The sequence below is a fragment of the Streptomyces radicis genome, from assembly GCF_003626575.1.
GTDB classification, from domain to species: Bacteria; Actinomycetota; Actinomycetes; order Streptomycetales; family Streptomycetaceae; genus Streptomyces; species Streptomyces radicis.
The window spans coordinates 168939-226609 of sequence record NZ_RBDY01000004.1 but is presented as its reverse complement, the minus strand read 5'-3'; the positions used below and the strand labels follow the sequence as shown (position 1 = coordinate 226609).

General features: G+C 71.0%; 47 protein-coding genes, 6 pseudogenes and 2 CRISPR repeat arrays (2 of these 55 cut by a window edge). Of the genes and pseudogenes, 38 read left to right on the top strand and 15 right to left on the bottom strand.

Annotated features, from left to right (window positions below):
- On the bottom strand, window positions 1–94 hold the 5' portion of the coding sequence (locus D7318_RS34755) for a hypothetical protein (protein ID WP_220729580.1). 248 nt of this gene lie to the left of the window's left edge; the window shows 94 of its 342 coding nt (coding positions 1–94); its start codon is at window positions 92–94; its stop codon lies beyond the left edge, outside the window.
- 270 nt (window positions 95–364) lie between these two features.
- The gene (locus D7318_RS08625) at window positions 365–1000 is read right to left on the bottom strand and encodes a TetR/AcrR family transcriptional regulator (RefSeq protein ID WP_120696283.1); all 636 of its coding nucleotides are present in this window, start codon (window positions 998–1000) and stop codon (window positions 365–367) included.
- Window positions 1001–1166: 166 nt separating this feature from the next.
- On the opposite strand from D7318_RS08625, the gene D7318_RS08620 reads away from it, so the two are divergent.
- The 4 genes from D7318_RS08620 (at window position 1167) to D7318_RS08605 (ending at window position 5230) form a co-directional block, all read left to right on the top strand.
- Window positions 1167–2111 carry an alpha/beta hydrolase gene (locus D7318_RS08620; RefSeq protein WP_183091328.1) on the top strand — a complete coding sequence of 315 codons (945 nt, stop codon included), beginning with the start codon at window positions 1167–1169 and terminating at the stop codon, window positions 2109–2111.
- A 158-nt stretch (window positions 2112–2269) separates the two neighbouring features.
- Window positions 2270–3475 carry an ABC transporter substrate-binding protein gene (locus D7318_RS08615; RefSeq protein ID WP_183091753.1) on the top strand — a complete coding sequence of 402 codons (1206 nt, stop codon included), beginning with the start codon at window positions 2270–2272 and terminating at the stop codon, window positions 3473–3475.
- Entirely contained in the window at window positions 3453–4409 is a 957-nt protein-coding gene (locus D7318_RS08610) for a carbohydrate ABC transporter permease (protein WP_183091326.1), read from the top strand. Before D7318_RS08615 ends, D7318_RS08610 begins: the two co-directional genes overlap by 23 nt.
- Entirely contained in the window at window positions 4406–5230 is an 825-nt protein-coding gene (locus D7318_RS08605; RefSeq protein ID WP_120696281.1) for a carbohydrate ABC transporter permease, read from the top strand. The genes D7318_RS08610 and D7318_RS08605 overlap by 4 nt, the downstream gene beginning before the upstream one ends.
- 349 nt (window positions 5231–5579) lie before the next feature.
- Here the strand turns inward: D7318_RS08605 and D7318_RS32410 are convergent, their stop codons facing one another.
- Window positions 5580–6212: a hypothetical protein gene (locus tag D7318_RS32410; protein WP_147437647.1), complete on the bottom strand. Its 633-nt coding sequence runs from the start codon at window positions 6210–6212 to the stop codon at window positions 5580–5582.
- 103 nt (window positions 6213–6315) lie between these two features.
- Between D7318_RS32410 and D7318_RS08600 the strand changes: the two genes are divergently transcribed.
- The gene (locus D7318_RS08600) at window positions 6316–6939 is read left to right on the top strand and encodes a DUF6545 domain-containing protein (RefSeq protein ID WP_147437646.1); all 624 of its coding nucleotides are present in this window, start codon (window positions 6316–6318) and stop codon (window positions 6937–6939) included.
- A gap of 92 nt (window positions 6940–7031) precedes the next feature.
- A CRISPR array of direct repeats spans window positions 7032–7609; the repeat unit is 29 nt; unit sequence CGGACCACCCCCGCTCGCGCGGGGAGAAC.
- 267 nt (window positions 7610–7876) lie between these two features.
- Here D7318_RS08600 and D7318_RS08595 read toward each other — a convergent pair.
- Window positions 7877–8299, bottom strand: a complete 423-nt coding sequence (locus tag D7318_RS08595; RefSeq protein WP_230423536.1) for a DUF1173 family protein — start codon at window positions 8297–8299, stop codon at window positions 7877–7879.
- Between the two features lie 320 nt (window positions 8300–8619).
- Window positions 8620–8772, bottom strand: a pseudogene (locus D7318_RS34750) (hypothetical protein); the annotation flags it as partial.
- 40 nt (window positions 8773–8812) lie between these two features.
- Between D7318_RS34750 and D7318_RS08585 the strand changes: the two are divergent.
- The 3 genes and pseudogenes from D7318_RS08585 to D7318_RS34920 all read left to right on the top strand — a co-directional run.
- Window positions 8813–9274, top strand: a complete 462-nt coding sequence (locus D7318_RS08585) for a hypothetical protein (RefSeq protein ID WP_147437645.1) — start codon at window positions 8813–8815, stop codon at window positions 9272–9274.
- Window positions 9275–9377: 103 nt separating this feature from the next.
- Window positions 9378–9839: pseudogene (locus D7318_RS34925) on the top strand (GOLPH3/VPS74 family protein); the annotation flags it as partial.
- A gap of 25 nt (window positions 9840–9864) precedes the next feature.
- Window positions 9865–10116: pseudogene (locus D7318_RS34920) on the top strand (GPP34 family phosphoprotein); the annotation flags it as partial.
- A gap of 384 nt (window positions 10117–10500) precedes the next feature.
- Here the strand turns inward: D7318_RS34920 and D7318_RS08575 are convergent.
- The 4 genes from D7318_RS08575 to D7318_RS08560 all read right to left on the bottom strand — a co-directional run bounded on the left by D7318_RS08575 (window position 10501) and on the right by D7318_RS08560 (window position 13914).
- Window positions 10501–11076, bottom strand: coding sequence for a type 2 periplasmic-binding domain-containing protein (locus D7318_RS08575; RefSeq protein WP_120696277.1), 576 nt, complete (start codon window positions 11074–11076; stop codon window positions 10501–10503).
- Window positions 11077–11079: 3 nt separating this feature from the next.
- On the bottom strand, window positions 11080–11373 hold the full coding sequence (locus D7318_RS08570) for a Dabb family protein (RefSeq protein ID WP_120696276.1): 294 nt from the start codon (window positions 11371–11373) through the stop codon (window positions 11080–11082).
- 122 nt (window positions 11374–11495) lie between these two features.
- Window positions 11496–12803 (bottom strand): aminotransferase class I/II-fold pyridoxal phosphate-dependent enzyme, encoded by a 1308-nt coding sequence (locus D7318_RS08565; protein WP_120696275.1) that lies wholly within the window; start codon window positions 12801–12803, stop codon window positions 11496–11498.
- A gap of 217 nt (window positions 12804–13020) precedes the next feature.
- Window positions 13021–13914 (bottom strand): EamA family transporter, encoded by an 894-nt coding sequence (locus tag D7318_RS08560; RefSeq protein WP_183091324.1) that lies wholly within the window; start codon window positions 13912–13914, stop codon window positions 13021–13023.
- Window positions 13915–14476: 562 nt separating this feature from the next.
- Here D7318_RS08560 and D7318_RS08550 point away from each other — a divergent pair.
- Together D7318_RS08550 and D7318_RS08545 are read left to right on the top strand one after the other, a co-directional pair.
- Window positions 14477–16216, top strand: a complete 1740-nt coding sequence (locus tag D7318_RS08550; RefSeq protein WP_120696272.1) for a pyruvate dehydrogenase — start codon at window positions 14477–14479, stop codon at window positions 16214–16216.
- Window positions 16217–16388: 172 nt separating this feature from the next.
- On the top strand, window positions 16389–17633 hold the full coding sequence (locus tag D7318_RS08545) for a serine hydrolase domain-containing protein (protein ID WP_220729560.1): 1245 nt from the start codon (window positions 16389–16391) through the stop codon (window positions 17631–17633).
- A gap of 40 nt (window positions 17634–17673) precedes the next feature.
- Here D7318_RS08545 and D7318_RS34915 read toward each other — a convergent pair.
- Together D7318_RS34915 and D7318_RS08540 are read right to left on the bottom strand one after the other, a co-directional pair.
- Window positions 17674–17760, bottom strand: a pseudogene (locus tag D7318_RS34915) (hypothetical protein); the annotation flags it as partial.
- Window positions 17761–17797: 37 nt separating this feature from the next.
- A complete protein-coding gene (locus tag D7318_RS08540) occupies window positions 17798–17968 on the bottom strand; it encodes a hypothetical protein (RefSeq protein WP_230423560.1) in 171 nt (56 codons plus the stop codon).
- Window positions 17969–18027: 59 nt separating this feature from the next.
- Window positions 18028–18422: direct repeats of the CRISPR family, unit length 29 nt; unit sequence CGGAACACCTCCGCCTGCGCGGAGAGGAC.
- Between the two features lie 476 nt (window positions 18423–18898).
- Between D7318_RS08540 and D7318_RS08535 the strand changes: the two genes are divergently transcribed.
- The 8 genes from D7318_RS08535 (at window position 18899) to cas2e (ending at window position 28577) form a co-directional block, all read left to right on the top strand.
- Window positions 18899–21799: a CRISPR-associated endonuclease Cas3'' gene (locus tag D7318_RS08535; protein WP_329604557.1), complete on the top strand. Its 2901-nt coding sequence runs from the start codon at window positions 18899–18901 to the stop codon at window positions 21797–21799.
- A 339-nt stretch (window positions 21800–22138) separates the two neighbouring features.
- Window positions 22139–23659 carry a type I-E CRISPR-associated protein Cse1/CasA gene (casA, locus tag D7318_RS08530; protein ID WP_230423534.1) on the top strand — a complete coding sequence of 507 codons (1521 nt, stop codon included), beginning with the start codon at window positions 22139–22141 and terminating at the stop codon, window positions 23657–23659.
- A 66-nt stretch (window positions 23660–23725) separates the two neighbouring features.
- Window positions 23726–24400, top strand: a complete 675-nt coding sequence (casB, locus tag D7318_RS08525; protein ID WP_230423532.1) for a type I-E CRISPR-associated protein Cse2/CasB — start codon at window positions 23726–23728, stop codon at window positions 24398–24400.
- A gap of 63 nt (window positions 24401–24463) precedes the next feature.
- Window positions 24464–25705, top strand: a complete 1242-nt coding sequence (gene cas7e / locus D7318_RS08520) for a type I-E CRISPR-associated protein Cas7/Cse4/CasC (protein ID WP_120696267.1) — start codon at window positions 24464–24466, stop codon at window positions 25703–25705.
- Entirely contained in the window at window positions 25702–26556 is an 855-nt protein-coding gene (cas5e, locus tag D7318_RS08515) for a type I-E CRISPR-associated protein Cas5/CasD (RefSeq protein WP_230423530.1), read from the top strand. Before cas7e ends, cas5e begins: the two co-directional genes overlap by 4 nt.
- Window positions 26553–27227: a type I-E CRISPR-associated protein Cas6/Cse3/CasE gene (cas6e, locus tag D7318_RS08510; RefSeq protein ID WP_120696266.1), complete on the top strand. Its 675-nt coding sequence runs from the start codon at window positions 26553–26555 to the stop codon at window positions 27225–27227. Before cas5e ends, cas6e begins: the two co-directional genes overlap by 4 nt.
- Before the next feature lie 74 nt (window positions 27228–27301).
- Window positions 27302–28219, top strand: a complete 918-nt coding sequence (gene cas1e / locus D7318_RS08505) for a type I-E CRISPR-associated endonuclease Cas1e (RefSeq protein WP_120696265.1) — start codon at window positions 27302–27304, stop codon at window positions 28217–28219.
- 46 nt (window positions 28220–28265) lie between these two features.
- The gene (cas2e, locus tag D7318_RS08500) at window positions 28266–28577 is read left to right on the top strand and encodes a type I-E CRISPR-associated endoribonuclease Cas2e (protein WP_120696264.1); all 312 of its coding nucleotides are present in this window, start codon (window positions 28266–28268) and stop codon (window positions 28575–28577) included.
- A 291-nt stretch (window positions 28578–28868) separates the two neighbouring features.
- On the opposite strand, the gene D7318_RS08495 is transcribed toward cas2e, so the two are convergent.
- Both D7318_RS08495 and D7318_RS08490 read right to left on the bottom strand, forming a co-directional pair.
- Complete coding sequence (locus tag D7318_RS08495; protein ID WP_120696263.1) at window positions 28869–29372, bottom strand: family 78 glycoside hydrolase catalytic domain; 504 nt, start codon at window positions 29370–29372, stop codon at window positions 28869–28871.
- Window positions 29365–31092 carry an acyltransferase gene (locus D7318_RS08490; RefSeq protein ID WP_120696262.1) on the bottom strand — a complete coding sequence of 576 codons (1728 nt, stop codon included), beginning with the start codon at window positions 31090–31092 and terminating at the stop codon, window positions 29365–29367. The genes D7318_RS08495 and D7318_RS08490 overlap by 8 nt, the downstream gene beginning before the upstream one ends.
- 301 nt (window positions 31093–31393) lie before the next feature.
- On the opposite strand from D7318_RS08490, the gene D7318_RS08485 reads away from it, so the two are divergent.
- From D7318_RS08485 to D7318_RS32735, 4 genes and pseudogenes are all read left to right on the top strand, one after another.
- Window positions 31394–31987, top strand: a complete 594-nt coding sequence (locus D7318_RS08485; protein WP_120696261.1) for a TetR/AcrR family transcriptional regulator — start codon at window positions 31394–31396, stop codon at window positions 31985–31987.
- 190 nt (window positions 31988–32177) lie between these two features.
- The gene (locus D7318_RS08480) at window positions 32178–33674 is read left to right on the top strand and encodes an MFS transporter (protein WP_120696260.1); all 1497 of its coding nucleotides are present in this window, start codon (window positions 32178–32180) and stop codon (window positions 33672–33674) included.
- Window positions 33675–33785: 111 nt separating this feature from the next.
- Window positions 33786–34844: pseudogene (locus tag D7318_RS34910) on the top strand (MMPL family transporter); the annotation flags it as partial.
- Window positions 34845–34998: 154 nt separating this feature from the next.
- Window positions 34999–35538 carry a sensor histidine kinase gene (locus D7318_RS32735; RefSeq protein WP_230423526.1) on the top strand — a complete coding sequence of 180 codons (540 nt, stop codon included), beginning with the start codon at window positions 34999–35001 and terminating at the stop codon, window positions 35536–35538.
- On the opposite strand, the gene D7318_RS08465 is transcribed toward D7318_RS32735, so the two are convergent.
- On the bottom strand, window positions 35519–36505 hold the full coding sequence (locus tag D7318_RS08465) for a threonine ammonia-lyase (protein ID WP_120696258.1): 987 nt from the start codon (window positions 36503–36505) through the stop codon (window positions 35519–35521). The two genes, D7318_RS32735 and D7318_RS08465, sit on opposite strands and share 20 nt — an antisense overlap.
- A 582-nt stretch (window positions 36506–37087) precedes the next feature.
- A complete protein-coding gene (locus D7318_RS08460) occupies window positions 37088–38059 on the bottom strand; it encodes a glycoside hydrolase family 6 protein (RefSeq protein ID WP_120696257.1) in 972 nt (323 codons plus the stop codon).
- 315 nt (window positions 38060–38374) lie between these two features.
- On the opposite strand from D7318_RS08460, the gene D7318_RS08455 reads away from it, so the two are divergent.
- The 16 genes and pseudogenes from D7318_RS08455 to eccCa all read left to right on the top strand — a co-directional run.
- On the top strand, window positions 38375–39385 hold the full coding sequence (locus tag D7318_RS08455; protein WP_120696256.1) for a LacI family DNA-binding transcriptional regulator: 1011 nt from the start codon (window positions 38375–38377) through the stop codon (window positions 39383–39385).
- Between the two features lie 720 nt (window positions 39386–40105).
- Window positions 40106–41545 carry an NADP-dependent phosphogluconate dehydrogenase gene (gndA, locus tag D7318_RS08445; RefSeq protein ID WP_120696255.1) on the top strand — a complete coding sequence of 480 codons (1440 nt, stop codon included), beginning with the start codon at window positions 40106–40108 and terminating at the stop codon, window positions 41543–41545.
- 49 nt (window positions 41546–41594) lie between these two features.
- Window positions 41595–42056 (top strand): GNAT family N-acetyltransferase, encoded by a 462-nt coding sequence (locus D7318_RS08440; protein ID WP_220729558.1) that lies wholly within the window; start codon window positions 41595–41597, stop codon window positions 42054–42056.
- A gap of 182 nt (window positions 42057–42238) precedes the next feature.
- Window positions 42239–43240 carry a phosphotransferase family protein gene (locus D7318_RS08435; protein ID WP_230423525.1) on the top strand — a complete coding sequence of 334 codons (1002 nt, stop codon included), beginning with the start codon at window positions 42239–42241 and terminating at the stop codon, window positions 43238–43240.
- Window positions 43240–44223 (top strand): MATE family efflux transporter, encoded by a 984-nt coding sequence (locus D7318_RS08430; protein WP_230423524.1) that lies wholly within the window; start codon window positions 43240–43242, stop codon window positions 44221–44223. Before D7318_RS08435 ends, D7318_RS08430 begins: the two co-directional genes overlap by 1 nt.
- 13 nt (window positions 44224–44236) lie before the next feature.
- Window positions 44237–45445: an RNA-guided endonuclease InsQ/TnpB family protein gene (locus tag D7318_RS08425; RefSeq protein ID WP_120696253.1), complete on the top strand. Its 1209-nt coding sequence runs from the start codon at window positions 44237–44239 to the stop codon at window positions 45443–45445.
- A gap of 27 nt (window positions 45446–45472) precedes the next feature.
- Window positions 45473–45913, top strand: a pseudogene (locus D7318_RS08420) (MATE family efflux transporter); the annotation flags it as partial.
- 113 nt (window positions 45914–46026) lie between these two features.
- On the top strand, window positions 46027–47082 hold the full coding sequence (locus D7318_RS08415) for a fatty acid desaturase family protein (RefSeq protein WP_120696251.1): 1056 nt from the start codon (window positions 46027–46029) through the stop codon (window positions 47080–47082).
- 136 nt (window positions 47083–47218) lie between these two features.
- Complete coding sequence (locus D7318_RS08410; RefSeq protein WP_120696250.1) at window positions 47219–50089, top strand: AfsR/SARP family transcriptional regulator; 2871 nt, start codon at window positions 47219–47221, stop codon at window positions 50087–50089.
- 154 nt (window positions 50090–50243) lie between these two features.
- Window positions 50244–50579, top strand: coding sequence for a hypothetical protein (locus D7318_RS08405; RefSeq protein ID WP_120696249.1), 336 nt, complete (start codon window positions 50244–50246; stop codon window positions 50577–50579).
- Window positions 50580–50684: 105 nt separating this feature from the next.
- Window positions 50685–50993 (top strand): hypothetical protein, encoded by a 309-nt coding sequence (locus tag D7318_RS08400; RefSeq protein ID WP_120696248.1) that lies wholly within the window; start codon window positions 50685–50687, stop codon window positions 50991–50993.
- A gap of 147 nt (window positions 50994–51140) precedes the next feature.
- Window positions 51141–51521, top strand: coding sequence for a hypothetical protein (locus D7318_RS08395; RefSeq protein ID WP_120696247.1), 381 nt, complete (start codon window positions 51141–51143; stop codon window positions 51519–51521).
- Window positions 51522–51539: 18 nt separating this feature from the next.
- Window positions 51540–52916 (top strand): hypothetical protein, encoded by a 1377-nt coding sequence (locus tag D7318_RS08390; RefSeq protein WP_120696246.1) that lies wholly within the window; start codon window positions 51540–51542, stop codon window positions 52914–52916.
- Window positions 52917–53002: 86 nt separating this feature from the next.
- On the top strand, window positions 53003–53344 hold the full coding sequence (locus D7318_RS08385; protein WP_120696245.1) for a hypothetical protein: 342 nt from the start codon (window positions 53003–53005) through the stop codon (window positions 53342–53344).
- A 101-nt stretch (window positions 53345–53445) separates the two neighbouring features.
- A complete protein-coding gene (locus D7318_RS32730; protein WP_183091323.1) occupies window positions 53446–56262 on the top strand; it encodes a hypothetical protein in 2817 nt (938 codons plus the stop codon).
- Window positions 56250–57671, top strand: the 5' end (the start) of a protein-coding gene (eccCa, locus tag D7318_RS08375) for a type VII secretion protein EccCa (protein ID WP_120696244.1). The gene runs 2631 nt beyond the window's last position; only the first 1422 of its 4053 coding nucleotides appear in the window; its start codon is at window positions 56250–56252; its stop codon lies off the right edge, out of view. The genes D7318_RS32730 and eccCa overlap by 13 nt, the downstream gene beginning before the upstream one ends.

Sequence of the window (57671 nt, the reverse complement as noted above, 5' to 3'; positions counted from 1 at the left end):
ACACCGCCTGCTGCCCGGCCGACGGCCCCTCACCCTGGAACGTCGGACCGAACGTCTCGGCGACGATCAGCTCGTCCTCCCGCGCGGTGGTCACCGGATCACCTCGAACTCGGCCCATGACGACGCCGCTTCCGACACGCGCACCCGCTCCAGCCGTCCCCTGATCGACGGTACGGACGGGCCAAGCCCTGGCTTCCCGGTCGCCGAGCGCTCGCCTTCGTAGGGCCACGGAGCCTCATCGGACCCGCCGAGCAGGAACTCGCCGCTGCTCCCGGTCCCGGCCGGGTGTGGGTGTCGACGGTCACGTAACTCCCCTGGGGCTGTGGTCATGTGATTCCCCCTGGAGTTGCCGGCTGGAGTACTGCTATGTGATGGCAAGGACTTCCACCTGTGCGGCAGCCCATCCGATGGCGGTCGCATGGGCGGGTACGTCGCTGTCGACGAGCCACGCCATCTCGAGGCCGCTGAGGAAGGCGAGGATCTCGATGGCCTTGGCGTGCAGGTCGACGTCCGCACGGATCTCGCCTCGCGATCGCGCGGACACCAACGTCTCCTCGAGTCGCGCGACGGTTTCGCGGTACTTGGCGGTGAGTCGGTCCTTGAGGGTGGCGTCGGTACCGACGTTCTCCGCGACGAGGATGGCGACGAGACCCACGAGCTCGGGTTGCTTCGGCCAGTCGGCGACGACGTCGGCGACGACGTCGAAGATTCCGAGCCCGGGATCCGGACCGCCCCGCCAGAGCAGGGCGTTCTCGTGCTCGTCCCGATTGTCGAGCACCGCGTGCAGCAGCTGCTCCTTGGTCGAGAAGTGGTGGAGCAGCCCGGTCTGAGAGACACCGGCCGCCGAGGCGATCTGGGCCAGGGACGTTCCCCTCGAGCCGTTCCGCGCGAGCAGCGAGGTCGCGACCTCGATGATGCGCGCGCGTCGCGCCTCCCCACGCGCCGAGATCTTGTTGCCATCGCCCCGCACGCCCGCGGTGGGCGTCGTTGGAGTACTCATGTCTCCCCATACTAGACAACCGACCGAGCACTCGTTACGTTTACGAAACAGACCGAGCACTCAGTTTGTTTCCGATACGACAAGGAGGTCAGTCGAGATGAACTCGCGAGGACCCGGGTCCGCGTCGCAGGCGGCCGACCTGACGGCTCCGAGGATCCGCCCTGAGGTGGGCAGGTACCTGGAGCTGAACCCGGACGGGGCGATGCGGTGGGATGACACGGAGGCGCTGCGCCGGACGACCCGCGATCGCGCGCTGGCGGTGCGGGGCGCGCTGGAGCCGGTCTTCTCCTCGGAGGACCTCGACGCCTCCGGGGTGCCGGTGCGACTCGTCCTGCCATCCCCCGACGTCATGGACGTGCTGGTATGGGTGCATGGGGGCGGTTGGGTCCACGGCGACCTCGACGGCTACGACGGAGTCGCGCGATCTCTGGCGAACCGCGCACGGTGCGCGGTCCTTTCGGTTGACTACCGGCTGGCTCCCGAACATCCGTTTCCCGCCGGGCTCGAGGACGTCCTGCGGGTGCTCGACTGGGCCCGATCGAGATACGGGGCCGTGGCCGTGGGCGGGGACAGTTCGGGCGGGAACCTCGCGGCCGCCGCTTGTCTGGCCGCCCGGGAGCGTCAGCTGGACCTCGCGACGCAGCTGCTGGTCTATCCGGTGCTCGACCACGGGGACAGCGAGTACAAGGCGGCCTTTCGGCGCCGCTATCGCGGCTTCATCGGACAGCGAGACTTCGGGGCCGCCGCCTGCGAACGGATCGCATGGCTCTGGGACCGGTACGACCCCGAGGGCAGTCACCGCGACGACCCTCTCGCCGCGCCCCTTCGAGCGGCCAGTCTGAGCGGCCTTCCACCCGCCACCGTCATCCTCGCCGAGCACGACGTGCTCCGCGGCGAAGGCGAGCACTATGCCGATCGTCTCCAGGACGCCGGGGTACCGGTCGACCTCCTGACGTTCCCCGGCCAGATCCACGGGTTCTTCCAGATGGCCGGCGTGACGCCGGATGCGCGCCGAGCCCTCGAGCTGGCCGGAGACGCGATCCGCAAGGCCTTCGACTCCGCATCGCCACATCCCCGCACCACACCGTTCGACCAGGAGGAGCAGAGGTGACCAGGTCCCGACATGTCGTGGCGGTCCCACGCTTCCGCGGACGCGCCACAACGACCTTGCTCCTGGGGGCCGCTCTCCTCCTGGCCGCCTGCGGCCCACCCGGTGCCGGTAACCCCGGTGGGCCAAGGCCACAGGAGCCCGCGACGAGACTGTCCGCCGTGTCCGGTCCGCTCCGCATCCTGGTCAGCACTCCGGACGTGCCCCTCTACGAGGCACTGGCCGAGGAGTTCGAAGCCGAACATCCGGATGCGGACGTCACCATCGACAGCGAGGACTTCTCCACGCTGATCACCAACGCCCCACGGATCCTGTCGACAAGCAATCCTCCCGACCTCATCAAGCTCGCGTCCTTCGGAAACCTGGTGAAGGACGAGATGATCATCGGCCTCGACGGCTACGCGGATGCCTACGGGTGGGACGACTGGCCGCAGTCGCAGTTCCTTTCCGCGCGCGTCGCCGCGGACGGACAGACCCGCGGTACGGGGTCGCTCTACGCGGTCGGTCCGGGCTTCGGGCTCACGGGCGTGTACTACAACAAGTCGCTTGCGGGCGAGATAGGAATGACGGACCCCCCGGAGTCGGTCTCCGAGTTCGAGGACCTCTTGGACCGGGCTCGCGAGAAGGGCCTCCTGCCCGTGATGGTCAACGGGAAGGACGGCGGCACCGCCTTCCTGTTGCAGAACCTCCAGATGGGCCATGCGGGAACGAGCGAGCCGATGCAGGCATGGACGTTCAACCAGCCCGGTGCGGACATCGACACCGAGCCGACCGTCCGGGCCGCCGCCGACCTCCAGGCATGGGGCGCCGACGGGTACCTTCCCGACGATGTCAACAGCATCGACCAATCCGCCGCGCCGATCCGGTTCGAGGAAGGTGAGGGCGTCTTCTTCCCGAGCGGCAACTGGCACGCACCCGGGCTCGATGAGTCGTCAGGCGCTTTCGGCTTCTTCCTGTTCCCGCCGATGGAGGAGGGCGGCCCGTACTCGGCCATGACAGCCGGTTCGAACCTGGCGATCTCCGCACGGTCGGAACACCCGCACGAGGCAGCCGCCTTCCTGGACTTCGTCCAGACCGACGCGACTGCCCGCGAGCTCACCGTTCGCCTGGGAGGACTGATCCCCGCCGGTCCCGAGAGCGCGCCCATGCCCACGACCGAACGCGGCTCGGCCGTGAGCGACACCGTGGCGGCGTTCCAGCACCTCGTGGCCAGCGACGGATTGGTCGACTTCATGGCGAACGCCACCGCGTCCATTCAGGTGAGCACGATCGTTCCCTCGATCCAGTCGCTCCTGGGTGGACAGATCACGCCCGAAGAGTTGGCCAGCCAGTTGGAGGACGGCTATGAGCGCGAACTCGGCCGTTGAGCCGGGGCGGGCGGTCCGTGAACGGATAAGTCCGCCGACGCGCGCGCCCAAGAAGCGCCTCCCACCGAAGATCGCCGGCCGCTCGATGGTGGGGCTCGTCTGGGCGGGCCCGGCCCTGGTGGCGTACGCCGTGTTCGTGGTGTACCCGTTCACGCAGACGGTTCGGTACTCGCTCTACGACTGGGACGGCTTCGGATCGGCGCGGTTCGTCGGGATCGAGAACTATCGACGCGTGCTGACCGACCCCCAGCTGGCGGGCTCGATCGGCCACGCCTTCGTACTGATCGTGTTCTTCACCGTCATCCCGGTCGGCGTGGGGCTGCTCTGCGCGGCGGCGCTGAGTCGCGTGGATCGCGGCCCTGTCGGGGGACTGGCGCGCGCGGTGCTGATCGTTCCCCAGATCCTGCCCCTGGTGGGCGCCGCCATCGCGTGGACATGGGCCTACTCGTCCGAGGGCGCGATCAACCAACTGCTCAGGGCTGTCGGCCTCGGGGGCCTCGCACGCCCGTGGCTGGCCGACTTCGACCTGGCTCTCCCCGCGGTGGGGCTCATCGGCACCTGGGTCTCGTTGGGCTTCTGCACGGTCCTTCTCCTCTCGGGCGTCGGCCGCATCGACAAAAGCCTCTTCGAGGCGGCCCGTCTCGATGGCGCGGGCCACTTCAGAGAGCTGACGACCGTGCTGATTCCCGGCGTTCGCCGCGAGATCACCGTCTGCGTGACCGTGACGGTGATCGCCGCCCTCGCCAGCTTCGACATCGTCTACGTCTCCACCGGCGGTGGGCCGGGCACCGAGACCATGGTCCCCGGCGTGGAGATCTACCGGCTGACCTTCCTGAGCCAGCAGGTGGGGCAGGCATCCGCGCTCGGTGTCGCATTGACCGTGCTCGTGCTCGCGGTGGTGCTGCCGCTTCAGTGGCTGGGACGTGAGCGATGACCAAGCGCTGGTCCCCGACGCACATGATGCGGTACGCGCTGTTGCTGGCACTCATCGTCTACACCCTGTTGCCGCTGATCAGCATGCTGACCACCGCGCTGGCACCCGAAGGCTCTGTGCCCCGCGGCCTCGAATGGCCCAGCGATCCCCAGTGGGGCAACTTCCGTCTGGCCTGGCGCGAGGCGGACCTGCTTCCGCTTCTGCTGTCCAGCAGTCTGATCGTGCTCGCGGTCGTACCGGTCTCGCTGGTGCTGGCCAGCTTCGCGGGATACGCCTTCGCGTTCCTGCGGATTCCGGGACGGAGAGTGCTGTACGTCGGCTTCCTCGCCGGGCTCGCTCTGCCGCTGGAGGCCCTGATCACCCCGCTGTACTACCAGGCGCGCTCGCTGGGGACCTTCGAGAGCCGCTGGGCGATCATCCTGCCTCTCATCGGGCTGTTCATGTCCTTCGGTGTGTTCTGGATGACGAACCAGTTCAAGAGCCTCACCCCCGAACTTCAGCAGGCCGCCCAACTCGACGGCGCCTCCCAATGGCAGATCTTCCGTCACGTTCACCTGCCTCTTGTGCGATCCGGCCTGTCCGTCCTGGGCATCCTGTACTTCCTCTGGACGTGGAATCAGTTCCTGCTCGCCCTGGTGCTCGTCAGTGATCCCCACCATCGCACCATGGCCGGGGCACTCGGGACCTTCCAGAGCCAGTACGGAACCAACATCGTCCTGTTGTGCGCCGCGGCCCTCATCGTCATGATCCCCTCCTTGCTCATCTACCTGGTGTTCCAGCGGCAATTCATCAACGCCATACTCCAGGGGGGACTGAAGTAGAACGAGACCGTTGTCGGCCCTGAACCCGGTGAACTCCATGGTGGTGGGGGCGCCGAACTCCCGCTCGCGGGCCGCGTTGAAGGCGCTCGATCGAGGCGGAGATGGTGCTGGACAGGATGGAACTGGCCGGTGCGAAGCGGCGCGGCGGGAGATGCTCGCCCACCCGTTCGGCCACTTCAACACGCCGTGTCCCACGTGGTCGTCCATGCCAAACCTCCCGGCACCGCCCGGCGCGCCCCTTCGCCGACTACGGCGCGATCCCTTTCGCCGAGGCAGAGGTCCCCGACGGCGTCACCGCGGTCCCCGGCGGCGTCACCGCCACCCAACTGGCCTGAGCCCCGAGCGACTTTCACCAGCGCCGGGCCGTCGAGCTCGGTGAGGATCGCAACCGCCCCAAGCTGCTCGTCCGGCCGACCGGGCCGGAGCCAGCACCGAGCCCATCAACCCGGTGAGGCCCGAAGGACTCCGCTGTGCAGGGCGGGCTCGGCGCCGTCGCGGACGGCGACGGTCTGGGCCCGTGGGTGTAGTAGCGCATGCCCACGCGGGTGGCGCTGGCGCTCACCGTCAACTCGTTGCCCTCGGGGAGGTAGACGGGGTGGCGCCGTCGGCGTTGCGGGTGATCATCCGCTGACCTTCGGCGTTCCAGGTCAGCTCCTGGTGCGGGCGTCGCCGTCGACATGGCGCGTGCCGGTGGTCGGCTGGCCCAGCCGCACGGTGTCGTGGGTCCAGGCCCATTGGCGTAGGCGGTGGCCTGGTGCGCGGTGCGGGCCGCGTTGGTGAACGAGCGTCGTTCCACGGTCCGTCCGAAGACGTCGATGATCGTCTCCGTGGCGGTGCCGCCATCGGGTGGCACGGTGGTCGTGCTCTCCGCGCCGTCGTAGAGCGTGGTGGTGCGGCCCTGTGCGTCGAACTCCCGGGAGACCGCGGAGGGGATCTGGTTGTCGCCCGCGGCGATCAGCGTGGTGGCGGGTGCGCCGCCCATCTGGTCGCCGACGCGGTGGTTGTGGTCCTGTGCGTGCGGTACGGGGCTTGGACCCTGCGATCGCGATCTGGCGTGGTCGCTGCGGCTGTTCGCGCTGGGCGGCGTGCTGGCGCTCGCCTACTGGGCCGGTCATCTTGTCCACCTCTACGTCCGCATCCCGGACGTGCTGCCGTGGTTGGCGGTGATCATCAACGTGCCTGGCGCCTGCCGGGCCCTCACCCTGCTGGTACCGACCGCGACCGGGGCCGTTCGGATCGTTCAACAGGCTCGTCTCGTCCGGGTCTTGTGGCCCCTGTGGCGGGACCTGTCCGCGGCCGTTCCCACGGTCGTGCTGGCCGCGCCGCGACCCACGCGGCTGCGTCAGCTGCTCGGGCCGCGCGGGTCTCTCGCGTTGCGGGGCATCGGCAGACCATCGAGATCCATGACGCCGTTCTCCCACTGCAAGCGCATCTCGCTCCGGACGGCTCATGGCCGTGCACCGCTCGGCGTCCGCGCCCTCGCGGTGCGCCCGGGATTCACCCACACCGGCGCTCCCCACATCGACACCATCCCCGACTGGATCCGGCTGTCCGTCGACCAGGTCGTCGACCAGGCCATGAAGGACCTACGGCGGCGGAGGCCGCGCAGCGTCGCCGGTCGGCACTTCAAGCTCTACGCGACCGCCGTCCACCACGCCCCCCGCCGCCTCGCCGCCCGCATGGCACGCTCGCGGACACCGAAGAACTGACGCCCACCTCACCAACGCCGCCCTGGAGTCGGCGCGCACGCCCGCGCGCGCGGGGAGAACGCGAACGACTCGGCGGTCACCGCGTCCAGGAACGGACCACCCCCGCTCGCGCGGGGAGAACGGCTGCGGAGGATGGTCTGATCCGCGTGCGAACGGACCACCCCCGCTCGCGCGGGGAGAACACGCGTTCGCCGATCGCGTCGCTGACGGCGTCCGGACCACCCCCGCTCGCGCGGGGAGAACCGTGCTGTACTCGGAGAACGTGTCGAGGAGGTCGGACCACCCCCGCTCGCGCGGGGAGAACGAGGATGTCCTCGGTGGGCAGTTCGTCGGCGGCGGACCACCCCCGCTCGCGCGGGGAGAACAACGCCCGCTCACCCGTAATGAGCGCGAAGTACGGACCACCCCCGCTCGCGCGGGGAGAACATCTCGCCGCCCTCCGTCGGGATCGTGAGCACCGGACCACCCCCGCTCGCGCGGGGAGAACTGCCGCGGTGAAATCGCGGTACCGGACAGCAGCGGACCACCCCCGCTCGCGCGGGGAGAACGATGGACGTCGTCATGTTCCTCCTCAGAGACCCGGACCACCCCCGCTCGCGCGGGGAGAACAGCGGGGCGGGCGGCGCGACGGTGCCGACCAGCGGACCACCCCCGCTCGCGCGGGGAGAACACCTCCTGAGCTGGGGCGTTACGGGTGCTTTGCCATTTCGTGATGTGTCGCGGTCGGGGCTGTGGCATGTCTGGGGTTGCACATGTGCCTTGCCTTCCGCTCGGTCCATGTCTCGCCGGGGAGGTGCTGACTCGAAGCTACCTCGCCGCATGACGTGGTCGTATGGGCGAAGGGCCGATTCGTGGTTGCGATCACGTCTGGACGTTGAACGACAAGCTCACGGACGTCGCGTCAGGTATGACATCGGTTGCGTTGTGTCCCATTCGATCACTGGGATGCCCTGGTTGCGGCAGTGGGTTTGCTTGATTGGGCGCGGCCGGAGACGGTGGGGTGGATCTTGTGGAACGGGCAGGGGGCGGCGTGTTCGTGGCCTTCGCCGGGCCATCCGGCGAGGTGGTGGTGGCCTGAGCGGACGCGGATGATCAGGCGGAGGGGTGGGGTGCGGCAGAGGTATTCGGCGTGGCCGATCTCGGTCCTGGCGCGGCTGAGGAACGAGCCGGGGGAGAGGTGGGCGTAGGCGTTCACCGGCTCGGTGCGGCCGTCCCGGGTGGTGCCGGTGAGGGTGACGATGGTGAACGTGCCGTGGCAGACCATCTTCCAGCGCATCCAACGCCCCGGCCGACGGCTGAAGCCGACGAGCATCCAGCCCAAGAGGGCTGGCGTGGCGGTGAGTTGGGTAGTGGGCAGCACAGCGGACGAGGGTATGGCGGGGAGCCTCGGGAGCGGGAGGGAGGCCGCTTGAGGTCGCCGAAGTGCCGGTCGCGGTTGAGTCGTTCGGCCAGCCAGTCGGCGAACGCGTGCTCGCCCCCGCGGCGGCACACGGCCCGCACGGCCGCCATCGTGCGCTGCGGGTAGGGGATCGCGCGCCATCCGGCCAGCAGCAGCCCACGGGCGCGCTCACCGTTCACGACACCCGCGCGTTCGCCCGACTCCAGGACACTGCGGAGGTTGACCAGTGGCCACGTCAACGCCCCGATGCTCGCCGCCCCGATCACCCGCACGCCCCGCGCCAACACGGCCAGAATCTTCTTGTGCCGCAGCGCGGGCGCCTGGTGGTACACGCCGTTGATGAGCAGCCACCGTGTCGCCGTGCGCGATGTCGACACCCGTACGCTGGGCGCGGACAGCGATGGTTCGGCCCGGCGTCGGCCCGACGAACACATGGATTACCACGAACTCCTTCTCGCGCAGAGGATCGGAGGGATGGCGTTGGCCGCCGCCCGCCACGCCCACGCCGCGCTCGGCGATGTCCACGGACTGCCCCTTGCCACCGACGGGGCGCGGCGTCACCTCGAACGCCCCGAGGCGCTCGACAAGAGCCTCATCATCGCCGCGTTCGCCGAGGACACGGCCAACTCGCGCCGCTTCTCCGACCTCTTGGCCGAGGCCGATCCACTCATCACCGCCTGGCTCGGCACCCACGCCGAACGCACCGAGGACCGCGACGCCCTTCTGAGTTCGGGGGGACCGTTCCCCGATTGGGAAACAACCCCGCACGCGTGGGGAGCGGAGGGCGTAACCTGCGGATTTATGGCGTCGGGGGGTGCTAGAGAATCGGACATCTCGCGCGGTCATCCAGGGGGAGGCGATGTGTTCCACCTCTACCATGGTGACGTGGCGGCGTGCTCGCTCCGCCTGATGTACCGAGGGGGCAGTCCCGTGTGACGCGGGGCGGATTCGATCAATCGCATGCGGTCGTTGTGCGCTCGTCGCGGAAGCCGCTCCTTCCGCCAGCCTTTCTACGGGCCGCTCCGGAAGGTACCGACGCATGACTCAGCAGCCCGACGAACCATCCAACGAGGCCAGGACAGACACGAGCGCGAACGGTCCTGACTCCCCGATCCTGCCCGAGGACCTCCTGCTTCTCCTCTTTCAACCCGAGTCCGGCGTCATCGCGGGCGAGAACACCCTCTTCTACGTCCTCGCCGGAGCTGTGCTCGCGGACCTCGTCCTTCAGGAATCCGTGGCAACGAGGACAACCCGGACCGGGTCCGTCAACGTGGAAGTCATCCGGGAGAAGGCGCCGTCGGATGAGATCCTCCTCTCTGCCTGGGAGTATGTGTCGGACAAACCCGGGGGCGTCCAGACGGTGCTCCCCGCGATCGGCCCGACACTCCGTCAGCCCCTGCTGCAACGCCTCATCGCACGCGGCGACATCCGTAAGGAAAGCCGCAAGGTACTCGGCATCTTCCGCACGACCGTGCTCAAGGACGGTCACAACCGGCGCAGGGGCCGGGCTTCTCGAAGAAGTCCGCGACGTCCTCGTCGAGGGCGCGGAGCCAACCGCTCGCATCGCCGCACTCGCCGCACTGCTCTGGGGCAGCGGCACGCTCCCACAGTTCGACCCGCGGATCCCCTGGACCTCATCGGTGATCAACCGCGCTCAGGAGCTGGAACGCGGCAACTGGAGTGCCGGAGCCGTCGGCGAAGCGGTCGCACGCACCATGACCGCGGTCATCGTCAACAACGTCATCAGCTCGACGGCCGTCGTGTCACCGCATCAGTGAGTCACCGGCCAGCCGGACCACACGTGCGTGCGGGGGTACCGCGGTACATCGTCCGGAGGCGCCCCGGCCCCGTCCGGCTCGGCTCGGCTCGGGTTGGCAGGGGCGACATGGCCGGGCTGGACCGGGACATGAGTCCGACGATGGACCGGTAGGCGGCCGCGTCGAGGCCACCGGACCCCCGGCAGATCGCGGCTCACCGGCAGCCTGACCGGCCACCGCCCTGGCACGAGGGTCCGTGATGTGCCCCGGGTCCGGTGAAGTCGGGTTGCCGGACAGTCAGTTGTTCGGCTGACCGACGCCATCCCCGGGATCCGCACAGCCACACCGCGGCACCCACGGCTTCCACCGGGAGCCGAGGTGTGGCCGTGTGGGTGGGGTGCGGGCTCAGGTGCGGATGAAGACCGACCAGACCATGCGGATCGGGCGCAGCCGGGAGATGAAGCGCAGTCCGTGCCGTGTGGCGGCCGGTTCGGTGGTGAGCGCGAGGTCGTAGCGGCGCTCGGCCACGGCCTGGGCCGCCTGGCTGGTGGAGTCCGCGGTGGCCACTTCGGGCAACGGGTAGGCGGCGGGCAGCAGTTGGGCGACCAACGGTCGCGGCGACGGGTGCGTCACCACGCTCGGGCGGTCGGACAGCGGACCGCCGTCGGCGCGCCGGGCGATGCCGTACAGCGGGGTGTCCATGACGAAGACGTCGGCCAGCGCGATGTCGTCGGCCATGTAGAAGTGGTGGATGTCCCGATAGGCGTTGGCGACGACCACATGGCTGACGGTGCCTGCCTTCAGGTCCTCCACGGCCTGTTCGTAGGTCGTCCTGAGCACGATCGACGGCCCGTCGGGCAGGCGGGTCCGCAGCAGCCGGGCGGCCTGCTCGCTGCTCGTGCCCTCGGGGCCGAGCGTTCCGATGGCCGGGGGCCCGGCCGGTGCGGGCCGGACGTCGATCCAGCCCAGCTCGACGGTCATGCGTCACTCCTCGATGTCGGCGACGACCCAGGTGCTGATGGCGCGCCACAGCGCCGCGGATTCCTGGTGGAAGGGGTGGTCCTGGTAGCCGCGCAGGGTGTCCTGGTCGGGCAGCAGGCCGATCGCGGCGAAGTCGTAGGCGATCGGACGGTCGGTGGTGTTGCGGCCCACCTGCCAGTGCAGGAGGCCGGGCACCCGCTCGCCGACGAGTCGCGAGGACCGTTCGGCCGCGAGGGCCGCGGGATCCTGCCAGCCGAAGCCTGGCTTGAACTTGAACAGCACGATGTGTCTGATCATCGGCATCCTTTTCGGGTCGAACGGTCACCGCATCGCCCATGCGGCAGCGGCGTGTTTTCCCGCATGGAGACATGAAGCGGACTTCACACCGGCTGACGCCCTTTTCCGAGAAATATTGGTGATCAGGCGGAATGGCCTGGCGTCTTGGCCTCGGCCGTCACGAAGGCGGTCAGCCGGTCGAGTCCCTCGTCGATCGACGCGTCGTCGAGCAGGCTGAAGGACAGCCGAATCTGGTGTGAGGAGGCCATGCCGGTGTGGAAGTGGTGCATGGGGGTCCAGATGACCCCGTGGTCGCGCGCCGATCTGCGCAGCGAACGGTCATCCACGGCGAACGGCACCGTCAGGACGACGAAGAACCCACCGGCCGGGGTGTTCCACGTCACCGGGCCGGTGGCGGCGAAGCGCGCGGTGAGGCCGGTCAGCACGTGCCGCAGGTTGGCGCGGTACACCTCGATCTCGCGCTTGTTCGCGGCGACCATGCTGCACCCGTGGCGCAGAAGCTTGCCACCGATGACGGCCTGGGCGACGGGTGAGGTGTTGAGGGTGACGTTGCTCTTGATCAGCGACAGCTGGTCCGCGAGCGTACCCGCGGGGCGGCCGTCCCTGGTGACGGGCTGGTCGGCCACGACGAAGCCGACGCGGGCGCCGGGCAGGCCGGTCTTGGCGAAGGAGCCGACGTGCACGACCTGGTGCCGGGTGTCGAGCGCCTTGAGGGTCGGCGGCCGGGTGGCGGGGTCGGCCTGGAAGAGGCCGTAGGGGTTGTCCTCGATGATCAGGAGGTCGAGATCGGCCGCGAGGTCGAGCAGGGCGATCCGGGTGGCCAGGTCAAGACTCGTCCCGGTGGGGTTGGAGAAGTCGGGCACGAGGTAGAGGGCGCGCGGCCGTTGTCCGCCGGCGCGGGCCGTTGCCACCTGACGCCCGAGGTCGGCGAGGTCGAGGCCGCCGTCTCCGTCCCCGACGTCAAGCACGGGCATGTCGAGCAGGCGCGCGGCGCCGGTCAGTCCGAAGTAGGTGGGCGCGACGGCGAGGACGACGTCCTGCGGGGAGGCGCGCAGGGACCGCAGCGTCAGGAACATCGCCTCCTGGCTGCCGACGGTCACCACCACCGCGTCGGGGTCGACGGTGATGCCCTCGTCGATCTCGAGGTAGCGGGCGACCAGGTCGTGGATGATGCCCTTCGTCCGCCCGTACTGGAACACGGTTCGGCGGGCCTCCTCGTCCGTCAGCCCCACCACCTCGGTGAGATGGGTGACGAAGGTGTCCAGGTAGCCGTGGAGCTGCTCGACCCGGAAGAACTCCTCGTAGGGTCGGCCGGCGGCGAAGGACACCGCCTGAGGGTGGTCCGAGGCGATGTCGTTCAGCAGATTCATCGAGAGCAGGACGGGATCGTCCAGCGAGGGATGCAGCTGCGCGAGGGATAATTCAGCCATTTCTCGATTCTCCTTCCCTGCGAATTCGACGGTCGGGATCGCGCGCACCGGAGTATTTCGCCAAAAGCGTGGACGCGGAAAACTCTGTCAGGGGAGATCGGCGGACCAGCACGCCGAATCGGTTGATCGCTCAACGAACCAGCACGGTCAAGTAGATGACATGTCATCTATATTAGGCTTAGAAGTTGATGTGTCAAGTAAACGCGGCGGCGGGGGGTCAACGGGACGGCGTCGGACGCCGTCGCGTACGCATCGCCTCAGGATGTCCCGGCACGGTTGTCGTGGGTCCGGCGGCGGGCCGGGATCTGGTGAGGAGGGTGGTGGAGACGGCGAGGACGATGAGGGCGGTTCCGGCCAGGACTTGGGGGGTGAGGGGTTCGTCCAGAAAGAGGGCGCCGGACAGGACGGCGATCACCGGGCTGATGAAGGCATAGCTTGTGGCCAAGGCCGGGCTGGCGTGGGCGGTGAGGTGGCGGTAGGCGGCCATCGCCAGCAGGGACCCGAAGACCACGAGGTAGGCGAGGGCGAGCCCGGCGCCCCAGGTCGGCCGCGGCTGTGACGCGAACTCGCCCCGGACGACGGCCGCCACGGCCAGCACCGCGCCGCCCGCGAGCATCTGCGCGGCCGGCCCACGCACGCCGGGTGAGTGGTCGTCCAGATGGGAGCCGAGTACCCAGCACATGGCGGCCGGGAGGAGGATCGCCGCGCCCGTCAGCCCGCCGCGTCCGAGTCCGGCCGACAGCACGGCGACGCCCGCGAGGCCGAGCCAGACCCCTGCCCACTCCGCGCCGCGCGTCGGCCGTCCCCTCGCGGTGTGCAGCAGCACGCTCCACAGCGGAACCGTGGCCATGAACAACGCCGTCGTGCCCGAGTCGACATACTGCTCGGCCAACGCCACGCCCCCCATGCCCATGGAGAAGAGCAGCACCCCGACGAGCGTGGCCCGCCGCCGCCGAAGGGTCGTCAGCCGCGGCTCGTGGCGGCGTTCGGCCAAGCCCCACAGCAGCAGACCCGCCGTCAGAAAGCGGACCGAGCTGAGCGTGAGCGGCTCCGTCCCGCGCAGCCCGAACTCGATCGCCAGATAGGTGGTTCCCCAAACGAGCCAGGTCACGGCGAGCGGAACGGCGGTTCCTCCGAACGTCGGCGACACGGATCTCATCGCGAGGAGCGCGCTTCGGCGAGCCGAGCGGCCGTGACGTTGTCGGGCTGGGTCCGGGGTCGCCCGGCCGTGGCGAACGCCTCAGGCGGACGAGGGACGCGTTCGGCGGCGCGCGGACGGCGCCCGGCCTCGAGGATCACCGTGACCGACTGCCCGTCGTATGTCTTCCTCTCGGATCGGTCGCCCATACCGGCCTCCGTCATTGCCGTGTCCGGTTGTTCAGCCGCTGACCCTGCCGCGGAATGGGCGGGTGGCCCGCTCTGGGGTCCGATCCCGCTCGACCCGGCCGGAGTTCCATCGGTCAGGACATCACCTTAGCCCCTTTGGTTGATGCGTCAACTTGATCCTCCGTGGTGAGCTCGCGTCGCAGGCTGGCCACGGTGGTGGTTGCGGCCGCATGGATCGACCGGTGGCGAGCCCTGGCATCCCTGTGCGTGTCGTAGACGTATCAACTATATTGGCCGTCCCGAGTCATCCGAGACAGGTGTGCCGTCCGAGGGAGAGAAGTCCGGCGATGCGGAAACTGACCGTGGCCCAGCAGCTGGTGGACATCCTGCGCCAAGCGGGCGTCGAGCGGATCTACGGCGTGGTGGGTGACAGCCTGAACTCGGTGGTCGACGCGGTGCGCCGGACCGACGGCATCGAGTGGGTGCATGTGCGGAACGAGGAGGCCGCCGCCTTCGCCGCAGCGTCGGAGGCACAGCTGACCGGCAGGCTCGCGGTGTGCGCCGGAAGCTGTGGCCCCGGGAACACGCATCTGATCCAGGGGCTGTACGACGCGCACCGCTCCGGTGCGCCCGTGCTGGCACTCGCCTCGCACATCCCGTCCCACCAGATCGGCACGGGCTTCTTCCAAGAGACCCATCCAGAAAGGCTGTTCACCGAGTGCAGTGACTACTGCGAGGTGATCGGCACCCCCGGGCAGATGCCTCGGGTTCTGCGGATCGCCATGCAGCGGGCCCTCGGCAACAGCGCGGTGTCCGTCCTGGTGATACCGGGCGATGTCGCGCACGACAAGGCGACTCACCCGACGGGAAGCAGCGCTCTGGTCACCGAGTACGGCCGGGTCGTCGCGCCGGACACGCAGGTTCGGGCACTGGCCGAGAAGCTGAACGCGGCACGGAAGGTGATGCTGTTCTGCGGTGCGGGAGTGCGGGACGCGCACGCCGAGGTCATGGCGCTCGCCGAGAAGGCCGCCGCCCCCGTCGGCCACACCCTTCGGGGCAAGGAGTGGATTCAGTTCGACAACCCGTACGACGTGGGCATGAGCGGTCTGCTGGGCTACGGTGCCTGCTTCGAAGCGATGCACGAGGCCGACCTGGTCGTCCTGCTCGGCACCGATTTCCCGTACAACGACTTCCTGCCACAGGCGCGGACCGTGCAGATCGACCACGACGCGGGCCGCCTCGGCCGTCGCACCGTACTGGAACTCGGGGTCCACGGCGACGTTCGGGAGACACTGCGGGCCGTGCTGCCGTCGGTCGAGGCGAAGCGGGACCGAGCCTATCTGGACCGGATGTTGCGGAAGCACGCCAAGTCGCTGGAGACGGTGGTCTCCGCCTACACCCGCGACGTCGAGCGGCACACCCCGATCCACCCCGAGTACGCGGCCTCGGTTCTGGACGAACTCGCCGCCGACGACGCGGTGTTCACCGTGGACACCGGAATGTCCAACGTGTGGGCGGCGCGTTATCTGACCCCCAACGGGCGGCGCCGGGTGATCGGTTCGTTTCTGCACGGCACCATGGCCAACGCGCTGCCGCACGCCATCGGCGCGCAGTTCGCTCACCCCGGCCGCCAGGTGATCTCGATGTCGGGTGACGGTGGACTGGGCATGCTGATGGGCGAGTTGCTCACGGTAAAGCTGCACGATCTGCCGGTGAAGACGATCGTCTTCAACAACTCATCGCTGGGCATGGTGAAGTTGGAGATGTTGGTCGAGGGGTTGCCCGAGCACGAGACCGACCACGAGCCGGTGGACTACGCGGCGATCGCCCGCGGCGCGGGCATGGAGGCGATCCGCGTCGAGCGCCCCGGGGATGTCGTCGAGGGACTCGAGCGGGCGCTCGCCCACGACGGACCTTTCCTGGTCGACCTGGTGACCGACCCCAACGCGCTGTCGATCCCGCCGCACATCTCGGCCGCCCAGGTCAAGGGATTCGCCTTTGCCGCGGGCCGAACAGTGCTCGACGGGGGCGTCGGCAAGATGCTCGACCTGGCCCGCGCCAACCTGCGCAACATCCCCCGCCCCTGAAGTCGCCGGTCATCCCTGGCCCCGGCGCCACGAGCGCGGGCGCGTTCGCCTCCTCGCGGCCGTCACCGGCCTTGCTCGCGTGCCTCGTCCGGCCTGCGGAGAAGCCGCTCGAAATGGAGGGAAAGCAGTGGTCCTCAAGCTCGATGTACCGGCCCACATGGTTCGCGGTGACGTGGACGAAGGCTATGGCGCGGTGGCCGACGCCTTTCGCGAGAACTTCGCCGCTCGCGATGAGATCGGCGCCGCCTGCGTCGTCTACCACGGCGGGCGGAAGGTCGTGGACCTCTGGGGCGGATACCGGGACGGCCGCGACCGTCTCCCCTGGGAGGCGGAAACGATGGTGCCGGTCTTCTCCACGTCCAAGGGTGTCGCGGCAGTGGCGCTCGCGGTGTTGCACGCCCGTGGCCTGCTCGACCACGACGAGCGGGTGGCGACCTACTGGCCCGAGTTCGCCGCCGCGGGCAAGGGCGATGTCACCGTCCGCCAGTTGCTCGCCCATCAGGCCGGGCTTGCGGCGATCGACCGGCCACTCGAGCTCGGCGACCTGACCGGTTCGCGCACCCTCGCCACGGCCCTTGCCGAGCAGCGTCCGGCGTGGGAGCCGGGCACCCGGCACGGCTACCACGGCCAGACGTTGGGCTGGTACGAGAGCGAGCTCATCAGCCGGATCGACCCCGAAAAACGTCGTATAGGCCGGTTCTTCGCCGACGAGATCGCGACGCCGCTCGGCCTCGACTTCCACTTCGGTCTGCCGAGGGACGCCGATCGCGATCGGGTCGCCCGCATCCACGGATTTCGCTCCTGGGAGATGATGCTGCACCTGAGAGCGATGCCCGCGTCGTTCGTCCGGGCATACGCGAACCAACGGAGCCTGACCTTCAGGGCGTTCGGCAATCCTCGGGTGCTTGGCACCGTGGAGAACTTCAACCGGCCGGATGTACAGGCCGCGGAGATTCCGGCGGCCAACGGCGTCGGCCAGGTGCGGTCGATCGCCAAGCTCTACGGCGAGATGGCGATCGGCGGCGCCGCCCTCGGCCTCACCGACGCCACGATGGACGCGTTGCGCATCGCCGCCACACCGCCGACGGACGGAGTGTTCGACAAGGTGCTGCGCGTCGAGACGCGGTTCTCCCTGGGGTATGTCAAGCCGTTCCCGGCGTTCCGGTTCGGCTCGGAGTCGGACCGTGCCTTCGGGACGATGGGCCTGGGCGGCTCGTTCGCCTTCGCGGACCCGGACACCGGTACGGGCTTCGCGTACGCGATGAACCGCACCGGATTCCGGCTTTGGGACGATCCTCGTGAAGTGGCGCTGCGGGAGGCGCTCTTCGCGCGGGTACTCGGCGAGCGGCCTCAACGGCCCGACCCGGGGACGCGCCGCCGGGTCGCTTCCGGTGGGTGGTGGCGAGGACGGCGGTGAGGTCGTTGACGAGCGTGGTGTCGTGGCTGTCCGCGCTTGCCCAGGCGACGTGGCCGTCGGGGCGGATGAGGGCGGCGCGTATGCCGGACCAGTCGGCCGGGAGCAGGCGCGGGGTGCCGGTGCGCACGCGCAGGCCGGGCCGGGCGAGGTGGTGGAGGGGCTGGTCAGTTGATGGGCGTCGGGCGTGGTCGACGGGGGCTGGGCAGGCGGCGGAAGTTCAGCCGGGAATCGAGCATGCCGAAGTGCCCGCCGGACAGCGGCATGCCCTCGCTGAGGAAGGGGTGGTGCACGCCGCGGGAGGCGAACGTCTCGATGGTGCGCGGGTGCACGGTCAGGGCGCGGGAGCGTGTGTCGCGCGCGGTGCGCGTTTCGATGACCGCGACGGTGATTCCGCCGGAACACCTCCGCTTGCGCGGAGAGGACGCGCCTGCGACCACCGTGCTGCGCCACATGGTCGGAACACCTCCGCCTGCGCGGAGAGGACAACCGGACGGCGCTCGGCGTCCGCATCCCCGTCGGAACACCTCCGCCTGCGCGGAGAGGACGCCCACGTCTCCGGCTCGATGACCCGGTAGAGCGGAACACCTCCGCCTGCGCGGAGAGGACCCGATGCTCGGCTCGTCGGGCTCAAGGGCCGTCGGAACACCTCCGCCTGCGCGGAGAGGACGAACTGGTCGAGCGCGGCGGCCAGTTCAACATCGGAACACCTCCGCCTGCGCGGAGAGGACGACCGGCTGAGCAACAACCAGCTGCCCGACGACGGAACACCTCCGCCTGCGCGGAGAGGACACTTCCTGACCTGCGGCGTTAGAGGGGCTTTGCCGTTTCTTTGCCGTTGTTGCGGCGCTGCTCGTGGTGGGGTCCAGCTGTCATGCTTGGGAGTCTAGGCGTGCGTGCGGGGCAGTGGATCGAGGGTGCCGGTGAGCGGGGCGGTCCTTGCCGAAGGTAGCTGCGTCGCACGCATGGCCTATATGTCAACGGGTGTGTAGCCGTGGCGTTTTCGGACGGCTGAGGTGGATGCCGCGCTCGCCTTGGATCTGTCTCGAAGGTGACCCGAGGGGTCCGCTCCGCGCAAGCCCCGTCGACGCCCCTGACGAGGCTCGACGCAGGTGGCGGCAAGCGCGGGACCACCGTCCACTGGGCTCGACCGGGAATCCTGATTTGTTCGCATCTGGCTGGAAGTTGCTCCTCATCGCTTATCCGCACAAGGCCGGAAAAGTTCACGGGACGACTCACTGTCAGTGGCGCTTGCTATCGATAGTGCCGTGACTGACGAGCGAGTCGCGGTGCCGAGATGTCCGGCACTGGATCCCCGGATGTGGGGCAAGGAGCACGGCCTGGACAGGCCCTACCCCGTGGTGTGCCACCTTCTGGACACCGGGGCGGTGTACCGCGTGCTGTGGGACGTCGTGTTGGGCGACGCGATGCGTGCGCGCATCGCTGGAGCCCTCGGCCTGCCGGTCGACGTCGCACGCGACGTCACCGCGTTCTGGGTGGCCCTCCACGATTTGGGCAAGATCACTCCGCCGTTCCAGGCGCAGGTCCCGAGTGCTTTCGCCCGGCTGAGCGGTGAGTCCGTCTATCGGTTCGTCCCGGGTGCTGATCGCCAGCGGGAGTTCCGCCACGAGATGGCCACGCACTGGGTCCTCGTCAACCTACTGGCCGAGATCGGCTATCCCATGGACGACAAGCGGCGTCGTCAGTCGGTCGCTCACCAAGTGGCCCAGCTGCTGGGCGGGCACCATGGCCGGTTCGGCGGGGTGCTGAGCGCGAAGGAGCTGCGCCACGGCAGTCAGTTGCAGCCGGGCCTCGGCGAGGATGGATGGACCGAGCAGCGGCGTGCTCACCTTCACGAGGTGCGGCGAGTTCTGGGGGCCGACGACGTCCCCACGTCCGGTCTCCCGGCCGAGCTGGCGGTCGTCGTCGCCGGGCTCGTTGTTGTGGCGGACTGGCTGGCCAGTCAGACACCGAACGTCAAGAGGCTGATGCCACCCGCCAACTGGGCAGCCGAGCCACATCAGTTGGACGCACACTTCGCCCGTTCGTCCCGCGAGGCCCAGGAGACCGTGCGCAGGAGCCGGCTGGGGCGGGCACGATTCACCGACCGGCGGTTCGAGTCGATCTTCCCGTACGCTCCGAATCCGCTTCAGCAGGACATCGTCGAGCGGCTTCCAGCGCTGGTCGAGGAGCGCGGGCCGGGGCTGCTGCTGGTGACAGCACCCACCGGTGACGGGAAGACCGAGGCCGCGTTGTTCGCTGCCTCCGTGCTGGGTCGCGCGGCGGACGCCCGTGGGCTGTACTTCGCCCTTCCCACGATGGCGACGGCCGACGGCATGTTCCCGCGTGTGCGGGATTACGCGGCGAAGGCGCTGTCGGGCGAGCGAGCGCTGACCCTTCTGCACTCCATGGCCTGGCTCAGCCCGGTCTATGTCGACAAGGCGATCGAGCATCAGGAAGTCCTCGGTCCTGAGGACGAGTTGGACGAGATCAGCTCCTCGCACAGCACGGTGGTCGAGTCAGACGGATGGCTGCGAGGGGCCAAGCGTCCGCTCCTCGCGTCACTGGGCGCGGGAACGATCGACCAGGCGCTGGCCGCGATGCTGCCCCTCACCCACAACGCGCTACGGCTCTTCGGGCTCTCCGAGAAGGTATTCATCCTTGATGAGGCCCATGCCTACGGTCCCTGGATGCAGCAGCACCTGGTGCGGCTCCTCGAGTGGCTGGGGGCGATGAAGGCGCCGGTGATTCTCCTGTCTGCGACGCTCACCGGCCGGACCGCGGGCTCGCTGGTCTCCGCCTACCGGCGTGGCGCCGGATTCCGTGACCGCCCTGAGTGCGAACCCCACTACCCGGGCTGGCTGTACGCGGATTCCCGAACGGGACTCGTCACCGAGCCTCGCCTTACGGGGACGCTCCGCGAGAGGACTCTTGAAGTCGATCTCCGTCCGGTCGCCTGGGACGTCGCTGAGGGCCCGGGATCCACCGTTGCCGATGGCGGGCGCCGAGCAGCCCTTCGTGACGTGCTCGAGCCCGTGGCTGTTGAAGGCGGCACCGCGCTGGTGTGCTGCACCACCGTGGGCGAAGCCCAGCGTACTTATCGTGACCTCTGTGAGGCATTCCCGGAACTGGCCAGCAGGGCCATCGGAATTCGCTTGCTGCATTCACGGTTTCCGGCCGGGGAACGACAGCGCATCAGCGAGGCCTGCGAGCTGGCCTATGGCAAGCCGGGCAAGAAGGAAACGGCCGATGGGCAGGATTCTCCGAGCGAGGGGGTTCGCCCGCCATCGATTCTTGTGGCTACCCAAGTGGTAGAGCAGTCATTGGACTTGGACTTCGATATGGTCGTCAGCGACTTGGCGCCGCTGGCTCAGCTGTTGCAACGCGCAGGGCGCGGTTGTCGCCATACACGAGGGAAAGTTGGTCGACCCGCCTGGCTTGCCGACGAGAGGCGCCCTCGCTTGGTTGTCTTGGCGCCAACCGGGGTCGCCAACGCCGAGGGCATCCCGCGCTCGATGGCGGCGGTCTACGACCCGAGCCTGCTGGTTCGCACGGTGACCCTGCTCGAAGGTCTTCCGGGCGGAGAGATCGCCATTCCCCGTGATGTCCAGCACCTCATCGACGATGTCTATGCCGACGATTTCGTGCACGGCCTCGATGAGGCGGCGAGGCGTGAGCTCAAAGGCATGGATATCGAAAGGACAGCTCGGGAGTTGGTTGAGGCCAACACGGCCAAGATCGTGGGTGTATCGGCGCCGGGTGACGTGAACGGCGACCTCAGCGCGCTGAGCCGCAGGGAGCTCGGGGTCACGGAAGACCTCCTGACCACGAGGCTGGGAGCGGACACCGGCAGAGTGCTGTGTCTGTACGAGCAGTCGACGGGCCCTTTCACCCTGGATCGCGACGGGACGATTCCTCCACCGAGCGACTGGAAGTCCATGCCATCCCGTGACTCCCTGCGGCAGCTCATGACGTACGTGACCCCGGTCCCGGGCTCCTGGGTTCGGGCTGCGGGGGATGTGCTCACGCGGCCGTCAGGTTGGAAGAAGCAGCCTCTGCTGCGGGACCTTGTGGTCCTTCCGATGCAATTGGGCACCGACGGAGTCTGGTCGGGCCGGGCAGGGGAGAGAACGATCCGCAGCTCGGAGGTGGGCTTGGAGTCCATATGAGGCGCCTTCCTGAGAATGGAGGCCTCGTGGGATCCCGTCTCTCGGTCGCGTATATCCGTCCAGAGGAGAGGACTGTCACTCAGGGGTTGCCCGTGCCGAAAGGCACCCCCAAAACGTCGTGCTCACACCACGGGTGCCGGTCCACGCCCGCTTTCGCGGGCAGGTCGCTGCCTCCCGCGACATTTGATCATGTGCAGGCGGGCCACCCCCACTTTGATCGCGAGGAGCGCCAGGGAATCATAATGGTCTACGAGTTGAGGACAATGCATGTGGGAAAATAGCGTCAGCCTACTTTATGGGCCCTGGATTCCTGTCCGTTGGTCAACAGCATCGGACAATGTGCCTTCGCCCGGTCTTCCCGAACAGGTCGGGTTCGTCGAGGCGCTGAGGCGGGCTCATGAGATCGCCGGGCTGGCCGTCGTCGATCCGCCGGCGCACGCGGCGCTGCTGCGCGTGCTGTACGCGTTGACGATCCGGGTCACCGGGCTTGACCAGGTGGGTGGGTCAGTCGATGCCTGGACCGACCGGCGCGAGGAGGTCTGGGACGCGGGGCGTTTGCCCACCGACGGGGTCCAGGAGTACGCCACCCGTTTTGCCCATCGATTCTTCGCGTTCGATCCGGGCGGCGGTCGTCCCTGGATGCAGGACCAGAGGCTGGAGAAGCAGTGTGACCCCGCCAAGGCGGCCGGGGTCAACAAGCTGATCGTGACGCGTCCGGCCGGCAACAACCACTCCTGGTTCATGCACAGCAAGGACGCCGACCCTGACCTGCCCTCCGTCTCCGAGGCGGTCCTCAACCTTCTCGTCTGGCACTACTGGGGCCCATCCGGGCGCTGCTCGACCCGGGAGGTGGAAGGAGAGAAGACGGCCAGTGCCACGGCGGGCCCGCTGCGCAGGGCTCTCTCCTACCACCCGGAGGGCGAGACGCTCTTCGAGACACTGCTTGCCGGGCTGCTGCCTCCGCGAGGCGACGATCAGCTCGACGAGGACTTCTGTCCGTGGGAGTTGGAGGAGCTGCCCGATCCCGCGATGCCGCCCAAGGAGCCGGTCGGGCCTTGCTCCCGGCTGACCGGGCGCTCGCAGCACGCTCTCCTCCTCGTTCCCGACGACAGCTCCGCCGATGACAAGGGCTGCCCCACTCTTGTGCGGGACGCGTACATCACCTGGGCCTACCGCAAGGGACGTATGGCACGGGATGACGACTTCCTCATCTGGCAGGTGAGCCAGCAGGGCAACCGCTATCCGCGTCCCGCGGACTCGCGGCGCGCGCTGTGGCGCGACCTCGACGCACTGCTGCTCAAAGAGCCCGTGAGTTCCGCCCAGGCCCGGCGCCCGGAGGTCTTCCGATGGGCGGTGGAGTTGTCCGAGGACCTCAGGGTGCGTGCGCTGGGCTTCGAGCAGGACGGCCAGGCCAAGGACAAGCAGTTTGTCGACGGCTCGACGCCGCCGGTACTCGGCTTCGTGGAGGAGCGGATGCCGCGGGTCACCAACCCCGTCGCGCGTCTGCGGCAGCTCGGCGAACAGTACGGCAGGCGCCTGGAGCGCGCGCTCAAACGAGCCTGGGGCAGCTATGTCGGCGATCCGTCGAGCGATGCCAGTGCGTGGACGGTACCCGCCGCCGCGCGGTACTGGCCCGCGGCCGAGGACGAGTTCTGGGAGGTGTTCCGCTCGTTGAGCCGTGACCCTCATGAGCTGGACGTCGGCTTCGACCCCCGCACCTTCCGCATGGCGTTCCTTCGCCTCGCCGAGGGTGCCTACGACGAGGTGACGCGAAGCGTCGTCGGAAGCCAGCGGGGTGCCGAGGCAGTTTTCACAGCCCGTGTCGGGCTACGGAGACCGCCCAGGAAATCCAAGAAATAGGGCTCACTGAAACGTGGCGGCGCGGGGATGTGCCGTCCGGACCAGAATGCAGGAAGGAAATCAGACGTGACCACGACCGCGTCGTCGACTGACGATCGCGCGGCGGAATGGCGCAAGCGCCGCCTTGAGTATGTCGAATGGATTGAAAAAACGTGCTCCGAAGACCCTGGTGCTCGTGTTGCGCTGCGCGCCGGCCTTCGGCAGAACATCAACGCCCGCAGCACTTTCGCGATGAACCGCTACATCGCGAGGTGGCTGTCGGAGAAGTCGCCGGACAGCACCCAGCGGGCGTACTTCACCGTGGCCGCGTTGATCGCTTCCCAGCCCCGCAGCGTCGAAGAGGCCGAGGAGACCGGGGAAGACCCCGAGGAGCCGGAGCGGTGGGGGTCCAGTCTGGGCACTGCCTTCGCCGAAGCCGTCGCGGAAGCGCCCGGAAGAGACCGGGAGATGAGGGAGAGCGCGGCCGAGAGCCGGTTGAACATGCTCACCCGGCAGAGTGCCGACGGCATCCACCGGAGCCTCCCGGCATCCGTTCTCTACCTGCGCCAACTCGATGTCCCGATCGACTGGGCCCAACTCCTGGCCGACCTGATCGCCTGGCCGGATCACTCCGGCCGCATCGCCAGACGCTGGCTCCAGGACTACTACCGCCGACGCCACCACGACGGGAACACGGACGGCGAAGACAACGAAGACGCCGGGGACTTCCCGGAGCAATCCGACCCCGAAGACGACGAGTGAATCCTCACCGAGTGACGGCCAAGTCCATCCACCTTGTATCAATTTCCGACGTATCGCGGCATCATGGAGAGAACCGTGTCCCCATCCGTTCGTCCCGCCCGCTTCATCGACGTGCATGTGATTCAGTCCGTGCCCTTCGCCAACCTCAATAGGGACGACACCAATTCAGTGAAAACCGTGCGGTATGGGAACGCCCAGCGCACGCGAGTGAGCAGCCAGTCCTGGAAGCGCGCCACCCGGCAGAAGTTCCAGGAGGAGATCGGCGAACGGGCCCTGAGGACCCGGCGGATCGGGGAACGCGTCACGCGGGAGCTGGAGGAACGCGGTTGGCCGAAGCCCCTCGCGCGACGGGCCGGCGCGCACGTCGCCGCCGGGAGCAGCATCAAGTTTGAGCTGGCCAAGGAGAAACCGACGGAGAAGAACGGCGCCGATGATGGCGTGGCGAAGAAGGACGCCAGGGCCGTCGTTCCCAACAAGGTGCTCACCAACGCTCTGGTGTACGTCCCCGAGACGGCCGTCCGCCAGCTGGCCGGGATCGCCGAGGAACACCGGGAGGAGCTGGAGTCCGCCAAGGACATCAAGAAGGCGTCCGACAAGAGCGTGCTGCCGCAGGCCACCATCGACGGAGTGCTGAAGGCGCGCAACGGAGTGATCAACCTCTTCGGCCGGATGCTCGCCGAGGTCGACGACGCCGGCGTGGACGGGGCCGTACAGGTCGCGCACGCGCTCACCACCCACGAGACCGACGTCGAGTTCGACTACTTCTCAGCCGTGGACGATCTCACTCAGGAGTGGAACGACGCGACAGGCAGTGGCCACATGGGGCACGGGCAGTACAGCGCCGGCACCTTCTACCGGTTCGCCACGATCGACCTCCCGGAATTGGCGAGCAACATCGGCGATGACATCGAAAGCATCCGGGAGCTGACCGGCGCCTTCCTGGCAGCGTTCGTCGAGTCGCTGCCGCAGGCGAAGAAGAACTCGACCGCCCCGCACACGATCCCCGGCGTCATCCATCTCGCCGTTCGCTCGGACCGTCCGCTCTCGTTCGCCGCCGCATTCGAGAAGCCGGTCGCGTCGACCCGTGGGGCAGGCTTCGAGGCGCCTTCCGTTGACCAGATGACCAAGTACGCCGGGGCGGCGAACAAGATGCTGGGGAACGGGCGACTGCTGGCATCCGGCTGGGTCAGCGTGGGGCACGACGACTTGGAGAACCTCGGAGAGCAGTACGAGGGGATCTCGGACCTCGTCGAAGCTGTGCTGCGCGACGCCTTGGGCGAGAAGCGCGGTGAGGTGACCGCGTGACAAGCGCCGAAGCCGGAATTCGGCCCGGCCTCCTGTTGCGGCTGGCCGGCCCGCTCCAGTCCTGGGGCGAGAAAAGCCACTTCACGGACCGGGACACCGCGCGGTTTCCCACTCGGTCGGGCATCATCGGGCTGCTTGCCGCGGCACTCGGCCGCGACCGGCACGAGCCGTTGGACGATCTGGCGTCCCTGTCGCTGACCGTGCGCGTGGATCGGCCAGGCGTTCTGCTGACCGACCTGCACACCGTGGGCGGCGGCCTCCCGGCCCGCGACACCGTCACCACGGCGGACGGCAAGAAGCGCGGCGGATCGACCGCCACCTTGCTCAGCCGCCGCGCGTACCTCGCAGACGCGGCGTTCGCCGTGGCACTGATGAACCCTCCGGGGAGATCGGACACCGGGGCCATGAGCGGATACGCGGAGGCGCTCCGTCAGCCGCGCTGGCCGTTCTACCTGGGGCGTCGCTCATGCCCGCCCGAGGGTCCCGTGCTGCTCGCCCGGACCGAGCGCCCTCTTGAGGACCTCCTTCAGCTGCCGGTGGCCGCTCAAAGGGCGAAGGGAGCAGGTCCGTTGGCGATCACCTTCCTCTCCGACGAGCCACTGGACGAGCTGCCCGTGCCCCAGGGCTGGGCGACCTCACCCGCCGCCGAGGCTGCCCAACCGACCAGCACCGTCAACGACGACCCGCGGTCTTTCCACCCCAAGCGACGGGCCTACCGGGTCCGCCCGCTCTACCGCCGTGTCGTCTCTCTCCCGGAGGAGAAGTTCGCGGGGTTGGGCGTTCCCTACCTCAACCAGCTCCAGAAGCACCTGGACGCGGAGCTCACCCACCCCGAGGAGGTGAAGCCGTGACCGTCTGGCTCAGCCGCCTCACGCTCAATCCCCTTTCCCGCACGGTGCGTGGTGACCTGGGGGACAGCGCATCGGGGATCCACCTCCACCGGCGCGTGATGTCGCTCTTCCCTGACATCGAAGCCGAGGACGCGAGAGCGAAGCTCGGCGTGCTGTTCCGCGCCGAGGACACCCCCCAGGGCTACGCACTGCTGGTGCAGAGCACCCACGAGCCCGATGTCGCACGTCTCCCCGAGGACTACGGTGCGCTGCGGAGCCGCCCCCTCGATCCGCTGCTCGAGGCACTCAAGCCCGGCCGGCGCATCCGCTACCGCTGTGTCGCCAACGCCGTGCGGCGTCCCGGCGCCACCACCCGGGAGCTGTACAAGCTGAAGGCGATGGTTCCACTGAGTGGGCGGGCCGCGGACGAGTGGTGGCAACGGCAGGCCGCCGCGGCCGGTCTCGACATGCACACCGTGCTTTCCCGGCCTGTGGACGCGGTGCGCGGTCCACGAGGCACTTCGGGCGAGGCCGCGAAGCAGCGAATGCACCACGCCCGGACCCAGTTCGACGGGCTCGCGGTGATCAACGACGCGGACGCGTTGCGGGAGCGGATCATCTCCGGCATCGGCCGGGCCAAGTCCTACGGGTGCGGGCTGTTGACCGTCGCACCGGCCGGAGGCGACGCATGACGGTCACACCTCCGCGCGCATCACGTCAAACGCCCGGCCAGGCGAGGCGCCGACTCGCCGCGCCCACCGTCGCGATGCTGCCGCGGATCGCCGACTCCCTGTCGTTCCTCTACCTCGATGTCGTGCGTGTGCAGCAGGATGACACCGGCGTCTGCGCCGAGGTCACCAGCGCACGGCACGGAACCGAGACGGTCCATCTGCCGACGGCGGCCCTCAGCTGCGTCCTGCTGGGCCCCGGCACGTCCATCACGGCCCGGGCTCTCGCGACGCTGGCTCGTCACGGGACCACGGTGCTGGTCGTGGGGTCGGGAGGTGTTCGGTGTTACGCCGCCACGTTGCCCGACTCTCTCACCACCAGCTGGCTGGAACGTCAGGTCCGTGCCTGGGCCGAAGACGAACAACGGCTCCGCGTCGCGCGCGCGATGTACGAGAAGCGCTTCGGGAACGGGACCGTGGCCTCTGACGCCACGCTCGCCCAACTGCGCGGTTTCGAAGGCGCGCGCGTCAGGGCCCATTACCAACTCCTCGCGCGGCAGTACAAGATCGGCCGCTTCCGGCGCAACTACGACCCGGCGTCCTGGGAAGACCAGGACCCGGTCAACCTCGCGCTCTCGGCGGCCAACACCTGCCTCTACGGCATCGTCCACGCCGCGATCGTTGCCCTGGGGTGCTCACCCGCGCTCGGGTACGTCCACAGCGGCAACCAGCAAGCGTTCGTGTACGACATCGCCGACCTGTACAAGGCGCAGCTCACGATCCCCCTGGCGTTCTCGCTCCACTCCTCCACGGACCCGGAGTCCGAGGCCCGCCGGTCATTCCGCGACGGGCTGCGCCTGTTCAAGCTGCTGCCGCGCATCGTCACCGACATTCAGCAACTGCTTGATCCGGCGGGCGAGTACGAGACCGAGGACCCCGACGAGCAACTCGTCGACCTGTGGGACCCGATCACCGGTGCCATTCCTGGCGGGATCAACCATGGGAAGGAGTCGTGAGCCCCGACCCCGGTGCGGTGGCCCGCGCGGAAGGAAGGCGCGCTCCATGGCATCCATGATCGTGATCTCGGCAACGGCCGTGCCCGACCACCTTCGCGGAGCCCTCAGCCGCTGGCTGTTGGAGGTGACGCCGCAGCTGTACGTCGGCACGGTCTCGGCCCGCGTCCGCGACGAACTGTGGACATCGGTTGCCGCCAGCATCGGTGACGGAACGGCCGTCCTGGCCCACCCCGACGCCAACGAACAAGGCTTCACCCTCCACACGGCCGGCACCCGTCGACGACACCCACTCGACTTTGACGGCCTGACCCTGATCGGCTTTCGACAGGAGGGTCAAGAAACGGCAAAGCCCCTCTAACGCCACAGGTCAAAAAGTGCTCTCCGCGCAGGCGGAGGTGGGTCGGCGGCGGAGGTCGAGTACTACCTCTGCGACGCGTGCTCTCCGCGCAGGCGGAGGTGGGTCGGGTCCTGGAACCCCGGACGCTACGGGCGAGAAGTGCTCTCCGCACGCGCGGGGAGAACACCTCTTGACCTGGGGTGTCAGGGGTGCGCTTTGCCAAAACGTCACGCCCCCCTGTCCCGACTCCCGTGGTTCCGCCGTGTCGGGGCCACGACGACGGTGGGGAGCGGCGCCTGAGCGCCCCCCCGCTCAGGGGAGTTCGATGGTGAGGGACCGTGGTCCCCGGTACGCGCGGCCGCCGTGCACCAGGGTGTGTCCGGCCGGGATGTCCACGCGGAGTCGGTCGCGGGTGACGACCACTCCGATGTCGCCGCCGGGGGCGGGGACGACGGCTCCCGTCCGGTCGAGCGGGCCGAGGTGGGGCTCGAGGGCGAAGGTGCTCCACCCCGGTCCGGTCGGGCGGATGCCGCACACGATCTCCGGCAGGAGCCGCGCGGGCCCGGCCGCCCAGGCGTGGCACAGGCTCTTGCCGAACGGCCTGCCGTACATCTCGTACCGCCCGGCGCCCGGCTCGTGGAACTCCTCCCGGAACGTGGTCGCCCCGGCGTCGAGCATCCCGCCCCACAGCGGCCCGAGTCGTTCGACGGCGGCCTCGGGATGCCCGGTGCGGGCGAGCGCGTCGAGGGCGAACGGCGCGGCGAACGGCGTCCGGGTCTTCGGCGGCGCCCCGGGAATCGTCGGCGGCTCATCCATCGCGGGGCGCGGGGGCGGCGGGTTCGGGGCGGTGGACGCCGCGCGGTCGGTGGCCGAGGGCGTCGGCGACGCCGGTGAGATCGGCGAGGAGCCAGACGATCGCCAGCCACATCTCGGTGCCCTGGAGGCCCGGTGTGGTCGCCGGGGCACCGGCGGTGGTGGGGTGCGGGGCCTGGAAGCCGAACCCCTGGCCCGGCGTCCAGTGGCCGAGGGCGTCGGTGAGCAGGCGGCGGGCGAGGGTGGTGACCTCATCGGCGCGGTGGCCGGTGTGCCGGGTGAGCCACAACGGGTGGGCGATGTCGAGGATGTTGCACGCGTTCTGGCGCTCGGGGCGGGTCGAGCGGGGGTCGTCGGCATGGGCGAGAACGGTGTCGATCACGCGCTCGGGGTAGGGCAGCGGCAGCCCGAACTGGGCGAAGGTGCCGCGCGATGCGCGGTAGAAGCCGTTGACGATCCGGAGCAGGCCGTCGGTGGGCCCGGGGGAGCCCCACATGCCGGTGCGGGGGTCGGCGTGGGCGAGGAGCCAGCCGAAGAGGGCGTCGATCGCTCCGGGGCGGCCGGGGTCGCCATGGCGGCGGTTGAACAGGAACGCGGTGCCGAGGATGTCGACCCAGTGGCCCGCGTGCCAGGCGTCGTCGGTCCAGGGCTGGCGTTCGAGACCGGCGATGACGTCCCGCGCCTCGGCCCGGGCCACCACGTGGATCGGGGCGGGGAATCCGGTGCCGAGCAGGTCGAGGGCGTAGCCGACGCTCAGCACGTGGTAGGCGGCGTCCTCGTCGAAGAGCCCTGGCCCGGGCGGGCGTTGGCGGCCGTCGGGCAGGAGGGGGCCGACCATCCCGGTGGCGGGGTCCTGCCAGGAGCGGAGCCGTTCGGCCTGCCGCTCGGCCGGGAGCTGGGGCGGTGCGGTGCCGAGGAGCAGGTCGGCGATCTCGACCGCGTCGCACTGGGCGCGCACCGTGGGGGCGGCGCCCGGGGTGTCGGAGAAGAGGCCGCCGCGCGCCTCGGGCGTGAAGCAGCGGGCCAGGATCTCCTCGGCCTGGGCGCGGGCGGTGTCGGCGAACGCCGCGACCGCGCCCGCCAGGTCGCCCTCGGCCGTGGCCGACTCCGCGCCCGTGGGCGCCAGTTCGGGCACGCGCCAGCGCAGCACCCGCGCGGGGTTGCCGCCGACGACCGCGCCCGCGGGGACGTCCTTGGTGACCACGGCGCCCGCGGCGACGACGGCCCGGTCGCCGACGTGCACGCCGTCGAGCACGACGACGTGGGAGCCGATCCACACGTCGTTCCCGACCCGGATGCCGCGTGAGGTGATGGGCTGCCGGTGCACCTCGGTGTCGGGGTCGGCGAACGAGTGGTTGAACCCCAGCAGCGAGGTGTGCGCCCCGATGCGCACCGCGTCGCCGAGCCGTATGTCGCCGCGCACGACGGTGTAGGGGTTCATGGTGCAGTCGCGGCCCGTGACCAGGGTCCCGGACAGATACGCGCCCGCGGCGACATAGCTCCCGCGTCCCAGGGTGAGCTTCTCGTTCTGCACGGAGGCGAGTTCGGAGACGAAGCAGTGGTCGGCGAACGTGCGCCCCGGGAGGCGTTCGGTCAGCACGCGTTGCCACTCGAGCTGGCGGTCCTTCTCCTCCTGGCTCGCCTCGGCCCGGAAGAGCCAGGGCGAGTAGTCGAAGCGGTGCCGGTCGATGGGGCCGTCGTCGGTCGTGAGGGGGTGGGTCATGGCGTCCGTTCCTGAGGTCGTTCCCGCGGGGTCCAGGGTGGCGAACGCGTCCGCGGCCGCCGCCGATGTGTCGGCGATCCGGGCGGGCGGGAGTCCGCTCGCCCGGAAGGCGTGATGACGACGGGGAGTCCTACCCGCGGGTGCGGGATCAGATGTGTTCGCCGACGAGCGCGAGGCACTGGAAGACGGCGAGTCGCCGTTGCGTTCCCACTCGGTGAGCCAGGCCAGGCCAGGGCGAGCGAGCCCATGGCCGCGTCCCGGGGCCTGAGAGGTGGACCGATCGGTCTGCTAGCGTGGCGACATGGCTCGGATACCGGTTTCCTCCGCGCGGGAGCGGATTCTGGACGCCGCGGCCGACTTGTTCGACCGGTATGGCGTGCACGCCGTCGGTATGCAGCGGATCATCGACGAGGCGGGCTGCGGGAAGAACCTCCTCTACCGGGAGTTCAGCAGCAAGGACGAGCTGGTGGTGGCCTATCTCCGGCGCGCCGCCCGCGGTTGGGACATCACGCTGGAGGCGGCCCGCGCGACCGTGGCGACGCCGCAGCGGCAGCTGGTCGAGCTGGTCCGCGTCGTGGGGGAGAGGGTGCCGGGGACCCGGGGTTGCCCGCTGCGGAACACCTACGCGGAGTTCCCCGATCGCGACCACCCGGCCCATCAGGTCGCGTTGGAGCACTTCGGCGCGGTCCGCGAGCAGCTCTGCGAGCTCGCGCGGCAGACCTCGGCCCCCGCCCCTGAGCGCCTGGCCGACCGCATCCTGCTGATCATCAACGGCCTCTACATCAACGCGTCAGGGGTGGGCGCGGAGGAGAGCGCGGCGATCGCGGTCCAGCTCGCGCAGGACGTCGTCCGCGGTGAGACGGCCGCGAAGGCGAGCCGGAGCGGCGTGAGCTGAGCCCGGGGGCGGTCGATCCCTCGCCCGCCGCGCCGACGCGGCGTCAACTGGCCCATTTGACACGGCTCCCGGGTGCCCCACATCATCACCATGCAATGCCGGACCGATCGGTCCGCTCTGGTGGGACCGATCGGTCCGCGTCGGGCCGTGATCCCACCACGACGCCGCAACGGCCAAGCCGGGAGTGCATGTGACCACCGAGACCGACCCCACGACCGTCGACCCACCCGAGGCGGGGACGCCGTATCCGCGCCGTTGGGCGGCCATGATCGTCCTGACCCTCGCCTTCATGCTCGACCTGCTGAACGTCTCGATCGTGAGCGTCGCCCTGCCGTCGATCCAGCGTGATCTGGGTGCTACGCCCACCCAGGTGGAGTGGATCGCGGCGGCCTATCTGCTGGCCTTCGCCGCCGCCCTGATCACCTTTGCCCGGCTGGGGGATCTGTGGGGGCGCAAGCGCGTCTTCCAGCTCGGGGTCGTCGCCTTCGCCGTGACCGGCGTGGGGAGCGGCCTCGCGGACACCCCCGGCCTGCTGATCGCCGCGCGTGCCGCGCAGGGGCTGGCCGCCGCCGCGCTCGCCCCGCAGGTGATGAGCCTGCTCTACACCATGTTCCAGGGCCGGGAGCGCGGCACGGTCTTCGGCGTCTTCGGGCTCGTCGCCGGGACCGCGCAGGCGGGCGGTCTGCTGCTCGGCGGCGTGCTGCTCGACGCGGACATCGCGGGCACGGAGTGGCGCATGATCTTCCTGATCACGGTGCCGGTCGCCGTGGTGCTTGCCGCCCTGGCGGCCTGGCTGGTGCCGGAGAGCCGGGTGGAGGGCGGCGCCAGGCCCCGCCTCCTGGCGGCCGGGGTGCTCACGCTCGGCCTGGTCGCCCTGGTGTTCCCGGTGCTGGAGGGCCGCGCCCATGGGTGGCCCGGCTGGATCTGGGGCTGCCTGGTCGCGGGCTTCGCGCTGGTGGTGGGCCTGGCCTTCGTCGAGCACCGCAACCCCGGGACGCGGGCGGGCGCGCTGCTGCCCGCCGAGCTGTTCCGCAGGCGGACGGTCGCCGGGGCGCTGGCCGTGCAGCTGCTGGCGTTCGCGGCGCTCAGCGGGTTCCTGCTGGTGATCGTGCTGTGGTTGCAGGAGGGCGAGGCGTACTCCGCGATGGGCGCCGGTGTGGTCAGCATCGCGCTGCCCGCGGGCGGCCTGGTCACAGCCGGGTTCGTGGGGCGGCTCACCGCCAGGTTCGGCCGCCTGCTGGTGCTGACGGGCTGCCTGGTGGGCGCCGTGGGCGCGCTCGGCGTCCTGCTCGCCGAACGGAGCGCGGAGGGCGACAGCATCGGCGGCTGGTCGCTGGTGCCAGGGCTCTTCGCGCTCGGCGTGGGCACGACGTTCGTCATGCCGCCGCTCACCACGCTCTTCCTGTCCACCGTGCCCGCCGAGCACGCGGGTTCGGCCTCAGGCGTCTGGACCACCAGCCAGCAGTTCGGCGCCGCGGTCGGCGTCGCGGGCCTCGGCACGCTCTACTACGGCACCACGGAGGCCCACGGTCACGCCACGGCCATCGCCGCCTGCGCCTTCACCGTGGTGGCGATCCTCGTCATCAGCGCGGCGCTCTGCTTCACCCTCGGCCCGAACGGGCGGCCCGCCGCGCCCGCCGGAGCCTCACGTTCGTCGAACCACCCGCCCACGCGAGGAGATGGATAGGGCCGCGGCACCCGCGCCGGGGTCCGTCGGAACCCTCAAGAAGCCGTCAAGGTGCGCGGGGGGTGGCCGTCAAGTGGGGGCGTGAGGCTGAGCGGGTCATCACCACCCGTCATGAAAGGCGCTCCTGTGGCCACGTTCCTGTATCGGCTGGGGGCCGCGGCGGCCCGTCGCCGACTCCTCTTCCTCGGCACGTCGTTGGCGCTGCTGACGACGATGCTCACCCTGGCGTTCGCGTTCTCGGGATCCTTCTCGCCCGGCCACGCGATTCCCGGCTCCCCCGCGCAATCCGCTCTCGAGACGATGGATCGGCACTTCCCCGAGGCGGGCGGCATCGAAGGCGACGTCCTGTTCGTCGCCCCGAACGGCGCGCGGATGGACGACGAGGCGGTCGCCCGGCAGATGGGCGCCGTCATGGAACGGATGCGCACCGTGGACGTGATCGCGGAGGTGGGCGATCCGCTGGAGCGGGTCTCGGAGGACGGCCGGGTGGCGGTCGCCTCCGTCACCTTCGACCTCGCGACGGACGCCGAGGTCGCCCCCGCGCAGCAGGAGGCGGTGCGCGCGACCGGCGCGGCGTTCGACGAGCGGTTCGGCGAGCGCGGCGGACGTGTCATCTTCGGCGGCGACGCCTTCGAGGAGGAGCTCGCCCCGTTCGGCACCCCCGAGGCCATCGGCATCGGCGTCGCGCTCCTCGTCATGCTCATCACCTTCGGCTCCGTCGTGGCGGCCGGGATCCCGATCCTCACCGCGGTCCTCGGCGTGGGCGGCGCGGTCGGCGGAACGCTGCTCGCCACCGCCCACTTCGACGTCTCGCAGAACGCGCTGACCCTGGCGATCATGCTCGGCCTCGCCGTCGGCATCGACTACGCCCTGCTCATCGTCTCCCGGCACCGGGCCCAGCTCACCCGCGGCATGGCGATGGCCGAGTCGATCGCGGTGGCCACCGCGACCGCGGGCAGCGCCGTGCTGTTCGCCGGTCTGACGGTCATCATCGCCCTGGTCGGCCTGACCCTCGCCGGGGTCCCGATGCTCACGTCCATGGGCCTGGCGGCGGCGGGGGCGGTCGCGTTGGCCGTGCTGTTCGCCCTGACGGCGCTCCCCGCGGTCATGGCGATGGCGGGTGAGCGGCTTCGGCCCGGGCCGTCGTCCCGCGCCGCGCGTCGCGCGCTCGACACGGAGGCGCGCGGCCTCGCCGTGCGGTGGGTGGACGCCGTGCTCCGGCATCCGCGCAAGGTCGTGGTCGCGGTCGTGCTCGGCCCCATCGGCGCGGAAACCCGGCGGCGACGTCGCGGTCACCGGTCTGACCGCCGTCAGCATCGACGCCGTGGACAGGACCAGCGGCGCCCTGCTGCCCTTCACCGTCGTCGTGGTCGGCCTCTCCCTGCTCCTGCTGCTGATCGCCTTTCGCTCCTGGACGATTCCGCTGAAGGCCACCGCGGGCTTCCTGCTGTCCGTGGGCGCGGCGTTCGGCGCCATGGTGGCCGCGTTCGGCGACGAGGCCAGGCTCCAGCAGGTCCTCCGCAACCTGGTGGGCAACGCCGTCCAGCACAACCCGTCCGGCACCCGGGTCCGCCTGGCCCTCCACCGGGACGGCGGCGAGGCGCGGGTCGACGTCACCGACAACGGCTCGGGCATACCCGCCGCCGACATTCCCCGGCTCTTCGACCGCTTCTGGCGCGCCGAGGCCAGCCGGAGCCGCGCCTACGGCGGCTCGGGTCTCGGCCTGGCGATCGTCCAGGCCATCGTCCGCGCACACGGCGGCCGGGTGGCCGTGGACTCCGAGGTCGGGCACGGCACCACGGTGAGTCTGTGCCTGCCCACCGCGGAGCGCGTCGGGGCACCGCTCACCGGGGGGCCGCGTTGACCCAGCGGCGGTAGGCGTCCATGTCGACGTTGCCGCCGCACACGATGGTGACGACGTGCCGCCCGGCGAAGCGGTCACGGTCCTCGAGGATCGCCGCGAGGCCGAGCGCGGCCGACGGCTCGACGACGAGCCCGGCATGGTCGAGCAGCAGCCGCATCCCCGCGACGATCGACGCCTCCCGGACCAGGACGGCGTCGTCGGCGACCACGAGGAGGTCGTCGAGGACGGCGGGGATGGGCCGCCGCCCCGCGACGCCGTCCGCGATGGTGCGGGTCGACCCGGTCGTCACCACGCGCCGTTGCCGCCACGAGCGCGTCATGGCCGGTGCGCCGAGCGGCTGGACGCAGACCACCTCGACCTCGGGCGCCAGGGCCTTCACCACATGACCCACGCCGGTGGCCAGCGCCCCGCCGCCGAGCGCGATCAGGACGGTGTCGAACGGGACGGTGTCGAACGACGGTGCGGCGCCCACCAGTTCGAGCCCGATGGTCGCCGCGCCCTCGCAGGTCTCGATGTCCAGGCTGTCCTCGACCAGCCGGATGCCGTCGTACCGCGCGACAGCCGCCGCCCGCTCGCGCGCCATGTCGAAGTCGCCGTCCACCAGCTCGAGACGGGCGCCGAGCGCGCGGATGCGATCGAGCTTGGCCGCGGGCGCGGAGCGGGACGCCACGACGGTGACATCGATCCCTCGGCCGCGCCCCGACCAGGCGAGGGCCTGGCCGAGGTTGCCCGCGCTCGCGCACACCACGGCGCTCGGGCCACGGTCGGCGAGCCCGCTCGCGACCACCTCGGTGCCGCGGGCCTTGAAGCTGCGGACGGGGTTCGCCGTTTCGAGCTTGACGCTCACCGCGCAACCGATGTGGGGCTCGAGCGCCTCGCAGCGGTACAGCGGAGTGTCGAGAAACATCGGGTCGATGACTCGGCGGGCCGCCCGGATCCGAGCGGTGTCGAGGCGCGTCTCCTGCACGACACCGCAGCATAGACCCTTGCCGGGCGGCCGGTGAGTTCGGCGGGAAATGATCCGCCGGGCGCTGTCGGTGCTCTTGGGCAGGAAATATCAGCAGCGAAAAACAGAGGCCACCTGAGTCACAGCGAAAGAATCACCTGACGATTCCTCCGCATCCTTCACCTCGATTCATCTACCGAATCGCCACCTCCTATTTCTTGTGCTCGGTGAGCCGCTGCTCCCAGTGTGAACGCGCCTTTCGAGGCGGTATGAACGCACGCCCGCGCAGGTCCACGTGACGCGACTCAGCCGGTTGCTCCGCAGCCGCAGCCGCAGCCGGTCGCCCCTGAGCCGTAGCCTGAGCCGGAGCCGATCGCGCAGGACCCCGGTTCTTCCCTCCCCTGGGAGGAGAACGGCGGTACTGACGAAAGCGGCGGAGGTGACTCCAACTCGACCACTCCGGATGACACCGGCGGCGGGTTCGGCTTCGACGACGAGTCCGGTTTCGGCGGCGATCCCGGCTCCTGCGCCTGCTGGTAGCCGTTCGTCACACTCGGTCCGGTCACCCGACGGTGACCGGACCGAGGTGGGTGGCGTGCGGGGTCAGTAGCCGTAGATCATCTTGTAGGCGACCTCCGGCAGGAACTGTCCCGCCGTGGAGCCCGATCCGACACCGCAGTCGCCGTCGGACTCGCCCGGGGTCTTGAGCCACAGGAGCATCTCGGCGCCGCTGCCGCCTTCCTGGGAGGGCGTTCCGATCCTGCGGCCGCCGGGGTTGCACCACTCGCCGTTCGAGCCGTTGCCGTTGCGGCTGGTGTCGATGACGAACGGCTTGCTGTAGCCGTGACGTTGGCCGAGCGCCTGGTTGACGGCACCGGCGTAGGCCGCGTTGTCGGACGTGGGGATGTAGTTCGAGACGTTGAGGGAGAAGCCCCTGGCGAGGCTGACGCCGGAGGCGTGGAGGCGGTCGGCCATGGTCGAGGCGTCGGCCCAGCCGGGGTTTCCCGCGTCGAGGTAGACCCAGGCGTTCGGCGCCTTGGAGCGGAACTCGGAGAGGGCGTTGATGAGCATGTTCTGGCGCTCGTTGATCTGGTCCTGGTTCATGCAGCTGTAGTCGCCGAGGGCGTCGGGTTCGACGATGACGACGGCCGGGCGGCTGCCGATGCCGCTGGCGAAGGCGGCGATCCAGGTCGCGTACGCGGACGGGGACGGGGCTCCGCCCCCCGAGTGCCCACCGCAGGCGTCGCGGCCGTACATGTTGTAGGCGACCAGGATCGGCAGCTTGTCGGCGGCCTGGGCGGCGCCGACGAACGAGCCCGTGGCGGCGCCGATGTCGCCGCTCCAGGAGCCGAACCAGCGGGCCATGGGAACGCTGGCGATCGAGTCGCGGATCGCCGGGGCGCGGCCGTCGCCCGGATTGGCGGCCGCCCAGACCGCGGGCCCCGAGTTCGGGTCGACGTAGAAGCCGCTGGTCATGGCGAGCGGGTCGGGTGCCGCGTGCGCGGGGGGCGAGGAGGCCAGGAACAGGGGCAGAGCGAGGAGTCCTGCCACCGCTCCGCGGAGGAGTCTGCGCATGGGTGAACCTCATTCGTGGGGAGGGAGGCGCCGCGCGGCTTTCGTCCTGAGCCCGCGACGTGGGGGTGCGATGGCGCCAGGCTGTGGCACCCGGGCGTGGTGACGGTGCGCCGAGGGCCGAAGGGCTGGGAGCGCTTCCAGATTTCAGAGGGCGACCCGATGAGCCTGCCGATATGGTGTGTGAGCTGATGAGGGCTGTCAAGGGAGGGCGCGCAACTGCCCTTGTGCGCGGGGATGATGGGGCGTTGAACGGCCATAGACTGGAAGCGCTCCCAGGATTTTCCCGGGAGCGCGGCGAGAAAGGGCGCGCAGTCCATGACAGATGTGCCGCGTCGGCAGCCCACGCTCGACGAGGTCGCCGAGCGTGCCGGGGTCTCCCGTTCGGCGGCCTCCCGGGTCCTCAACAACGCCCCCCACGTCAGCCGTGACAAGCGCGAGGCGGTCCGACGGGCCATCAGGGAGCTTGGCTATGTGCCGAACACGACGGCGCGTGCCCTGGCGACCCGCCAGCGAGGCGTGGCCGCCCTCGTCATCGCGGGGGAGACTCCGGCGATCTTCGCGGACCCGTTCTACGCCCAGGTGATCGTCGGCGCGTCGGCCGCCCTCGAGGAGGCCGATCTGCATCTGATGCTGTGTCTCGCGGCCGCCGAGCGCAGCCGACGACGCCTGGAGGAGCTGCTGCGCGCGCGGGGCGTCGATGGAGCCATGTTCATGGCGATCCGGGAGAACGACCCCGTGCTCGACATCGCCAGGGAGACGGAGCTGCCCGTGGTCTTCGGCGGTCGCCCGGCGGGCTTCGAGCCGTCGTGGTACGTCGACGCCGACAACGTCGGCGGCGCGCGCAAGGCGACGGAGCACCTGCTCGACCGCGGGCGGCGGCGGGTGGGCATGATCTGCGGACCGCTGGACACCCAGGTGAGCCGGGAGCGCCACCGCGGCTACCGGGAGGCCATGATCCTGGCGGGGCTCGAGCCCTTCGCCCCGGAGAGCGGGGACTTCACCGAGCCCAGCGGGGCCGCCGCCATGGCCGAGCTGCTCGTGCGGCATCCGGGCGTGGACGGGGTGTTCGCCGCCAACGACAACATGGCGGCCGGTGCCCTGCGCGCCCTGCGCGGCGCGGGCCGTGCCGTCCCCGGCGACGTCGCGGTCGTGGGCTTCGACGACCTGGACATCGCGCGGATCACCGAGCCGTCGCTGACCACGGTCCACCAGCCCATCCAGGACCTGGGCCACGAGACGGCGCGCATGCTCGTCCGGCTCATCGGCGGCGATGAGCCCAGCCCGCTGATCCTGCCCACGCGCGTGGTCGCGCGCTCCAGCACGTGAACCAGGCCGCCTCCCGCCGGGAGGCGGCCTCTGTGGCGCGGGCACCCGGTGTCCGGCGTTTCCGTGGATTGGCCTACGCGGCGCGGGAACGCGCGAGTTCGCCGGGCGAGCGCGGGTCAGGGGATCGGCAGCGGTTTTCCTGTCGTCGTGCGGGGCACGAGGTCCGCGTGGGCTCTCGCCGCTCTCGACGAGCGCGAACAACTCGGCCGTGCGCGCCGTGAGTTCCTCGCGGGTGCGGACGAAGTCCTCGGTCACGGCGTAGGTGACGCACCCGGAGGCGGCTGAACCTGTGCCTCGACCACCTGTTGTCGTGAACGCGCGAGCGCCACCGGTGCCGTGACCACAGCGGGGAAAGCCAGGCCGCTCGGCCGCGTGGCCTCACTCGGGGGACGTGAGCATCTCCACGAGGATGCGCCGCAGCTCGGCGCGGTCCTTCGGGGTGATCCTCGCCAGCCTGCGGTCGAACTCCGCCGCGAGCGCCGCGAGCGCGCGGTCCCGCGTCGCCTCGCCGTCGGCGGTCAGTGCGAGCCGATTACGACGTGCCCGAGTACGTCGACGCCGCTGTCGACCGGCTCGTCACCTTCTGCACGCGCCACCCGTGAACCGCCACGGCCGGGCGACCTCACCGGGCCGCCGGGTGGGAATACCGGCGGAACGGCGCCCGGTTGCACCGTTCACTCCGGAAGTCCGGACATATGGCGAACGAAAGCAGGGTCCACCGTGAGCAGCACTGCCCAGATCGGGGTGACGGGCCTGGCGGTCATGGGCCGCAACCTCGCCCGTAATTTCGCCCGCAACGGCTACACCGTCGCCGTTCACAACCGCACCGCCGCGCGGACGCGTGACCTGGTGCGGGAGTTCGGCGGGGAGGGCGACTTCGTGCCCACCGAGTCCGCCGAGGAGTTCGTCGCCGCGCTCGAACGCCCGCGGCGCCTGGTGGTGATGGTCAAGGCCGGGGCGCCGACGGACGCGGTGATAGCGGAGTTCGCGCCGTTGCTCGACGCGGGCGACATGATCATCGACGGGGGGAACGCGCACTTCGCGGACACGCGCCGCCGTGAGCACGAGCTGCGCGAGCGCGGCATCCACTTCGTCGGCGCCGGGATCTCCGGCGGTGAGGAGGGCGCCTTGAACGGCCCGAGCATCATGCCGGGCGGCAGCGCGGAGTCCTACGGGACGCTCGGCCCGATGCTGGAGAGGATCTCCGCCGTGGCGAAGGACGGCAGGCCGTGCGTCGTCCATGTCGGCCCCGACGGCGCGGGCCACTTCGTGAAGATGGTGCACAACGGGATCGAGTACGCCGACATGCAGTTGATCGGCGAGGCCTATCAACTCCTGCGGGACGTCGGCGGCTACGGCCCAGGGGAGATCGCGGACATCTTCCGCGCCTGGAACCGAGGGCGCCTCGACTCCTACCTGATCGAGATCACCGCCGATGTCCTGTCGCACGTCGACGCGGCGACGGGGCGGCCGTTCGTGGACGTGGTCCTCGACCAGGCCGAGCAGAAGGGCACCGGACGCTGGACGGTGCAGTCGGCGCTCGACCTGGGCGTGCCGGTCTCCGGGATCGCCGAGGCGGTCTTCGCCCGCGCCGTGTCGGGCCACTCCGCGCTGCGCGAGGCCTCACGCCACCTGGGCGGACCGACCCCGCGCGCCCTCGGCGGCGACGAGGCGGCGGCCTTCGCCGACCGGGTCGAACAGGCCCTGTACGCCTCGAAGATCGTCTCCTACACCCAGGGCTTCCACCAGATCGCCGCCGCGAGCGCGGAGTACGGCTGGGACATCGACCTCGGCGAGGTGGCCGCCGTCTGGCGTGGCGGCTGCATCATCCGCGCCGCGTTCCTCGACCGCATCACCGCCGCGTACGACGCCCTGCCCCAGCTGCCGAGCCTGCTGGCCGACAAGGGCTTCGCCGACGAGATCGCCGTGGCCCAGGACGACTGGCGCGCCGTGGTCGCCACCGCGGTCACCGAGGGCGTGCCCACCCCCGGCTTCGCCGCGGCGCTCGCCTACTACGACTCGTTGCGCGCCCCGCGCCTGCCCGCGGCCCTCACCCAGGGCCAGCGCGACTACTTCGGCGCCCACACGTACCACCGCACCGACCGCGACGGCGTCTTCCACACGCTGTGGGGCGGCGACAGGACCGAGGTCGCGGGCTGAGCCGGGCGGAACGCCCCGCCCGCCCCGGCCGTGGGACAGGATGGGCGCCATGGTGGAGATCAGCTTCCTGACCGAATCCGACCGCGCCCCCTGGGAGGCGCTGGCCCGTGGCAAGGACGCCCACTTCGAGGTCGAACGCGGCGACGACGACTACGAAAGGACCTGGCGGCGCCTGCTCGACGACGAGCGGATACGGGGGATCGCCGCCCGGCTGGACGGCCGGATGGTCGGCATCGCGCACTACCTGTTCCACGCGAGCGTCTGGTACGCCGGGAAGTGCTATCTGGCGGACCTGTTCGTGGACGCGGAGGTCCGGCGGCGGGGTGTCGCGACGGCGGTGATCGAGTGGGTGGCGCGGGACGCCGAGGAGCACGGCTTCCCCGGCCTCTACTGGAACACGTTGGAAGACGCCCCGGCCCGCGCGCTGTACGACAAGGTGGGCACGTTCCACAAGGGGCTCATCCACTACGGCTACCGGCGTGCGGCGCACGGGATCCCCGCCCGGCGCTGAGGACTTGGCCCCCGGGCGTCGTCGAACGCCGGGACGGCCGGAACCGATGTCGTGTGTACGCTCGTACATCTGGGCGGTCGGGCAGCCGATGACGGACCTGGGGCGGCTCGTGGTGGACATCCCGCGGGCGTGTCCGGCCGACCCGTTGAGCCGCGCCCCCCGAAGGAGCCGCTGTGAGAGCCGTGACCGAGAGCATCACCAAGAACCGGCAGTCGCCCCTGACCCTGCGGGCGATGATCGAGCGGGCCTATGGGAAGGCCCTGATACCCGAGGGCGACGACTTCGCCGAGGAGATCACGCACGGCTGGTTCAACGTGACCTACCGGATCAGGCTCCGCGACGGACAGCGGGCGGTGCTGAAGATCGCGCCACCCGCCGATGTGGCGGTACTGACCCGCGAGCACGACATGATGCGCAACGAGCTCGCCGCCATGTCACTGGTCCGCGCCCACACCGAGGTGCCGATACCCCGGGTCGACCACGCCGATCTCTCCCGGGAGTTGATCGACGCCGACTACTTCTTCATGGAGTACGTCGACGCGGACAACTTCGGCATCGCCACCGCCGAAGGGCGCCTCTCCGACGAGGTCGTCGCCGCGGGCGGACGGCAGCTCGGCGCGCTCAACCGGGAGCTCAACTCCATCGTGGGGCCGCGCTTCGGGCCCCTGCGGGGCCCGGGATCGGCGACCTGGCGTGCGGCGTTCAGCCGGATGATCGAGGACACGCTCGAGGACGGGGCCCGCGTCAACGTCGACATCGGCTGGGACCACGACGAGATCCGCGCCGTGCTCGCCGAGAACGCGAGCGCGCTCGACGACGTGACCGAGCCGCGGTTCGTCGAGGTCGACCTCTGGACCAAGAACTCGATGATCAGGGAAGGCCGGATCGTCGCGATCCTCGACCACGAACGGGCTCTCTACGGAGACCCCCTGATGGAGGCCGGATTCACGGGCATCGACCTGCCGGCGTTCGGGGACCCCACCGACTTCATGCGGGGATACGGGATCGAGGAGCTGTCCGCGTCGGAACGCGTACGCCGACGGCTCTACTCCCTCGGTCTCGCCGTCGTCATGATCGTCGAGACGAAGTACCGCGGCCACGGGGAGACGACGACATACGACTTCGGCCGCGAGCAACTCGACCTGCTGATGGGCGCGTTCGGCCGCCGCCATGTGACGCGCTGATGGCCGCGGGCGAAGAGGCCGCCCCGCGCCGAGGGCCGCCCGCGCCACCGCCCGGCGGGGCGGAGCGCGCCGGGCGGCGCGACCACACGGCGGCGCTCGGCACCCGGCCGGTCGGGCGGCTGCTGTGGAGCACCAGCGCCCACACCACCATGTCGGTCGCCACCTATGGCGTCTACGCCCTGACCAACGCCTGGTTCGTCTCCCGCGGGGTCGGCCCCGACGCGCTGGTGGCCGTGAACGTCGTCTCTCCCGTGCTGCTGATCCTCGGGGCGGTCTCCACCACGGTCGGCGTCGGCGGCGCGTCCATGGTCTCGCGCAGCCTCGGCGCCGGGAACCCGCGCCGGGCGGCGCGGGCCGCGGGCAACACCTTCCTCGTCTACTGGACGACGGCGATCGCCGTCACCGTTCTCGGCCTGCTCCTCATCGACCCGCTCCTCACCCTGCTGGGCGCCAGGGGAGACGTCCGCGGCCACGCCCACGACTACGCGGTGATCCTGCTGGCGGGCGCCATCACCGCCACGGGCTTCTCGAGCCTGGTGCGGGCCGAGGGACGCCTGCGCTTCTCCACCCTGCTGTGGACACTGCCGGTGCTGTGCCAGATCCTGCTCGACCCGTTGCTGATCTTCGGCCTCGGCTGGGGCGTGCGCGGCGCCGCGGTGGGGACGGTCGGCGGCCAGGCCGTCTCCATGGCGTTGAGCCTGTGGTTCTTCTTCGTCCAACGCGACCGCCCCTACCGCATCACCCTCGCCGACCTGCGGCCGCACGGACCGACGCTGCGCGAGCTGGTCGCGGTGGGGGCGCCGTCGTTCCTCGCCGGGCTCGGCAACACCCTCATCATGTCTCCGCAAGTTGTTAGGCGGCCTGGGAGGGCCGGGGAGGGGACGAGGCTCTTGCGGAGCGGGGCGGGGAAAGCCGGTTGGCCGTCGGGGCGGAGCGGCGTCCGCCGCTCACCGGCTGGCACCCGCCAGTCACATGGGGGTTGATAGGGTGTGAGGTATGGCGCGGCAGGTCAAGCGGGCGTTCAGGTACCGCTTTTACCCCACGGACGAGCAGGCGGCGGAGCTGTCGCGGACGTTCGGCTGTGTCCGTCTCGTGTACAACAAGGCGCTTCAGGAACGCACGCGGGCCTGGTACGGCGAGCAGCGCCGGGTCTCCTACGTGGAGTCGTCGGCGATGCTGACCGGATGGAAGAAGACCGAGGGACTGGCGTTCCTGACGGAGGTGTCCTCCGTCCCGCTCCAGCAGGCGTTGCGTCACCTTCAGACGGCCTTCACCAACTTCTTCGCCAAGCGGGCCAAATACCCGCGCTACAAGTCGCGGAAAAGGTCGAGGGCGTCGGCCGAGTACACTCGCAGCGCCTTCACATGGCGTGACGGGGAGTTGACGCTCGCGAAGATGAGCGGGCCCCTGGACATCCGCTGGTCGCGTCCACTGCCCGGCGGCGCGAGTCCTTCGACCGTGACCGTCTCCCGCGACGCGGCGGGTCGCTGGTTCGTGTCCCTGCTGTGCGAGGACACCGTTACCGAGGCTCCCGCCACGGGCGCGGCGGTCGGTATCGACGCGGGCATCACGTCGCTGGTGACCCTGTCCACCGGGGAGAAGATCACCAATCCCCGGCACGAGCGGCGTGACCGTACGCGCCTGGCGCGCGCGCAGCGCCAGCTGTCCCGCAAGGCGAAGGGCTCGAACAACCGGGACAAGGCCCGCCGTAAGGTCGCCCGCATCCATGCGCGGATCGCCGACCGGCGCAGAGACTTCCTCCACAAGCTGTCGACCCGGCTCGTCCGTGAGAACCAAACGGTCGTGATCGAGGACCTCGCCGTCCGCAACCTGCTGAGGAACGGCCGTCTCGCGCGCGCCATCTCGGACGCGGCCTGGACGGAGCTTCGCTTCATGCTGGAGTACAAGTGCGCCTGGTACGGGCGTGAACTCGTGGTGATCGACCGCTTCTTCCCCAGCTCGAGGCTGTGTGGGGCCTGTGGCACGGTCCGCGGGAAACTGCCGCTGAACGTCCGGACGTGGACGTGCGAGTGCGGCGCGGTGCACGACCGTGACGTGAACGCGGCACGCACCATCCTGGCCGCCGGGCTGGCGGCAGCAGCCTGTGGAGACGGTGTAAGACCTCAACGGGAGTCCTCCCGGACAGGGCAGTCGTCGATGAAACAGGAAACCCAGCGGGCGACCGCTGGAACCCCCCGCCTTTAGGCGGGAGAGGAAGTCAACGGCTACAACGTAGGCCGCGGCCTGATCGCCCGCGCCGAACGCGCCCGGGTCCTGGCGCTGCGCGCGACCGTGCTCCACGGGGTGGCCGCGTGCCTCGTCCTGCTCGCCGTGGCCGACCCGCTGGCCGCCGCCTTCACCGACGACCCGGGCGCGGCGGCGACGACCGCCGAGGTGATACGCCTGGTCGCGCTCGGCCATCCCTTCGCCGGGGTGACGGCGCTGCTCGCCACCTACTTCCAGGCGCGCGGGCTGGCCCGCCCCTCCTATGTGATCTCCGTCGGGTCGATCCTCGCCGTCCACCTCCCCCTCCTGCTCGCCCTCAGCCTCCTCGGGACGCCATGGCTCTGGATCAGCTTCCCCGCGGCCGCGCTCCTTTCGGCCGCCGGAGCGCTGCTCATCCTCCGCCGCACGCGCCGTCGGGGCGCCGCGGCACCCCACGCGGGGGGCTGAGCGAACGTCAGGGGTGTAGCGGGCAACACCCCTACGAGGGGGCCAAGGCCCCCCGCGACAAGGGGGGTTGGTCGGCTGTCGGCGCGTGTGTCGGGCCGCGAAGACTGGCGCGCATGACAACGAGCACGGAAACGGGGCCCGGCGGGGCGCTCCCGCCGGAGAGCGCGAGGGGCAGTGACTTCGCCCGGCTGTCGCGGCGGATCACCGAGGCGGGGCTGTTGCGGCGGCGGCCCGGGTACTACGCGGTGCGGCTGTCCCTGGTGGCGGCGGCCTTCCTGGGCGCGTGGGGGGCGTTCGCCGCGCTGGGGGACAGCTGGTGGCAGCTCGGCGTCGCCGCGTTCATGGCGCTGGCCTTCGGCCAGTCCGCGCTGGTGATGCATGACCTGGCGCACCGGCAGATCTTCGCCGGGCGGCGGCCGAGCGAGACATGGGGCAGGCTGTTCGGCAATCTCGGCGTGGGCCTGTCGTACGGCTGGTGGATGAACAAGCACACCCGGCACCACGCCAACCCCAACCACGAGGAGCTCGACCCCGATGTCGCGCCCGAGATCCTGGTGTGGTCGCGGGAGCAGGCCGGGGCGGCGAAGGGGCTGCCGCGCCTCATCGGACGCGTCCAGGGCTGGATCTTCTTCCCGCTGCTGACCCTCGAGGGCTTCAACCTGCACGTGGCCGGCTTCAGGGCGCTGCGCTCGCCGTCGATGAAGCGGCGCGGGCTCGAGGCCACGCTGCTGACCGCGCACGTGGTGATCTACCTGGGGGCGCTGTTCACCGTTCTGTCGCCGGGGAAGGCGGTGGCGTTCATCCTGGTGCACCAGGGCCTCTTCGGGGTGTACCTGGGCTGCTGCTTCGCCCCGAACCACAAGGGCATGCCCACGCTGCGCGGCGACGACCGCCCCGACTTCCTGCGCCGCCAGGTGATCACGTCGCGGAACGTCACGGGCAGCGTGTTCAAGGACATCGCGCTGGGCGGGCTCAACTACCAGATAGAGCACCACCTGTTCCCCTCGATGCCGACCCCGCACCTGCGCAAGGCCGCGCCCATCGTGAAGCGTTACTGCGAGGAGCTGGGCGTGCCGTACCACGAGACGGGGTTGTTCGCGTCGTGGGGCGAGGCGATACGGCATCTGCACAGCGTCGGCGCACCGATCAGGAATGCGCCGGACTCGTGACCGGGTTGTGGGCGAGGGGGGTGCAACGCGGCTGGTCAGGTGGGTACATGGCCGCGTTCGCCGTCGGGAAAGGCGCGGGTGGGGCGGGGTAGGCTGAGGCGGATTCGCTTCCGCGTCGCACGGGTTGGGGGTTCCGTTGGACATCCGGCTCCTCGGGCCGTTCGAAGTGGTGGCCGACGACGGCTCGGCGCTGCCGGTGAGCGCGCCCATGCTGCGTACCGCGCTCGCGGCGCTCGCCCTGCGCGAGGGCCGCGTCATGCCCACGGGGGAGCTGGCCGAGGCCCTGTGGGGCCCCGAGCCGCCGCCCACCTTCCGCACCACCCTGCGGAACTATGTGATGCGGCTGCGCAAGGTCATCCCCGGCGAGCGGATCCTCACCCACCCCGGCGGATACCAGCTGCGCGCGGCGCGGGACGAGACCGACATCGGGCGGTTCCGCGAGGCGCTGGCGCGTGCGCGGGCGTGCGCCGGGAGCGCGCCGGGCGAGGCGGCGGAGCTGCTCGACGGGGCGGTGGCGCTGTGGCGGGGCACCCCGCTCGGCGACCTGGTCGACTCCCCGCTGCGGACCGCGGAGCAGCCGCGCATCGAGGAGCTGTATCTGACGGCGGTCGAGGAGCGGTTCGAGCTCAAGCTGGCGCTCGGCCAGCACGCGGCGATCACGGAGGAGCTGGCCGCCGCGGCGCGCGCCCACCGGCTGCGGGAGCGGCTGACCGGGCAGCTGATGCTGGCCCTGTACCGCTCGGGCCGGACGGCCGAGGCGCTTGCCGTGTACCGGGAGGCGCGGGCGCTCCTGGTGGACGAGCTCGGCATCGAGCCCGGCGCGGGGCTGCGGAGCATCGAGGCGGCGATCCTGCGCGACGACGCGGGGCTCGTGGCGCCGGAGCCCGCGCCCGAGCGCGCGCCGGGCGCGAGGCCGGGCGCGGGCACCGGCGCGGTGGTGGGGGCGGCGTTCCCGCCGGGGATCGCGACCTTTGTCGCCCGAGGGCTCGAGCTGGCCCGGCTGCGCGGCTGGCTCGGCGACACCACGGCAGCGCCCGCCGTCTGCCTGATCGACGGTCCCGGCGGCGTGGGCAAGTCCACGCTCGCGGTGCGCGCGGCCCGTGAGGTCGGCGACCGCTTCCCCGACGGGCTTCTCCATGTGGACCTGCGCGGCAGCGACCCGCACCACCCGCCGCTCGAGACCGCCGAGGCCAGGCGGCTGCTGCTGGCCTCGCTCGGCGTCCCAGGCAAGGCCGTTCCGCCCCCCGCCCTGGTCGACGGGGTCATGAAGGACGACGCGGCGGACGCGTTCTACCGCGAGTGCCTGGGCAGCCGCCGGGTGCTGGTCCTCCTCGACAACGCGCTCGACGCCGCGCAGGCCGCGCCGCTGCTGCCCGTCGAGGCGGGGCAGGCCGCGCTGATCACGAGCAGGGCCGCGTTCACGGGGCTGCGCGGCGGCCACCATCTGCACCTGCCCGCGCTGGCGACGGCGGACGCCGTCACGCTGGTCCAGACCGTCTCCGGGTCCTCGCCCGACCGCGGGACGCCGGACGAGTGGGAGCTGCTGGCCACGCTGTGCGGGCGGCTGCCGCTCGCCCTCGGGATCGTGGCCACGCGCATGGCCGCGCGGCCGCGGTGGCGCGTCGCCGACTTCACGGCCGTCCTCGCCGACGAGCGCGGCAGGATGGACGAGCTGGCCGTGGACGACCTCGACGTGCGGGCGAGCCTCATGGTCAGCATCGACCAGCTCGCCGCCTCCGACGACGCGGCCGACCGGCTGGCCGCCGACGTCTTCCCGCTGCTCGGCACCGCCGCGACGCTCTCCTACGGCGCCGAGTCCGCCGCCGCGCTGACCGGGCGCAGGGCGCGCGAGGCGCGCGACGCGCTGGAACGGCTGGTGGACGCGCAGATCGCGACCAGCCCGCGCCCGGGGGCGTACGCCCTGCACGACCTGGTGCGTTCGGCGGCGGCGTGGCAGGCGGCGCGGCTCCCGCAGGCCGAGGCCAGGGCCAGGGTGGCGGGTCTTGCCCGCTGGTACCTCGGCTCGCTGCACCGGGTGAACGCCCCGCTGTCCCTGTCGTCGAACCGTCAGGAGCGCTACGGCGCGGGCGCGCGGCGTTTCCCCGAGGGGCGCTCGTTCGCTTCGGCGGCCGAGTCGCTGCCGTGGGCCGACGCGGCGCTCGACGACGTGGTGGTGCTGGCGCGGCAGCTCGCCGCGCCGGAGTACGACGAGGGCGACGACCTCGGGGGCCGACCGCTGTCGCGGTTCGCGGCGGAGAGCGTCTGGGCGCTCGACTCCTACTTCGGGGCGCGGCTGCGCCTGGGCGCGCAGCGCGCCCTGTGCGAGCTGTCGCTGAGCGTCGGCGAGCGCTGCGGCGACCTGTTCGCCCAGGCGGTGGCCTACGGCCAGCTGGGCAAGGCGGCCATCCAGGGGGGCGAGGGGCTGCGGGGCGTCGAGCTGATCGAGCGCAGCATCGCCATGTACCAGTCCGTGGGGGAGGTGGAGGAGGCGCTCGGCTGCATGAACAACCTGGTCCCCGGCTACGGCTCGGCGGGCAGGCTGGCCGAGGCGCTCCTGGCGGCCGAGCGCGCCGTCGCGGAGGCCGAGCGCGTCGGCTTCGACGAGCTGCTCGTGGTCGCCCGCAACAACATGGCCCGCTGCCACCTCTACCTCGGGAACCGCGAGGTCGCGCACGACATCTTCGCGACCAACTACCGCACGGCCACCCGGCCCTACGACCTCACGCTCTCCGCGGGGCTGCTCGCCGAATACCACCTGGAGACGGACGAGTTCGAGGAGGCGGCCTTCTGGGCCGACCGCGCGGTGCGGCACGCCGAGGAGCACCCGTTCGACCCGTTCGTGGGGGCGCAGCACCACACGTGGCTCGCGGCGGCGCTGCGCGGGCTGGGGCGCGAGGAGGGGGCGCGCGCCGAGGAGGCCCGCGCCCAGGCCATCCTCGAGACCCTCAACGAGCGGGAGAACGCCCACCTGCGGGTGCGCGTCGAGGAGAAGTACTCGGCGACCTGAGGCACTTCGGGGCACTTCAGCGGCGCTCGGCGGCGCGCTACGCGGCTGATACGCCGCCGCTACGGCGGCTCCCTAGCGTGGTGGTGTCAGGGGGCCCGGGTCGCTGCATCGGGGCGTTCTTCTCACCGACTTCTCACCGGCAGGGGGCAACCGCATGGACGGCGACGTCAAGCTCGATTCCGAAGAGGCCGATCTCGTCACGGCCGTGATCGCGCAGGCGTACGAGGACATGGAGGAGCAGGCGCGGCAGATCGGCGGCCACAGCGAGTCGGTGAGCTTCGCCTACCAGGGCTCGGGCACCACGCGGGCCATGGAGACGTACTCCGCGCTGGGCGGCGCGGGCGCGGCGCTGGCCGCGGCGCTCGACGGTCTGTCGCAGGACCTCGGGCTGACCGTCGCCGAGGGCCACGACATGGACGCCAACGCGCTGTCCGCCCTCAACCAGGGCGCGGGCGCCGTCGGCGACCCCGTCATCGCCAACGCGTTCTGACGACCGCACGGGCCGCCAGGGCCGCACGGGGCACACGGGGCGCCCGGACGTCGCAGGGGAACGGCCGGGGCGCGGCCCTTCGACTTTCGACCAGGAGACAACGCCATGACCTACGGCGGCATCTACCACTTCAGGGACAGCGAGCTGGGGGCCATCGAGTCCACCACCAGGGGCCAGCTCGAAGCCTGCCGCGAGATCTGGGGCGACGTGCAGCGCGAGCTGCTGCGCCTCGTCGACGAGGGCAAGGTCGACGCGAGCGTGGGCGAGATCCTGCGCCAGCGCGACGAGACGTTCCGCACCGAGTCCTCCCGCTTCGATGAGGGCGTCGAGGGCCAGAACACCGCGGTGCAGCAGGTCCGTCAGCACGGCGCCGAGGGCGGCGAGGCGATGCGGCGGGCCGCGGCGGGGCGTTGACCGGGGGAGCAGGATCCGGGGGAGCAGGACCAGGGGGGGTGACCAAGGGGGACGTCCGGGGCGGTCCGGCGGGCCGCCCCGGACGCGCCGAAGGGCGGCCACGGCCGCGCGCGCGGCGGGAGCACGGAACGGAAACGGGGCGAGGGGATGAGTGACCAGGAGCCGCTCAACGCGCAGGACGCGGGCAACGCCCAGGGCGGGCTCGCCGACCGGCGCGAGCTGGCGGCCATGAAGGAGTCGTTCGCGGGGATCGCGTCGGCGCGCGGGCTGTTCGGGCAGGTGCCGGGCGGCGACGCCGCCGCGGCGGCCCTCGAGTCGGCGGCGCTCGGCCTGCTCGACGAGCTGGAGAAGTCCGGCACGACGGTGCGGGACATCATGTCCGACTCGGGCCGGGTCGCCGAGCTGGCCGACGAGGCCGACGAGGGCGCAGGCGCGTCCCTCACCCGCTACGCGGAGAACCTGCACGACCTGGGCCAGGCCATGGAGGGGCGCCATCCCACGGCGCCTCCCGGCGCCTCGCTCGAATGAGCCGGAGGATTCGGAGAAGTGTCGGACAAGGACGGGGAGTTCCAGCGGATCATCGCCGACATCCTGAGCGCCCGCCATGTGCAGATCAGCTCCGCGGCGGGGGCCTGGCTGGCGCTCGCCGCCGCGGCCACCGGCGAGGGCGACGCCCTGTCGGCGACCGCGGATGACACCGCGGCGGCCCCCGGCGTGGGGCTTCTCACGCTGGCCGAACGGATCGAGGGCGTCGGCGGCTGGACCGCGGGCGCGGCGGGTCTCGCCCAGGACATCGCGGGGCAGCTCAGCTCGGCGAGCGAGGCGAGCGCCGCGGCGAGCGAGCGCGCCCTCACGCTGCGGGTGGAGTACGACCGGGTCAGCGCCGAGGCGGACGAGACGATGTCCACGGTGCAGCCGGGGATGGCGGAGATCACCACGGGGGAGCGCTTCGCCGCGGAGAAGGACCGGCTGATCGCCGAGGCGCAGGACGAACTCGCCCGGCTGGCCGACCAGTTCGCCCGGGTGACCGGCGGCGACGCCCCCGCGGCGCCCGAGGGCGGCTCGGGCGCGGGCGGCGGCGCTGGCGGCGGCGCCGGAACGTTCGCCGCCACCGGCGCGGGCGGCGCCGCCCCCGGATCGGTCGGGGGAGGCCCTGGCGTGGCGATGACCGAGGCGCCCAACGGCGCGTCGGTCGGCGTGGGCGCCTACCCGCACGCGCGCGTCCTCGGCCCCGAGCACGGGGACTTCGCGGGCTGGACGCAGAGCCCCACGACCGGCTTCCTCGTGGACCCGGCGACCGGGCGGGAGTTCGACCCGGTGACGGGCCGGTGGATCGACCCGGTCACGGGGCGGCCCTTCGGCGAGGTCACGGAGTACGCGGCGCGCCTGGCGGGACTCGGCGGCGGGCCGGGCGCGTTGGCCTCGGGCGTCGGGCTCGCCACCGGCGGCCCCGGGCTCGCCGCCGGGGGCCTCGGCCTGGCCGCGGGGGGCGCGGGCCTGGCCGCGCTCTACGGCGGCGTGATGCCGCCGAGCATCGGGCACAGCGGGCCGATGCGGGGCCAGCTGGTGGCGCAGGCCACGCAGAACCTTCGGACGAAGGCCACCGTCGCGACCCGTTTCGCCCTGCACGAGGCGGCCCAGGGCGGCCGCCCCTTCACACCGCCGCCGGGCGCCGCCGGCCAGCCGTCGCGAGCCGTTTTCCCCGTGCGGCGGACGACCACGGCCGGTGGCGCCTGGCGGTCCCCGACCAGCGCCCCGGCGGCGCACCAGCGGTTGGCCCCGCCCCCTGGCGGCGTCCGCCCCAGGACGGTCGGGGACCGCGACGAGGGCGAACGCCGGGCGCCCGCGCCCTCGGACCTCACGGAGGACCCGGCGGTCTGGGCCCCCGAGCGCAGCGCCACCCGGGGCGTTCTGGGCGAGTGACGCACCACCCCGACCGGGGGACCACCCCACGACAGGGCGCACGACAGGCCACGACAGGCACAACGGCGGCGAGGAGGCGGCGGACGGTGTCAGGCGAAGGACTCGAGTACCTGCCCGACGGGCTCAGGCAGGGCGGCAGGGGCAGCTACGCCTCGGCCGACGCGGCGGAGAGCGCGCGGTCGCTGCTGCGCGGGGTGGAGGCCGACCCCGCGGGCTTCGGCGGCGCCGACGCCTTCGCGGGCGCAGTGAACGGCGCCCGCGACCGCCAGTCCCGCGGCGTCGAACGCGCGGGTGAGGACCGCGAGGACATGGCGGACGGCGACCACCAGGCGGCCGCCATCGGCGAGGACACCGACGTCGCCGCGACCGCCGCCGTTCAGCGGAGCGCCCTCGGCGACACAGGGCGCGGGATCGCCGACGCGATCTGACGCGGCGCATCCGCACGTTCGCATCCGCACGTTCGCATCCGCACGTTCGGATCAGCACGTTCCAGGGTTCCACGCTTCACGTTCCACCAGAAAGGCCACTCATGTCCGGTGTCGACTTCACCAAGGAGGACGTCGCCGCCCAGGCGGGCGTCGATCCCTGGCAGGAGGCCACCGATTTCGCCGACGAGATCGACCCGGTCGCCATGGCCGAGGCGTCCCGCGGCTTCGCGTCCGCGGCGGGCGAGGCGGGCGGCGCCGCCGACCTGGCGTCCGCCGCCTCCGAGGCCGCGGCCGACAGCGCGACGACGGACGGCGTCTCGCACCACAACGCCGAGGAGAACGTCGCGATCACCACCAGGGACCTCCAGGGCGGCGGCGAGGACATCGAGGCGGTGGCCGAGGTCATCAACTCGGGGACCCGGCTCGCCCTGGCGACCGAGGAGGACGTCGTCGACCTCTACGAGCGGGCCAACGACGACTTCGACGGGCACCTGACCAGCGCCAGGGCCAAACTGGAGGAGAAACAGGGCGAGTTCAGGGACAACGCGGGCGACCTGTGGGGGCGGGTCCTCGACGGGGGACCCCTGGCGCCGCCCAGCGTCACGGTGGCGGGCACGGAGTACACCGCGGACGGCTCGACGGCCGGGGGCTGGTCGTTCCCACAGGCCGCCGTGGACGCCATCAGGACCCACTTCCTCACCCTGGCCGCCGAGGACGCCGAGGAGGTCCACGGCGACATCGAGACCGAGATCGACGACTACCGCGCGGCGATGACGCGCAAGGCGGGCGAGCTCGACGACCTCGGCTACGACCTCGGCGAAGGACCCCACGGCCTGTGGCACAGCGAGGGGATGGCGGAGTGGGCCGCCGAGGGGCTCCAGGAGGAGATGGCCCGCGACAACCCCGACCCCGAGCGGATGGACCTCTACACCCAGGGCCTCGGGATCGTCGCCAACGGCGTGTACGGCGACCCGAGCCGCCCCGGCGACCCGCTGCGGAGCCTCACGCCCGCGGAGCGCGACTACCTCGGGACGTTCTACGACGCGCTCGACGCCGACACGCTGGTCGCGCTCGGCCACTGGGAGGGCGACCCGGGATCGGCGCCCGACGCGGGCAGCGCCCATGTCGCCGCGATGGAACGCCTCGGCCTCGGCGCCGACGCGCAGCAACGCGTCGGCAACGGCATCAGCATGCTGCTCAACCCCGACATCGGCGGCCTCGACCCCGACGCGCACCCCTCCATGACGGGCCAGCGGCCCATGCCCGAGTCGATCAGGGAGCTGGTCTACGGCCTGGAGGTGGGCACCGGGAACGCGCCCGGATTCGACGGCCCGGTCGGCTACGACGAGGACACCGGCGACTACGTGGTCTCGGGCGTCCACGAGTTCCAGGGGCTGAGCAACCTGCTGGGGGCGAGCACCGTGCCGCAGGGGACGGACTTCGCCGTGGACGTGGGCGAGTCGGCCCTGCGCGTCCAGGAGCAGTTCAACGTCTTCGCCGAGCTGTACGGCACCCCGAGCCACTCGGGCGGCGAGGACGTCGCGGCCGTGACCACCAGGGACGGCGAGACGCTCTACATCGACGGCGACCAGCTCCGCGACCTCCGCTCGCTCGACACCGGCGCGAGCGGCGCCCTCGACGTGGTCTCCCGCGACCTGGACGCCAGCCAGCGGCTCCTGCTCGACGACGAGAACCTGACCCAGCTCATGGGCACCGACTGGGGCGGCCACGCGTCGGGCGCCGTCTCCGTGCTCGACACCGCGACCGAGCGCGGCCAGGAGACGGCGGAGCACGCCGAGCGGGCGGCCAGGATCGCGGAGAACGCGCTCACCACGGTCGGCGAGGACCCCTCCACCTGGCGTTCGCTCGTGCCCAAGGGCTCCGAGATGAGCGACGCGCTGGTGGGCGTGGCCGCCGACTACATCGACGCGTTCGCCGTCGGCATAGACCAGGAGGGCGTGCCCGCGGGCGAGGCACGGCGGGGCGAGGACGGCCTGTACACCGCGGGCTTCGTCCTCGACGGCAGGGAGACCAACGGCTCGGGCATGGGCTTCCTCGACTTCGTCGGCACCGGCTACGAGACGGGCGACGTCACCGCGTTCGTGCAGGACCCGGACTTCCTCGAACTCCACCTGGCCGCACAGGACTTCTCGTCCGGCGCGCTCGCGGCGGCGCTCGAGGACGGCGACGACTTCGCCATCGCGAGCGAGGAGCAGCGCCTCGGGCTGCTCTACGGGAACCTCGGCTACGCGGAGACGGCGAGCGCCATCAACTTCGCGCAGAACGAGTACGAGGCCCAGGCGGCGGCCCAGGCGCGGCGTGAGGCCATCACCGGCAGCATCTCCACGCTCGCCCTCGGCCATCCCGCGGGCCGGATCATCGACGGCGCCACCGCGGGGCTGAGCAACGAGGAGGCGCGGGAGTTCCTGCGCGCGACCCTCAACGACGCGGCGAGCAAGGGGGAGGAGAGCGTCATGTCCGTGGTGAACGAGCGGTTCGCCGACGGCGCGCCCGACGAGAGCCTCGTCCCCGAGTCGCACGAGGTGTGGGTCAACGAGTTCATGGTGGGCGGGCGCGAGAACGTCAGCTACACCGTGGTCGAGCAGCTCGCCGCCGCGGGCGAGGTGACCAGGGACACGACGCCGTCCCTCTTCGACGCCGAAGGGCGGCTCCGCCCCCGCGAGGACGTCGTGGGCACCGTGGGCATCAACGACTTCACCACCGCCTACGACCTCCACGGGCGATCCGACGCCTTCGACTACACCAGGGACTTCGTCGACGCGGTGCAGACCTACACGCCGAGCGGCCCGGGAGAGGTCGACGCGGAGCTGGTCAACCGCGTCACCTACGGGGACCACTTCACCGACCAGCGCACATCGGCCGTGGCGAGCGCGGAGGGACAGGAATGGCGGAACTGACGACGGCGACCGCGGCCTCGCCCGGACCCACCACCACCGTTCGGCGGCCCGCGCGGGCGGCGCGGCCCGTCGTGCCGTCGAGCGATCTCGTGGTCAAGGCGCCGCCGCGGCTTCCGCAGCCCGAGGACGGCAATCTGTGGATGACCGCGCTGCCCGCGCTCAGCGGCCTGGGGTCCGTGCTGTACATGCTGACCATGGACCGGGGGCCCATCGGCTATGTCGTCGGCACCCTGTTCCTCGTGTCGTGCCTGGCCATGGTGGTCGGCTCGGTGCTGCGGCAGCGCGGCTCGGCCAAGAGCCAGGCGCGCAACGAACGGCGGGAGTACCTGCGTTACCTCGAACGCACCCGCGCCGACGTGCGGCGGACCGCCGCCGCGCAGCGGGAAGCGCTGGAGTGGGACGCGCCGCACCCCGGCGTGCTGTGGGGCGTGGCGGCCAGCCGCAGGCTGTGGGAACGGCGCGGCTCCGACGGCGACTTCGGCGTGGTCAGGGTCGGAACGGGCCCCCGCTGGCTCGCCACCCCGCTGGTGCCCGGCGAGTCGGCGCCCGTCGAGGACCTCGACCCGCTCAGCTCGGTGGCGCTGCGGCGCTTCCTCGACACCCACGCGGTGGTGCCCGAGCTGCCGGTGCAGGTGGCGCTGCGGCGGTTCGCGTCCGTCGCGTTCACGTGCCGCCATGACCCGGCGGTGGCGCGCGCCCTGGTGCGCGCCGTCGTGGCGCACGCCGTCGCGTTCCACTCGCCGCGCGACCTGCGGCTCGTGGTGTGCGCGGGGGACATCGAGGGCGAGGCGTGGGGCTGGGCCAAGTGGCTGCCGCACGCGCACCACCCCGAGGAGCTGGACCACGCGGGCCCGGTGCGGATGGCGCACCCCGACCTGGCGACCCTGGAGGACTGGCTGGGCGCGGAGTTGACGCGCCGCGCCCGTTTCCACCGCGACGCCGAGCCCGACCCCGACCTGCCGCACCTGCTGGTGGTCCTGGACGGCGGGCGGCGGACGGGCGGCGAGGCGCTGCTCGACCCCGGCGGGATGCAGGCCGTCACGGTGCTCGACGTGGACGGCACGGCGGACGCGCTGACCGAGGCGCACGGCGTCAGGCTCGACGTGGACGAGGACGGGGCGCTGCACGTGGTCGCGGGCGAGACGCGCGACCGGCTCGGCGCCGCCGACGGCCTGTCCCCCGCCGAGGCGGACGCGCTGGCCCGGCAGCTCGCCCGCTACCGCGTCGACACGGCGGGCCCGGCGGCCGACGCCGAGGACCTGACGACCGCCGTCAACACCCTGCCCGCGCTGCTCGGCATCCCCGACCCCGGCGCCCTCGACCTGGACACGCTGTGGCGGCAACGGCCCATGCGGGACCGGCTCCAGGTGCCGATCGGGGTCTCGGCGGACGGCGGGCTGCTGAAGCTC

Coding starts and splice junctions, on each gene's coding strand:
- D7318_RS08625 (WP_120696283.1), bottom strand. CDS start 1,000: ATGAGTACTCCAACGACGCCCACCGCGGGCGTGCGGGGCGATGGCAAC.
- D7318_RS08610 (WP_183091326.1), top strand. CDS start 3,453: ATGAGCGCGAACTCGGCCGTTGAGCCGGGGCGGGCGGTCCGTGAACGG.
- D7318_RS08605 (WP_120696281.1), top strand. CDS start 4,406: ATGACCAAGCGCTGGTCCCCGACGCACATGATGCGGTACGCGCTGTTG.
- D7318_RS32410 (WP_147437647.1), bottom strand. CDS start 6,212: ATGGGCGGCGCACCCGCCACCACGCTGATCGCCGCGGGCGACAACCAG.
- D7318_RS08585 (WP_147437645.1), top strand. CDS start 8,813: ATGGCGTTGGCCGCCGCCCGCCACGCCCACGCCGCGCTCGGCGATGTC.
- D7318_RS08575 (WP_120696277.1), bottom strand. CDS start 11,076: ATGACCGTCGAGCTGGGCTGGATCGACGTCCGGCCCGCACCGGCCGGG.
- D7318_RS08570 (WP_120696276.1), bottom strand. CDS start 11,373: ATGATCAGACACATCGTGCTGTTCAAGTTCAAGCCAGGCTTCGGCTGG.
- D7318_RS08565 (WP_120696275.1), bottom strand. CDS start 12,803: ATGGCTGAATTATCCCTCGCGCAGCTGCATCCCTCGCTGGACGATCCC.
- D7318_RS08550 (WP_120696272.1), top strand. CDS start 14,477: ATGCGGAAACTGACCGTGGCCCAGCAGCTGGTGGACATCCTGCGCCAA.
- cas7e (WP_120696267.1), top strand. CDS start 24,464: ATGGAGAGAACCGTGTCCCCATCCGTTCGTCCCGCCCGCTTCATCGAC.
- cas1e (WP_120696265.1), top strand. CDS start 27,302: ATGCTGCCGCGGATCGCCGACTCCCTGTCGTTCCTCTACCTCGATGTC.
- cas2e (WP_120696264.1), top strand. CDS start 28,266: ATGGCATCCATGATCGTGATCTCGGCAACGGCCGTGCCCGACCACCTT.
- D7318_RS08495 (WP_120696263.1), bottom strand. CDS start 29,372: ATGGATGAGCCGCCGACGATTCCCGGGGCGCCGCCGAAGACCCGGACG.
- D7318_RS08490 (WP_120696262.1), bottom strand. CDS start 31,092: ATGACCCACCCCCTCACGACCGACGACGGCCCCATCGACCGGCACCGC.
- D7318_RS08485 (WP_120696261.1), top strand. CDS start 31,394: ATGGCTCGGATACCGGTTTCCTCCGCGCGGGAGCGGATTCTGGACGCC.
- D7318_RS08460 (WP_120696257.1), bottom strand. CDS start 38,059: ATGCGCAGACTCCTCCGCGGAGCGGTGGCAGGACTCCTCGCTCTGCCC.
- D7318_RS08455 (WP_120696256.1), top strand. CDS start 38,375: ATGACAGATGTGCCGCGTCGGCAGCCCACGCTCGACGAGGTCGCCGAG.
- D7318_RS08440 (WP_220729558.1), top strand. CDS start 41,595: ATGGTGGAGATCAGCTTCCTGACCGAATCCGACCGCGCCCCCTGGGAG.
- D7318_RS08430 (WP_230423524.1), top strand. CDS start 43,240: ATGGCCGCGGGCGAAGAGGCCGCCCCGCGCCGAGGGCCGCCCGCGCCA.
- D7318_RS08425 (WP_120696253.1), top strand. CDS start 44,237: ATGGCGCGGCAGGTCAAGCGGGCGTTCAGGTACCGCTTTTACCCCACG.
- D7318_RS08415 (WP_120696251.1), top strand. CDS start 46,027: ATGACAACGAGCACGGAAACGGGGCCCGGCGGGGCGCTCCCGCCGGAG.
- D7318_RS08405 (WP_120696249.1), top strand. CDS start 50,244: ATGGACGGCGACGTCAAGCTCGATTCCGAAGAGGCCGATCTCGTCACG.
- D7318_RS08400 (WP_120696248.1), top strand. CDS start 50,685: ATGACCTACGGCGGCATCTACCACTTCAGGGACAGCGAGCTGGGGGCC.
- D7318_RS08395 (WP_120696247.1), top strand. CDS start 51,141: ATGAGTGACCAGGAGCCGCTCAACGCGCAGGACGCGGGCAACGCCCAG.
- D7318_RS32730 (WP_183091323.1), top strand. CDS start 53,446: ATGTCCGGTGTCGACTTCACCAAGGAGGACGTCGCCGCCCAGGCGGGC.